At 38.1% G+C, this 57,671-nt stretch carries 57 protein-coding genes (2 of these 57 only partly in view); 33 read left to right on the top strand and 24 right to left on the bottom strand.

Annotation, left to right across the window (positions count from 1 at the left end):
- Positions 1-629, top strand: partial view of a monovalent cation:proton antiporter-2 (CPA2) family protein gene (locus CH364_RS09565; protein ID WP_100743274.1) — the 3' end only. Its footprint begins 1,225 nt before the window's first position; the window shows 629 of its 1,854 coding nt (coding positions 1,226-1,854); its start codon lies off the left edge, out of view; it ends in the stop codon at positions 627-629.
- A gap of 12 nt (positions 630-641) precedes the next feature.
- Here CH364_RS09565 and CH364_RS18695 read toward each other — a convergent pair whose 3' ends face one another.
- Both CH364_RS18695 and CH364_RS09560 read right to left on the bottom strand, forming a co-directional pair.
- Positions 642-806 (bottom strand): hypothetical protein, encoded by a 165-nt coding sequence (locus tag CH364_RS18695; RefSeq protein ID WP_165779493.1) that lies wholly within the window; start codon positions 804-806, stop codon positions 642-644.
- A 39-nt stretch (positions 807-845) separates the two neighbouring features.
- On the bottom strand, positions 846-1,358 hold the full coding sequence (locus CH364_RS09560) for a peptidylprolyl isomerase (protein WP_100743273.1): 513 nt from the start codon (positions 1,356-1,358) through the stop codon (positions 846-848).
- A gap of 110 nt (positions 1,359-1,468) precedes the next feature.
- Between CH364_RS09560 and CH364_RS09555 the strand changes: the two genes are divergently transcribed.
- From CH364_RS09555 to CH364_RS09545, 3 genes are read left to right on the top strand one after another with little or no spacing between them, the layout of a single operon-like run.
- Complete coding sequence (locus tag CH364_RS09555; RefSeq protein WP_100743272.1) at positions 1,469-2,002, top strand: rhodanese-like domain-containing protein; 534 nt, start codon at positions 1,469-1,471, stop codon at positions 2,000-2,002.
- A 49-nt stretch (positions 2,003-2,051) separates the two neighbouring features.
- Positions 2,052-3,320, top strand: a complete 1,269-nt coding sequence (locus tag CH364_RS09550) for a sensor histidine kinase (protein ID WP_100743271.1) — start codon at positions 2,052-2,054, stop codon at positions 3,318-3,320.
- Positions 3,317-3,691 (top strand): response regulator, encoded by a 375-nt coding sequence (locus CH364_RS09545; RefSeq protein WP_100743490.1) that lies wholly within the window; start codon positions 3,317-3,319, stop codon positions 3,689-3,691. Before CH364_RS09550 ends, CH364_RS09545 begins: the two co-directional genes overlap by 4 nt.
- 16 nt (positions 3,692-3,707) lie before the next feature.
- On the opposite strand, the gene CH364_RS09540 is transcribed toward CH364_RS09545, so the two are convergent.
- On the bottom strand, positions 3,708-4,934 hold the full coding sequence (locus CH364_RS09540) for a lipoprotein LipL46 (RefSeq protein ID WP_100743270.1): 1,227 nt from the start codon (positions 4,932-4,934) through the stop codon (positions 3,708-3,710).
- 51 nt (positions 4,935-4,985) lie between these two features.
- Between CH364_RS09540 and CH364_RS09535 the strand changes: the two genes are divergently transcribed.
- From CH364_RS09535 to ychF, 6 genes are read left to right on the top strand one after another with little or no spacing between them, the layout of a single operon-like run.
- On the top strand, positions 4,986-6,230 hold the full coding sequence (locus tag CH364_RS09535; protein ID WP_100743269.1) for an exo-beta-N-acetylmuramidase NamZ family protein: 1,245 nt from the start codon (positions 4,986-4,988) through the stop codon (positions 6,228-6,230).
- 7 nt (positions 6,231-6,237) lie between these two features.
- Positions 6,238-6,831, top strand: coding sequence for an LIC_11883 family protein (locus CH364_RS09530; RefSeq protein ID WP_100743268.1), 594 nt, complete (start codon positions 6,238-6,240; stop codon positions 6,829-6,831).
- A 6-nt stretch (positions 6,832-6,837) separates the two neighbouring features.
- Positions 6,838-7,713 (top strand): DUF2797 domain-containing protein, encoded by an 876-nt coding sequence (locus CH364_RS09525; RefSeq protein WP_100743267.1) that lies wholly within the window; start codon positions 6,838-6,840, stop codon positions 7,711-7,713.
- Complete coding sequence (locus CH364_RS09520; protein ID WP_100743266.1) at positions 7,697-8,386, top strand: RluA family pseudouridine synthase; 690 nt, start codon at positions 7,697-7,699, stop codon at positions 8,384-8,386. Before CH364_RS09525 ends, CH364_RS09520 begins: the two co-directional genes overlap by 17 nt.
- Positions 8,387-8,397: 11 nt before the next feature.
- Entirely contained in the window at positions 8,398-8,889 is a 492-nt protein-coding gene (locus CH364_RS09515; RefSeq protein WP_100743265.1) for a hypothetical protein, read from the top strand.
- Positions 8,890-8,937: 48 nt separating this feature from the next.
- Positions 8,938-10,035, top strand: a complete 1,098-nt coding sequence (gene ychF / locus CH364_RS09510) for a redox-regulated ATPase YchF (RefSeq protein WP_100743264.1) — start codon at positions 8,938-8,940, stop codon at positions 10,033-10,035.
- Positions 10,036-10,170: 135 nt separating this feature from the next.
- Here ychF and CH364_RS09505 read toward each other — a convergent pair whose 3' ends face one another.
- The 6 genes from CH364_RS09505 to CH364_RS09480 are packed head-to-tail and all read right to left on the bottom strand — an operon-like array spanning position 10,171 to position 16,023.
- A complete protein-coding gene (locus tag CH364_RS09505) occupies positions 10,171-10,704 on the bottom strand; it encodes a hypothetical protein (protein WP_100743263.1) in 534 nt (177 codons plus the stop codon).
- Positions 10,705-10,722: 18 nt separating this feature from the next.
- Positions 10,723-11,292, bottom strand: coding sequence for an RNA polymerase sigma factor (locus tag CH364_RS09500; protein ID WP_100743262.1), 570 nt, complete (start codon positions 11,290-11,292; stop codon positions 10,723-10,725).
- Entirely contained in the window at positions 11,289-12,317 is a 1,029-nt protein-coding gene (locus tag CH364_RS09495; RefSeq protein WP_207762224.1) for a hypothetical protein, read from the bottom strand. Before CH364_RS09495 ends, CH364_RS09500 begins: the two co-directional genes overlap by 4 nt.
- The gene (locus tag CH364_RS09490; protein WP_100743261.1) at positions 12,314-13,648 is read right to left on the bottom strand and encodes a CHAT domain-containing protein; all 1,335 of its coding nucleotides are present in this window, start codon (positions 13,646-13,648) and stop codon (positions 12,314-12,316) included. The genes CH364_RS09495 and CH364_RS09490 overlap by 4 nt, the downstream gene beginning before the upstream one ends.
- 4 nt (positions 13,649-13,652) lie before the next feature.
- Complete coding sequence (locus CH364_RS09485; protein ID WP_100743260.1) at positions 13,653-14,789, bottom strand: cysteine desulfurase family protein; 1,137 nt, start codon at positions 14,787-14,789, stop codon at positions 13,653-13,655.
- A complete protein-coding gene (locus CH364_RS09480) occupies positions 14,767-16,023 on the bottom strand; it encodes a hypothetical protein (protein ID WP_100743259.1) in 1,257 nt (418 codons plus the stop codon). Before CH364_RS09480 ends, CH364_RS09485 begins: the two co-directional genes overlap by 23 nt.
- A 38-nt stretch (positions 16,024-16,061) precedes the next feature.
- Between CH364_RS09480 and CH364_RS09475 the strand changes: the two genes are divergently transcribed.
- The 3 genes from CH364_RS09475 to CH364_RS09465 are packed head-to-tail and all read left to right on the top strand — an operon-like array spanning position 16,062 to position 20,017.
- Positions 16,062-18,062 (top strand): tetratricopeptide repeat protein, encoded by a 2,001-nt coding sequence (locus CH364_RS09475; protein WP_100743258.1) that lies wholly within the window; start codon positions 16,062-16,064, stop codon positions 18,060-18,062.
- Entirely contained in the window at positions 18,059-18,847 is a 789-nt protein-coding gene (locus CH364_RS09470) for a hypothetical protein (protein WP_100743257.1), read from the top strand. Before CH364_RS09475 ends, CH364_RS09470 begins: the two co-directional genes overlap by 4 nt.
- Positions 18,848-18,868: 21 nt before the next feature.
- Positions 18,869-20,017, top strand: coding sequence for a CapA family protein (locus tag CH364_RS09465; RefSeq protein WP_100743256.1), 1,149 nt, complete (start codon positions 18,869-18,871; stop codon positions 20,015-20,017).
- On the opposite strand, the gene CH364_RS09460 is transcribed toward CH364_RS09465, so the two are convergent.
- Positions 19,972-20,754: a hypothetical protein gene (locus tag CH364_RS09460; RefSeq protein ID WP_100743255.1), complete on the bottom strand. Its 783-nt coding sequence runs from the start codon at positions 20,752-20,754 to the stop codon at positions 19,972-19,974. The two genes, CH364_RS09465 and CH364_RS09460, sit on opposite strands and share 46 nt — an antisense overlap.
- Positions 20,755-20,846: 92 nt before the next feature.
- On the opposite strand from CH364_RS09460, the gene rpsF reads away from it, so the two are divergent.
- The 14 genes from rpsF (at position 20,847) to CH364_RS09390 (ending at position 34,499) form a co-directional block, all read left to right on the top strand.
- On the top strand, positions 20,847-21,122 hold the full coding sequence (gene rpsF / locus CH364_RS09455) for a 30S ribosomal protein S6 (protein ID WP_100743254.1): 276 nt from the start codon (positions 20,847-20,849) through the stop codon (positions 21,120-21,122).
- On the top strand, positions 21,115-21,555 hold the full coding sequence (locus CH364_RS09450) for a single-stranded DNA-binding protein (protein ID WP_100743253.1): 441 nt from the start codon (positions 21,115-21,117) through the stop codon (positions 21,553-21,555). Before rpsF ends, CH364_RS09450 begins: the two co-directional genes overlap by 8 nt.
- 72 nt (positions 21,556-21,627) lie before the next feature.
- On the top strand, positions 21,628-21,912 hold the full coding sequence (rpsR, locus tag CH364_RS09445) for a 30S ribosomal protein S18 (RefSeq protein WP_012389070.1): 285 nt from the start codon (positions 21,628-21,630) through the stop codon (positions 21,910-21,912).
- 9 nt (positions 21,913-21,921) lie between these two features.
- On the top strand, positions 21,922-22,368 hold the full coding sequence (gene rplI / locus CH364_RS09440; RefSeq protein ID WP_100743251.1) for a 50S ribosomal protein L9: 447 nt from the start codon (positions 21,922-21,924) through the stop codon (positions 22,366-22,368).
- A 21-nt stretch (positions 22,369-22,389) separates the two neighbouring features.
- Positions 22,390-23,733, top strand: coding sequence for a replicative DNA helicase (dnaB, locus tag CH364_RS09435; RefSeq protein ID WP_100743250.1), 1,344 nt, complete (start codon positions 22,390-22,392; stop codon positions 23,731-23,733).
- Positions 23,734-23,745: 12 nt separating this feature from the next.
- A complete protein-coding gene (gene aspS / locus CH364_RS09430) occupies positions 23,746-25,551 on the top strand; it encodes an aspartate--tRNA ligase (protein WP_100743249.1) in 1,806 nt (601 codons plus the stop codon).
- 1 nt (position 25,552) lies between these two features.
- Positions 25,553-26,560 carry a PhoH family protein gene (locus CH364_RS09425; RefSeq protein WP_100743248.1) on the top strand — a complete coding sequence of 336 codons (1,008 nt, stop codon included), beginning with the start codon at positions 25,553-25,555 and terminating at the stop codon, positions 26,558-26,560.
- A complete protein-coding gene (locus CH364_RS09420; protein WP_100743247.1) occupies positions 26,557-28,923 on the top strand; it encodes an HD family phosphohydrolase in 2,367 nt (788 codons plus the stop codon). The genes CH364_RS09425 and CH364_RS09420 overlap by 4 nt, the downstream gene beginning before the upstream one ends.
- Positions 28,920-29,387: an rRNA maturation RNase YbeY gene (ybeY, locus tag CH364_RS09415; RefSeq protein ID WP_100743246.1), complete on the top strand. Its 468-nt coding sequence runs from the start codon at positions 28,920-28,922 to the stop codon at positions 29,385-29,387. Before CH364_RS09420 ends, ybeY begins: the two co-directional genes overlap by 4 nt.
- Positions 29,388-30,137: a DNA repair protein RecO gene (gene recO, locus CH364_RS09410; RefSeq protein WP_100743245.1), complete on the top strand. Its 750-nt coding sequence runs from the start codon at positions 29,388-29,390 to the stop codon at positions 30,135-30,137.
- Positions 30,134-30,388, top strand: coding sequence for a hypothetical protein (locus tag CH364_RS09405; protein WP_207762223.1), 255 nt, complete (start codon positions 30,134-30,136; stop codon positions 30,386-30,388). The genes recO and CH364_RS09405 overlap by 4 nt, the downstream gene beginning before the upstream one ends.
- A 2-nt stretch (positions 30,389-30,390) precedes the next feature.
- Positions 30,391-32,166, top strand: coding sequence for an arginine--tRNA ligase (gene argS, locus CH364_RS09400; protein WP_100743244.1), 1,776 nt, complete (start codon positions 30,391-30,393; stop codon positions 32,164-32,166).
- Positions 32,167-32,173: 7 nt separating this feature from the next.
- Positions 32,174-33,430 carry a nicotinamide-nucleotide amidohydrolase family protein gene (locus CH364_RS09395; RefSeq protein ID WP_100743243.1) on the top strand — a complete coding sequence of 419 codons (1,257 nt, stop codon included), beginning with the start codon at positions 32,174-32,176 and terminating at the stop codon, positions 33,428-33,430.
- Between the two features lies 1 nt (position 33,431).
- On the top strand, positions 33,432-34,499 hold the full coding sequence (locus CH364_RS09390; protein ID WP_100743242.1) for a hypothetical protein: 1,068 nt from the start codon (positions 33,432-33,434) through the stop codon (positions 34,497-34,499).
- Here CH364_RS09390 and CH364_RS09385 read toward each other — a convergent pair.
- The 9 genes from CH364_RS09385 to CH364_RS09345 form a co-directional block, all read right to left on the bottom strand.
- Positions 34,496-35,512: a response regulator transcription factor gene (locus CH364_RS09385; RefSeq protein ID WP_100743241.1), complete on the bottom strand. Its 1,017-nt coding sequence runs from the start codon at positions 35,510-35,512 to the stop codon at positions 34,496-34,498. The genes CH364_RS09390 and CH364_RS09385 overlap by 4 nt on opposite strands.
- Positions 35,509-36,654: an LIC_12097 family sensor histidine kinase gene (locus tag CH364_RS09380; RefSeq protein ID WP_100743240.1), complete on the bottom strand. Its 1,146-nt coding sequence runs from the start codon at positions 36,652-36,654 to the stop codon at positions 35,509-35,511. The genes CH364_RS09385 and CH364_RS09380 overlap by 4 nt, the downstream gene beginning before the upstream one ends.
- 2 nt (positions 36,655-36,656) lie before the next feature.
- Positions 36,657-37,325 carry an LIC_12096 family protein gene (locus tag CH364_RS09375; RefSeq protein WP_100743239.1) on the bottom strand — a complete coding sequence of 223 codons (669 nt, stop codon included), beginning with the start codon at positions 37,323-37,325 and terminating at the stop codon, positions 36,657-36,659.
- A complete protein-coding gene (secG, locus tag CH364_RS09370; protein ID WP_002974121.1) occupies positions 37,285-37,617 on the bottom strand; it encodes a preprotein translocase subunit SecG in 333 nt (110 codons plus the stop codon). The genes CH364_RS09375 and secG overlap by 41 nt, the downstream gene beginning before the upstream one ends.
- 9 nt (positions 37,618-37,626) lie before the next feature.
- Complete coding sequence (gene tpiA / locus CH364_RS09365) at positions 37,627-38,376, bottom strand: triose-phosphate isomerase (RefSeq protein ID WP_100743238.1); 750 nt, start codon at positions 38,374-38,376, stop codon at positions 37,627-37,629.
- Positions 38,377-39,567 carry a phosphoglycerate kinase gene (locus tag CH364_RS09360; protein ID WP_100743237.1) on the bottom strand — a complete coding sequence of 397 codons (1,191 nt, stop codon included), beginning with the start codon at positions 39,565-39,567 and terminating at the stop codon, positions 38,377-38,379.
- Between the two features lies 1 nt (position 39,568).
- The gene (gap, locus tag CH364_RS09355) at positions 39,569-40,576 is read right to left on the bottom strand and encodes a type I glyceraldehyde-3-phosphate dehydrogenase (protein ID WP_100743236.1); all 1,008 of its coding nucleotides are present in this window, start codon (positions 40,574-40,576) and stop codon (positions 39,569-39,571) included.
- Positions 40,577-40,739: 163 nt separating this feature from the next.
- A complete protein-coding gene (gene lepB, locus CH364_RS09350) occupies positions 40,740-41,270 on the bottom strand; it encodes a signal peptidase I (protein WP_100743235.1) in 531 nt (176 codons plus the stop codon).
- A complete protein-coding gene (locus tag CH364_RS09345) occupies positions 41,263-43,767 on the bottom strand; it encodes a methyl-accepting chemotaxis protein (protein WP_100743234.1) in 2,505 nt (834 codons plus the stop codon). The genes lepB and CH364_RS09345 overlap by 8 nt, the downstream gene beginning before the upstream one ends.
- Before the next feature lie 65 nt (positions 43,768-43,832).
- On the opposite strand from CH364_RS09345, the gene uvrC reads away from it, so the two are divergent.
- Genes uvrC through CH364_RS09325 form a run of 4 tightly spaced genes read left to right on the top strand, consistent with a single transcriptional unit; the run spans position 43,833 to position 51,588 of the window.
- Positions 43,833-45,674 (top strand): excinuclease ABC subunit UvrC, encoded by a 1,842-nt coding sequence (gene uvrC, locus CH364_RS09340; RefSeq protein ID WP_100743233.1) that lies wholly within the window; start codon positions 43,833-43,835, stop codon positions 45,672-45,674.
- A 36-nt stretch (positions 45,675-45,710) separates the two neighbouring features.
- Positions 45,711-48,542, top strand: a complete 2,832-nt coding sequence (locus CH364_RS09335; RefSeq protein WP_100743232.1) for an LIC11755 family lipoprotein — start codon at positions 45,711-45,713, stop codon at positions 48,540-48,542.
- Entirely contained in the window at positions 48,539-49,969 is a 1,431-nt protein-coding gene (locus CH364_RS09330) for an LA_2168 family protein (RefSeq protein WP_100743231.1), read from the top strand. The genes CH364_RS09335 and CH364_RS09330 overlap by 4 nt, the downstream gene beginning before the upstream one ends.
- Positions 49,966-51,588, top strand: a complete 1,623-nt coding sequence (locus CH364_RS09325; protein ID WP_100743230.1) for a phospholipase D-like domain-containing protein — start codon at positions 49,966-49,968, stop codon at positions 51,586-51,588. The genes CH364_RS09330 and CH364_RS09325 overlap by 4 nt, the downstream gene beginning before the upstream one ends.
- Here CH364_RS09325 and CH364_RS09320 read toward each other — a convergent pair whose 3' ends face one another.
- From CH364_RS09320 to CH364_RS09300, 5 genes are all read right to left on the bottom strand, one after another.
- Positions 51,589-51,774 carry a hypothetical protein gene (locus CH364_RS09320; protein WP_004783670.1) on the bottom strand — a complete coding sequence of 62 codons (186 nt, stop codon included), beginning with the start codon at positions 51,772-51,774 and terminating at the stop codon, positions 51,589-51,591.
- A 43-nt stretch (positions 51,775-51,817) separates the two neighbouring features.
- Positions 51,818-53,059, bottom strand: coding sequence for an MFS transporter (locus tag CH364_RS09315; RefSeq protein WP_100743229.1), 1,242 nt, complete (start codon positions 53,057-53,059; stop codon positions 51,818-51,820).
- Between the two features lie 67 nt (positions 53,060-53,126).
- Positions 53,127-54,104 carry an LBF_2017 N-terminal domain-containing protein gene (locus CH364_RS09310; protein WP_100743228.1) on the bottom strand — a complete coding sequence of 326 codons (978 nt, stop codon included), beginning with the start codon at positions 54,102-54,104 and terminating at the stop codon, positions 53,127-53,129.
- Between the two features lie 7 nt (positions 54,105-54,111).
- Positions 54,112-54,900 (bottom strand): FecR family protein, encoded by a 789-nt coding sequence (locus CH364_RS09305; protein ID WP_100743227.1) that lies wholly within the window; start codon positions 54,898-54,900, stop codon positions 54,112-54,114.
- A 154-nt stretch (positions 54,901-55,054) separates the two neighbouring features.
- On the bottom strand, positions 55,055-55,600 hold the full coding sequence (locus CH364_RS09300) for an NUDIX hydrolase (protein WP_100743487.1): 546 nt from the start codon (positions 55,598-55,600) through the stop codon (positions 55,055-55,057).
- A gap of 120 nt (positions 55,601-55,720) precedes the next feature.
- Between CH364_RS09300 and CH364_RS09295 the strand changes: the two genes are divergently transcribed.
- Both CH364_RS09295 and CH364_RS09290 read left to right on the top strand, forming a co-directional pair.
- Positions 55,721-56,317, top strand: a complete 597-nt coding sequence (locus CH364_RS09295) for a glutathione S-transferase family protein (RefSeq protein ID WP_100743226.1) — start codon at positions 55,721-55,723, stop codon at positions 56,315-56,317.
- 68 nt (positions 56,318-56,385) lie between these two features.
- Positions 56,386-57,671 carry the 5' portion of an ATP-dependent helicase gene (locus tag CH364_RS09290; RefSeq protein ID WP_207762250.1) on the top strand. 730 nt of this gene lie beyond the right edge of the window, so 1,286 of the gene's 2,016 nt are visible here — the first part of the coding sequence; its start codon is at positions 56,386-56,388; the stop codon falls past the right edge of the window.

Raw genomic sequence — 57,671 nt, 5'->3', positions numbered from 1 at the left:
TTCATAAACAAGAAAACCCTGTCATCATCTGTGGATTTGGTAGGTTTGGAAATATGCTCGGACGATTCTTACGTTCCAATGGGATTGCAATTACCATTTTAGATTTTGACGCTGACAGGGTGGAAATGCTTGGTCGTTTCGGATTTAAAGTTTATTTTGGTGATGCTACGAGATTGGAGTTACTAGAATCTGCGGGTTTAGAACATACTAAGGTTCTTGTCGCAGCTTTAGACAATCCAGAAAAACAAGCGGAACTCATTCGAAATGTAAGCCAACACTATCCCAACATCAAAATAGTAGCTAGAGCAGGGGACCGGGAAGAAGCCTATGACTTAAAGGAATTGGGTGTGTCATACATTTATAGAGAAACAAGAGAAACTGCCGTGCAGATGGGAAAGGATGTTTTGAAGTTACTCGGAACAAGGGCTCATACTGCGGAAAAAGCAAAAAATCTTTTTTTGAAACATGATGATGAAACATTCCATGAGTTATTTGAATTAAGACAGGACAGGGTTCAATATATGAGTCTTGCTAAACAGAGAAACGCAGAGTTAGAAAGGTTGATGCTTGTAGACTTAGGAAAAGAAGATGAATTGGAAAGAGATCCTTGGAGTGAAATGGAAAGGTGAGTTTTTTGAAGATTAAGAAAAAAAAGAAAGTAGAAACTCTATTACCGAATGGTCTTCTTTTTTCTTTCGAGAATAGAGTTTTTTAGATGGTTTTACTTTTGTTGGTTTCATAGAAAAAATCATTCTAGAAGCCGCTTTGATTTGGGAGACTTGTTTTGGTTTTCCTTTTGTCTTCATAAGACTTAGACTCCTGAAGACAAAGGGAAGAATCAATTCTTATTTTTTAGAATCTAGGATTTGGTTCCACTCATCCAAAAAGGGTTTTGCCACCGCTAACACGGATGACGGATCACCTTCGATCGTGACAGATTCCATTACATCGCCTTGGCGAATGGAATTGACCACTTCTTGGTCTTTTTCATCTACAATCGCACCAAATACGGAATGTTTTCCATCAAGCCACGGTGTAGGAACATGAGTGATAAAAAATTGGCTTCCATTGGTTCCTGGTCCTGCATTGGCCATAGAAAGAATTCCTGGTTTGTTGTGTTTTAAACTAGAATCAAATTCATCTCTGAATTTATAACCAGGTCCACCTGTTCCTGTTCCTTGTGGACAACCACCTTGGATCATAAAATCTTCAATCACTCGGTGGAATTTAAGTCCATTGTAAAAATTCCTTTGGGCAAGGTTTACGAAGTTGGCTACAGTATTTGGTGTTTTGTCCGGAAACAAATCGATGCGAATTTCGCCTTTATTTGTTTTGATAATTGCTCTCAGTATGCTCATTCCTGTATCAGAATTCTTGGATTTTCCCTGGCAAGTCGAAAAAAGGTTTTATGTTTCCTGATGAAGTGGTTAGACTATTCCTTTAGTCGATTTTTGAAAGGAGTCAGGTCATGAAACCGGTAATCATAATTTTACTCGTATTAGTAACAATTCCTGTGTTTTCCGTATCTTCGAAAAAGAAAAAAATCAAACAAACTCCCATAGAAAACAAACTTATCGATTATGGAGAGTTCAAACGAATCGTCAACCGGTCTGAAGGAGAACGCGAAAATCATCGCCTAACAGAGGGACAGTTTTTGAAACTGATGTCCGAAGAAGGTGTTGTATTATTAGATGCTCGCAGTGAAAATCGCTTTCATCTTTTGCATATCCAAGGTGCCAAAAATCTTCCTTTCACTGAATTCACAAAAGAGTCTTTAGCGGAAATCATCCCAGAAAAAAAATCCAAAATATTAATTTACTGTAATAATAACTTTGAAGGAAACCAAGAAGCCTTTGCCGCAAAAAGTCCTGCGGCTTCGTTGAATCTTTCCACTTATAACTCACTCAAAGCCTACGGATATGAATCCATTTACGAATTAGGGCCTCTTCTTGATGTGAAAAAAACAGTCCTTCCCTTGGTGAGCGATTCACCGGCACCTTGATTTCGGTTGACCAAGGATTCGTATTTGGATCTTCTAGAAATAAATTTCCATGATCCAAGGTGACTTACTTTCTGATATTATCGAAGCCGTTTCCAACACATACGGAAACGAGTTTCTAAGTAGACTCACACTCAAACTAGCATCCATCATTGGTGCAGATTATACCTTTATTGCCATCTTTGATAAGGAGAAATACGAATCAAAAACCATTGCCCTTGTCGCCAAAGGTGTGATTGCAGAAAATATGGCATATTCCTTAAAAGATACACCTTGTGCGGAAGTATTTGATAATTCTGTATGTTATTATCCTACAGATGTTCAAAAAATATTTCCTGAGGACCAACTTCTCATCGAAATGAAAATTGAAGGATACATCGGTTCTCCTTTACTCAATTCCAAAAAAGAGGTGATGGGGCTCATTGTTGGTTTGTTCGAATCAGAAATCCAAAACAAAGACAAAATTCTAACTTTGTTCCAAATTTTTTCGGGAAGGATTGCCGCTGAGTTAGAAAGATCTGAATATGAAACTCGTTTAGAACAGAGTAATCACGAATTAGAATCTTTGGTTGATAAAAGAACAAGCGAACTAAAACAAACGTTAGATGAGTTAAGAGAAAGACAGAACCAACTCATTGAATCAGAAAAAATGGCAAGTCTTGGGCTTTTGTCAGCTGGGATTGCACATGAAATCAATAACCCTCTCAATTTTATCTTAGGTGGTTATTTTGGTGTTCGAGGCGTTTTGGAAGGTTCAAAATTAGAATCAGAAAAAACAAAATTGTATTTAGAAGCTATCAAAGAAGGGGTCGAACGTACGTCTCGAATTGTCAAAGGCCTAAACCAATTCACTCGTAGTGGGGATTCTTTCGAAGAACGTTTTGATTTAAATGAAATTTTAGACAACTGTCTTGCGATGTTGACTCACTCCCTCCGGGACCGAATTGAAGTTCAAAAGGAGTTATTGTTATCTCCTCTTGTCGTTTTTGGAAATTCGGGAAAAATTCACCAAGTATGTTTAAACATAATGACTAACGGCATCCAAGCCATGGAAGGAAATCCTGGAACCTTGGGAATTCAATCTTACTTGGAAGATCCCTTTGCAGTGATTGTCATTACGGATTCAGGAATGGGAATTCGAGACGAACATTTAAACCTCATTCGAAATCCATTTTTTACGACTAAAGAACCGGGTAAGGGTGTCGGCCTTGGGTTGTCCATTGCATATAAAATCATCAAAGACCATGAAGGTTTGATTGAAATAGAATCCGAGTGGAGGAAGGGTACCAAGTTTTTTATCAAACTTCCTTTACCAAAATGAACGATTCGAATCGAAAACGTAAGCTGCTCTATGTTGATGATGAAATCCTCAATTTGTATTTGTTTCGAGATTATTTTAAAAATGAGTTTGATGTAATCGTTGCTAAGTCGGGTAAAGAAGCAATGGAAGAACTGAATGAAAATTTGGATGTACAGTTTGTGATTAGTGATATGAGGATGCCAGAGATGAGCGGTTTGGAATTTATCACAGAAGCCAAAAACATTCGGCCCAATATCACTTATTGTATTTTAACGGGATATGATCTAACACCGGAAATCCAAACGGCAATATCAGAAAAAAAAGTGGCTCGTTACTTTTCTAAACCATTTGATCCCACAGAGATCATTTCCTTTCTCTCTGCGGGTTCTTGAATTTTGAATTTACTTGTTATTTATTTCTAAACTCAGCTTCCACAACTCCACGTTTGGAACTATTGATGCTTAAAGTTTTGCTACTTAAAAAACGGAAACTCGAATCTTTTTTATACATGAGCTCTTCTGCAAACATAGACTCTTTTCCAGGATAAGTCAGTTCCCATTCTGATCCATTCATTTCTGTTTTACGGTCATTGATTTGTTTGACCGAAGTGTATTCCATCAAATCGTTTTTAAAATTGATGGCATCTTCCAAACCAAGGCCTTTGAACTTTAAGATCACAGTGTTTTGTTCTGTGAGTTTAAACCATTCGTCTTTGATTTGTTTTCCCACTTTGCCTGACACAAGGTTTGCCCAATCTTTGACTGCTTGTTCTCTGGAAACTTCTTGAGTGATATCAGCACCTCGTCCTTCCAAACTTCCTGATCCAAAAATTTTTCCATCTCCCCAAAGTTGGATGATGCGGTAAGGGCCAGTGGCCGCGGAACTTAAAAAATCTGTTTTTTTACCGCCTGGCAAAACCACAGGCTTTTGGTCTGTTGTGGTCACCTTGGCAATGATCAAAACTTCAGCTCCGGAATCTTGTGCGAGTGTGAGTAAAGGACTTCCTTCTTCCACTGATGTAAGATCAAGTTTGGCAAGGCTTGGATTTTTTTTGAGTAGAGCTGTGAGTTGGGAACTATCCACAACTTTGTTTCCTTTGGCTCTGAGTTTTTCTATGAGTTCAGCTTCTGCGATATTGGTTGCCGATCCAATGGGATAGGATTTTCCATTGACTACTGTTTGGACAAGGACTGCAATTCTTGGATTCCCAACATCATCGAGTAAGGCATCCACTGCTGTAGAAAGTTTGGTTGCTTCCACTTCACAGCGAACATTCAAACGGATCATGTCTTGGGTGTCCAATTTCCATTGTTCTTCACTGATGATATCGTATTTTTTTACGAAACTATCTGTTTTCCCATAGAGTTTGGAGCCTAGAGATTGGCCGTCGGAAACTCCTGATTTTTCAGTGATTTGTTCCCCGACGAGTTTGCGAATGGCATTGAGTTTGGCATCTTTCAATGCCTTGTTTCTTGCGAGAGCCAAGTCTCCTTGGTAAATCGGTGCCTCTCCCATCGCTGTTACCACGTTGTCTGGCAGCGTAGGTTGTTTCTGGGCTGAATTGGATCCGGCACATGCCAAAATAGTAAGGATGAGAACTCCGGTTAAGGGAGCCAAACGAAGTCGGTTGAACATGAAGGACATTTCTCCTTGAAGATTTGCTATATTATAGAAACATATACTTACATGACCAATTACTTTTTTAGGTTTTCTCTCTGCTTTCTTGTACTCGCATGCCACGGGAACACAGTTCCCCAATTTCGCGTCCATCCGAATGATTCCAAGTTGCGGATTTCCCAGGATATTTTTTATGAAAAAATCCTTCCGACCATGGCCGGAAAAAAATTGATGCTTGCGACTAACCCTTCGGGAATCGGAACGAACCCTAAAAAAATCATTACTTCTTTAGAAAAACATAAAATCACACTCGAACATTTGATTGGTCTCGAACATGGATTCCTTGGTTTAGAAGAAGAGTTTAGTCAAACGCCTGTTACAATGGATTCTACTTTCAATCGTCCTTTGTATCATATTTATAGAATTAAAGATGCTGAGTTACGTGATCTCGTGAAGGAAGTAGATTACGTTGTTTTTGATGTACAAGACGTAGGGATGCGTTGTTATACATACTTAAGCGTTTTAAAAAGACTCATGGATGCCATGAAGAATACAAAAACAAAACTGATCGTTCTGGATCATATTCATGTTGCCATGCACCTTCCACCTATGGGTGAAAAAATGAATCCTAGAAATTTAAATTTTGCAGGTGAGTTTCCATCACTTCTCATCACAGGAATGACCGTTGGGGAAGCTACAAGGTTTTATAATAAAGAATATTTAAAAGACAGTGTGGAAGTAATGGTGGTTCCCGTAGAAGGGTATCGCCGAGGAATGTATTTTGAAGATACAGGAATTCCTTGGACCACCCCCTCACCAAACTTACCTATGGTGGACTCTGCGAGAAATTATCTCTCATTAGTTCTTTTGGAAGGAGTGAATGTTTCTGTAGGTCGAGGAACTCAAGCTCCCTTTGTTTATTTTGGAGCACCATGGATGACAAATCCTGAAGAACTTGCTTCAAAACTTGAAAAGTTAGGCAACAAATCTTATTATTTTTCTCCTGTATTTTTTAAACCTACCTTTGGACCACATAAAGGAAAAATTTGTTCTGGCCTTAGAATGAATTTAGTTCGCCCCGATTATGATCCCATCCAATTGGCCTATGATTTGATAAGGCTTATGAAAGAAACTTATCCAAATGATTTTAAATGGAGTAAGGGAGCTTCCAATCATTGGGTAGACCAACTTTGGGGCAACGAACATTTCCGAACTTCGATTAATGAAGGAAAATCTTTTGCCGACTTTCATAATACGTATGGTTCAGAGGAAGAATCCGAACGTAAAAAAATTGCTCCTTATTTGTTGTATTGAGGTATAGATGAAACGACTTATCCTTTTATTTTTTAGTTTTCTTTTTGTTTTTGCAGTATATGCTTCTGAAAAAGAATTTGTGGCTGTTCCCAAAAACAAAACTGCCAAAATTTTGAAATCAGTTGCGTATGCGACGATTCGTTCTACACTTCTTGTTTCATATGCAGAAGGTGAGGAAAAAGAATCTGTTTATACTTCTTGTTCAGAAAATTTTCCGAGTATGCCCGGGGACTTCCCTTGTAATTATTTGGATTACGAAGGCACAACCATGGAAGTGGCTCCTATTTCTTCTGTCAATGATGGAGAGGCCACCGAAGGGTCTGATCCTGAAGATGTTTATCCGGGTGGTAAGGTCACAATTAAACTTATCAAACAAAGATCACCTAATTTAAACGGGAAGGTTGTTTTACTTGGGGAAGGAGAGGACCAACTTAAACTTTTTTATGGACCTAAAGGGCAAATTTCTCATTATCTGTTTCGCCAAACTCTTGTTATTTTTAAATGGGATGTTTCTCTATCCGAACCAAGTCTCATTGGTTTACTTTTTGTAAATGTAAACAAAGAGTTTTTTCCAGAAGAAGTTAAGGAATATACTTTTTAAAACTTTATGACAAAGATCCAAGGTTATGTTCGGAAAATGTCACACAAGGGAATTTCCCCTGTTTCTTATTTTTGGGAAACAGCAAACTACCCTGAAGCTGACAAAAAAGATTTGTGTGCAGTAGAATCTACTTCCGAAACACCTGTAGAATCTTGGATTGGAAAAAAAATCACTCTTTCTACGAACGACGAGATTCGTTGTTTGCACTGTGGGAAAAAAACAAAAAAATCATTTAGCCAAGGTTATTGTTTCACCTGTTTTACAAATCTTGCAGAGAACGACCTTTGTATTTTAAGGCCTGAAACTTGTCATTTTCACAAAGGTACATGTCGGGAACCCGAATGGGGAAAAACCAATTGTTTTAAAAAACATACTGTTTACTTTGCAAACTCTAGTGGTTTAAAAGTTGGGATCACAAAAGAAAATCCAGTGTCCAACCGTTGGGTAGACCAAGGAGCAAAGTTTGGAATTCCTATTTTGGAAGTAACATCGAGAAGGGATGCGGGAATTTTAGAACATTATTTGAGTCAGTTTTTACCGGATAAAACCACTTGGCAAAAGATGGTAGCTGGTGAACCACCTGACATGGATTTGGTGCGCGAGGCCAGTAAATTTCTGAACCATTTAGAGAAAAACGATTTTTTTTCACCGCAAGATAGCAAAACTAAACTTGTCTGGAACCGGTTGGACCTTAGCCAAGGTGTTACAAAAATAGAATACCCCATTGAATCATACCCTGATAAAATCAAGTCACTCAAACTTACAAAAGATACTCCTATCTCAGATACACTTGTCGGAATCAAAGGACAATATCTTCTTTTTCGATCGGGAGTGATCAATATTCGTAGTCTCTCTGGTCTTTGGATTGAAGTATCTGACTAAAAAAATCCAACTCAGTGAGAACATCTCGACCACTATTCTTTTTGAATGTGATGAGTTTCTATTAGCTGAAAAACCAGCTGGAATTCCCGTACATGAAACAAAAGACCCAAACAGAATGGATTTCACAAGGTTACTTGCTTCAAAACTTGGTTTGTCAGATCTCCGCACTGCTAATCGTTTGGATTTGGGTACAAGTGGGATTGTTCTCCTAGGAAAAACTCATGGTAACAACAAAGAAATTGATTTGTTACTAAAAGAGGCAGAAAAGGAATACATTTTTTTATGCCAAGGGATTCCTGAATGGAAAGAAAAACGATTTGAATGTTTTATAAAAGATGGGAATAAAGAAGTAAAAATTGTGAGGAGTGGAGGTAAAAAAGCAATTACCGAGTTTCGAATTCTTTCCACTCATTCTAAAGAAAATCTTTCCTTTGGAATGGCAAAAATTTTAACAGGGAGAAGGCACCAAATTCGCGTTATGCTTCGTGAATTAGGATTTTCTGTTTTGGGTGATCCAGTGTATTCTCAATCAAGCGGGGAAAAGAAAGAAATACGAATGTATCTTCATTCCTTTCGATTGTGCTTTACCGACTTCCAAGGAAAAAAACAGTGTGTGGAGACGGAGATTCCAAAGGAATTTGACAATCGAGTTAAGAAGCCACTCTCCATTTAGAGACAACCAGAATGAAACACGAAGTTTTTCACCTTTTTATCCAAGAACAAAAATTATACAAAATTCTTTCTCGTATTGCCAAATATGTTTCAATTGGATTTCTAATTCTTTATTTGTATTTGTTGTTTAGTTCAAGTTATACGGCAAGTCCATTGATAGTTGTGATCAATTACCTAGCTATCCTTACTAGTTTTTCTGGAATCATTACCTTTAAATACTTTGAAATCCCAACTTTACTTTTGGATGTTTTTGCGGAAGGTGCATCTGCTGCCTTTTTCCAACTAGGAAAAGAGGAACGCCAGTTCGTTTGGAGAAAGGCCGGAAGAGAAGATACCCTTCCCACTGATCCTAGTCCGGAACTCATTATCAAGGAACTCTATTTGTTTGATCGGTATCCCTGGAAACGGATTGGTAAAATTTATTCGGTTGTTTACCTTGTTCTCATCCTTAGTTCCATGTTTTATCTTACTTCTGTGTATCTTGAGACAGGATTTCAAAACTAAGAAAGCAATTTTCCTTGTCTTACCGTCTCTCGGTAAAAACCTATCCCTATGGCTTTGAATTGTGGAATTGTAGGTCTCCCGAACGTCGGTAAGTCGACTATTTTTAATGCACTCACGAAGGCAGGAGCTCAGGCTGCCAACTATCCTTTTTGCACGATAGAACCCAATACGGGAGTTGTGGAAGTACCGGACGAAAGACTGAACCGTCTGGCAGAAGTTTACAAACCAAAACGTACGGTCCCCACCATGATTGAATTTGTGGACATTGCCGGTCTTGTGAAAGGGGCAAGCCAAGGGGAAGGACTTGGAAATCAGTTTTTATCTCATATACGTGAAGTGGATGCAATCTGCCATGTGGTTCGTGCATTTCAAGATGAAAACATAACGCATGTTCATGGGAAAGTTGATCCCATCGAAGATATCACTGTAATCAATTATGAATTAATTTTAGCTGATTTGGATAGTTTAGAAAAACAACAACAACGTGTTGCAAAAACTGCTAAAACAGGAAACAAAGAAGCAGCAGAAATTTTATCTGTAATGGATAAAATTTTAGATGCCTTAAAAAAAGGAAATCGTGCCTCCACTGTAGAACTTGGTGATGAAGAAAGTAAAATTGCTAAAAAATTTAACCTCATCACCATCAAGCCGGTGTTATATGTTGCCAATATTTTAGACTCCGATGTCAAAACCAGTGATAACCCTCTTGTCAAAACCATCATCGATTTTGCTTCCAAAGAAAATGCACCTGTTGTTGTATTGTGTGGACGTTTTGAAGAAGAAATTTCGGGTTTAGAAAAAGAAGACCAATTGGCATTTTTAGAAGAGATTGGAGAAAAGGAATCGGGTTTGTCTAGAATGATCCGTGCTTCTTACAAACTCCTTGGTTTACTTACTTTTTTTACAGCAGGAGTGGAAGAGGTCCGTGCTTGGACCACACACCAGGGAAGTACGGGACCTCTGGCGGCGAGTGTCATCCATTCAGATTTTGAAAAGGGATATATCCGTGCTGAGGTCATGCGTTATGAGGACATCGATAGAACAGGGGATGCAGCGAAAGTGAAAGACGAAGGCAAACTCCGGGTGGAAGGAAAAGAATACATTGTCCAAGATGGAGATGTGATTTACTTCCGAGTGAACGCTTAAAAAAAATCCCGACGGAAGTCGGGATTTTGAAGTGAACTAGTTTGGAAAAGAAAGTAGGTTCCTGAAAATTAGGAACATTTCCTTAACCAATCAATGCCTTTGGACTTCCCGTTTATTGCATGTTCACAAAAAAAATTACGATTGTAACATAAAATGATACCGGCCAATTTCCTTACCGGATTCAAAGATAGCAAGTTCAGGGCTTGAATCTAGGGTAATTGGGGAATCAAACATGGACTGAGAACCTAGTTTGGAAAGGGTTTCCACGGGGGCTCCGTCCAGAAACAGCTTAGCAGAAAGACGCTCGCAATTAGAACCCTCTACCGAAAGAAAAACTTGGTTTTTTTCAGGATTGGGTTGGAAAACAAAATCCAAATCTCGCCCTCCCACTTGTCTATGGACTCGGAAGGCTCCACTGGAATTTCCCGTCCCACGGAAGGCTAATTCTGGAGTCACTAGATTTGAATCACTTTGGTCACTGATCAGAAGTTTCAACTGGTCTTTTACGAATTGTAGATAAATTAGTATGATGGAACCCTTATCCGGAAGAACGGTTTCTAAGATCCGATCAATGGTGGATGAGTCCGCATCTTCCCCTTGGGACATGAGGTAAAGGGCTTCTTTTAATTTGAGTCGGTTCATAAATTCTTTCGGATCTTTTGGTTCCATAGTATTTATTACCCCCCGCTACGGCTTTATTTCCTTTGTAAGGATTTTTTTTATTTTTTCTTTGGCTCGATTGGCCCGAGCGAGGACTGTTCCTAGGGGAACATCGAGGATTTCTGCAATTTCTTTAAATTTGTACCCTTTTAACCTCAGGATGAGAATTTCTTTATGTGCATCATCCAAAGCTTCGATGAGATCGTAAAACTCACGTTTTTCTTCCCAAGCAAAATAGACGTCTTCTTGGTTTTGCCTATCGTCTAAAATGTCGATGCTCAAATCCAAAGAAATTCCCTCTCGATATTCATACCGACGAATGGATCTTGTCTGAGACATACTTATATTTTTAGAAATTTCACTTAAATAGATAATAAATGCAGGTAAACTCTCTCCTTTGAACTTTCGAAGGAGATGGTAATCATTTTCTGTAAGTTTGAGATACACTTGTTGGGAAGTATCTGTGACTTCCTCTCTTGGAACGTAATGAGCACAAGTCCCAATGATGAGTCTGTGAAACCTCCGAATCAATTCCTGCCAAGCCGAACTTTTCCCTAGAAGGCAGTTATCGATTAACTTTCGAATCTCATCACTCATATTTCTTTCACTGATTGGACGGAATTTTTGCAAGATGTCAGTACATTTTCTAATCTTTTTTGAAAATGATGGGAACGAAATAAGGTTTGTCGAACGAACCGAACTCGCGTTTGATTCGTTTGTGAAAATGTTAATTGGTGTTTGGAAGTGAACCGACCATAGTCACTAAAAAAACCAAAAAAACCTAAAAGTCTAATTTTCTCATTCAAAATTGGAATTTCATCTAAACAGTTTTGGAATTCCCTTAATGAGGAGAGTTGTTCAGGCTCAAAATCCGGATCTACTTTCCATTCTTCAATGAGGGATAAATAAAATTGTTTTGATTCTGAATTTTCTTCAATTAAGTTAGAGGAAGACCAAGGATTTTGTTTTGAATAGTAAAACAGCTGAAAGGTGTTTTTGTTTTGCTGTTTCATATCTTGCAGAAGTCGCAAAATCAAAGTTTTCCTTCTGGATTCTGGCATTTCGGAATACAAAACACGGTTGATGGCTAAGGTATATTCTCTTTCTTTTCCTAAAAATAATACTTCATGCGATTTGTATAAATTAGAAAATACATAAATTGTTTTTTCCCATTCTTTTTTTAATTCACCTATAAGGGGAATGAGTTCTTCGTTAGTAATTTCTGATTCTAAAATTTCCAATTTAGGCAATACAATCAAATCGAAGATTTTTTTCTTTGTTTGTTTTTCAATTTGAATTTGTTCTTCTTTGTTTGCGGTTACACATTGCCTCAAAGTCAAAATGGCATCATAAAAGGAAATGTAACGCAGAATTTGTGTTAAATCTTTGATTTCCGTTTGATTACAAGATTTCCAGTAAAAGGAAAAATCTTCTTCCTCAGCTTCCGTTTTTGGTCGGATCGTATCCCTAGTTTGGATGCCATAAGCTTGGCTAAATAAATTTTGTTTTGAATGATAGGAAGTCCAAATGTCCTCAAATGGTTTTGATTTGGGAAACCATTGTGCTTGGAGTGAAAAAGATAGAAAAAAAAAGGAAATTAGAATGTTTTTGAATTTTTTCAAAATCCACTCCTGGTTTTAAATTCGTAATACATTTTCTCTTCTGAGATATCTTTTGATAAAATGGACTCAATAAGCTCTCTTTTTTGAGAATCATCTAACAATGCGTGTTTGGTTTTTAAAAACTGAAGGACCATTTTGCGGAATTCTTGATTTTTTAAATGAGAAATTTGAATTAAAACCGGGTCTTGGGGAAGGCTAGTATCATCTTTTTTTTTTACCTTGGGTGGGTTTAGTATTTCAAATTTCTCTGCGTTGATAGGTTCTTTCTTTTCGCCTAAAAAAACAATAGAAAAAAATAAAACTAGTAGAACAAATGTTATGCCAAGGATTTGTCTGAATTTTGGTTTTGGGGTTTGTGTTGAGAAATGAACTAAACTGATCGCCGTGATGATTTCATTGGAAGAACCATTATATAATGTTTTTCTAATTTTAGCTAAGGAGTTATGCGAATTTTTAGATTTTAAATAGGAGTCCCAAAATTTGATTCCAATGGCCTTTGCTAAATTTGATTCCACAGGAAATAGGAATCCTATGACTTCTTTGGCGCCAGCTTTTAAAAAGCTTGTAGTAAGTCCAGAATGTTCGATGGAATCAAAAGAGGAATGGCAACTGTTAAAAAAAACTAAATCTAAATTGGTGAAAGAATGCTCTGATATTTCTTTCGAATATAAAAAGTCATTTGCGCCAAGTGGAATTCCGTTTTTTTCTGTATGACCAGCGTAGTGTAAATATTTAACGGAACCAGCTTCTTCAATGAATCTGACTCTTGTTAAATGATGTTCTTTAAGAATTCGTAAGTTTAATTTTTTTTCCAAAATAGGAAACAAAGCCATACATTCTTCTTTCACTGTGGAAATTAAGTTTGATTTTACTGGATTACAAACAAGCAAAATAGAATTTGTTTTTTGTTTGTATTCTTTTTGAATCGTATCAATTCGAATCCCTCTTCTGTAATCCTTATCTTGGAATAAAAAACCTTTGTGAGTGCGTAAAATTTCCCAAGGGATAGGTGAAAATTCAGGATCGATTAGGAGTTGGATGGAATCGGGAAATCCGGGATGACGCCAAAAGGGAAGAATTTTCCCAAATACAATTTGTTCTAAACTATCTGATTTTTTCCCTAATTTATCTAAGAATTCATCTTTTGTTGGATTTTGAGATAATACTCGTTCAACAAATAATGCCCAATCTTTTAGGAATTCGCTAATGAGTTTTCCGGAAAACTTTGTTGTTCTTTCTACTGTGCCAAACTGGTCTTGTTTTTCTTCCCAAATACATTCTCCATCAGTAAATTCTTCTCTGGAATATTTTGCAATAATTCTAAGTTTCATGAATTTAAATGGATTGGAGCTTTTGGATTAGTTCATTTGCTCTGGATAACAACTGTTCTACTTCTTCTTCCGTTGTAAAGTAACCCGTGGAGATTCGAATGGAGCGAAGTGCTTCTTCCTCTGTGTATCCCATATAGAGTAGGGATTTGGATGCTTCTCTTGCTCGAGATTTGCAAGAACTCCCGGTAGAAACTAAAATTCCATTTTCTTCCATTCCTAATAGAAAGAAGTCAACTGCTTGGATAGGCAATATAAGGAATGTAGTGTTCGGAAGTCGTTTTGAATTTTTTGCAATGATCGTACAACCCATTTCTTCTAATTTAGTTTCAATTAAAGTTTGATAGGATTTGAGTTTTTTGTTTTTATTCTCCAAATTTTCTAGTTGGAGTTTTGTTACTTTGTTTAAACATTCAATGGCAAAAGTATTTTCTGTACCTGCTCTATGATCATTTTCTTGATTCCCTCCACCAAACACACGAAAGTTTGTATTTGCCTTTGGTAAATAGGTTACGGCAGCTCCCATTCCCGCTCCAATTTTATGTCCTGAAAAGGTATACCCATCAAACAAGGAAAATGGGACATTCACTTTGCAAAATCCTTGCATCAAATCACTGTAAAAAAGTTGGGTATAGGTTTTAGTTAGTTTTGAAATTTCTTCCGCAGGTTGGATGACACCCGTTTCGTTTCCTGCATAAAGACAAATCACTGGTCTTGGGTTTTCTTTTAATTTTTGATCCAAATTTTGAATATCGATGATTCCTGATTTGTTGGTTTGGATCAAGTCTGGAAAAAAACCATAGGAATCCAAGGCTGAATACATGCTGGAATGTTCAAAGGGAGAAACTATTACGGAATCTAAGTTTGGATACAAAACACGTAGACTTTGGATGAGTAAGTAGTTTGCTTCCGTTCCCGTTGCAGAAAAAACAAATTGTTTCTCATGACCTTGGGTAAGACCGGCAAAATATTTTCTTGTTTGTTCGATTTTTCCTTGGTTTTTTAGGGAATATCGTGTGATCCCAGAAGGATTGTAAAATTCTCTGAGATACGTCGCCAAACAAGATTCCAAAATTTCTGCAAAAGGTGGGTGCGTGGCATTGTAATCAAAATACTTTATTTCATTCGTTAAAGGGGATTTCATCTGCTTCTTCGTAGCGACCCAGTTTTCGAAGGACGGATCTAGTTAAGTTATGATATGATTTTAAAATATCGTCTTTTTTGCCACCTACGCTTCGTTCGTCGACATTGCGCAGTTTTGGTTTTAAGGCATCCAATATCACTAAACTTTTCGAATTTTCTTTGAGTTTGTGATATGATTCTGCCTCTTTCATTTTTGATTCAAACTCGTGAACGAGAAGAGCAGGTACATTGATGTCTTCGATTTCTGAGGCAAGTTGGATATTGGCTGCTTCTTTAAATTCAATGGCCGCACGTTTGTAATAAATTTCTTCTTCCTGGCCTAGTTGGAAAAATAATTCAGCTCTTCTGAATTTGAATTTTAAATATTCTCTTTCATCGGCACCAACAAAGTAGAGAATCCTTTCATATATATCATCCATTTCTCTAGGAGAAAAATTTTTCATACCTGTGAGTAAAATTTGTCGGAGTAAAGACTCTAAATAATCGTTAGCTGATACTTCTGAAAAATCACTACGTTTGATGGATGAAAGAACTACACTTCGTTTTTGAACGGCACTAAGTCCACTTGGAACTTTTTCTAATTCGGTTAGTTTTTTTAGCACATAAGTTTCTGTTTCCAACATATGTGTTTTGTATCCCAGTAGAATTTCGCTTGGACGGCAACTTGCCCAGGCAACTGATTCTATTTTTTTAGGGGCCAAAAGTTCTGGTCCAGAAAAACGTAACGCGCGTTTGTAGTAGTCAAGTGCAGTTAAAACTGCTTCAATATGGGAGTTCCAGTAATCTTTGGGATTGGGTCCGAGGATGAGTTCTCCTTGCGGTGCCATACGTAGAAAAAGGGGAGATCCCCATTCTTTGGCTTTTTCTCTCCAAGTGAGTTCTAAAAAATGATCTTCCACATGTTCTTTGCTTCGAAAATACAAACATGCTTTTTCCATGAGTGCTAAATCTAAAGGTAAAATATTCCCTTTGGTATTTTCTTCTGCACTAAAGAACTGACTAATGATTTGGAGGAATTCGGTTCCCCCCTCTTTTCTACCTTCGAGGACTGCATCCCCTTTGGCGATGAGTTGGTGCGCAATCCGGGGATTGGGATAACCAAAAAACGAATTGTAGGCGAGGGTGAATTTGGCAAGGATCGTGTCCTTGTTTCTCAGAATCCATGGGAAAGTGATTGCCCACACGATGAGAACGGCCAGGATGTATTTTAAATTTTCTCGGAAGATTTGGTTCAAGGATTGTCCCTGTTCCCGATCTTTGCCGGAATCTACTGATGTTTCAAGCAATTAAAACTTTAAACCGTCCCTTCCTCTTTGTTTTCTTTTGTTTTCTCTCACTTTCTCTGTTTGCCACCGAGTCTGGGACAAGAACCAAAGAATGTTCTACGCTTGCACCTGGTGTACCGGCTGAATTTCTCCTATCTCGGGCCTTGAGAGAACAAGTTGATGGATTTCAGGCTGCCCAAAGAAGGAAATCAGAAGATTCCAAACTTTCCTTTGAACGTTCCGTCTCTTTTTTGGAATCTTACCACAGGTGTTTGTTGGAAGTCGGAAAAGAACCAAGTGCTCTCAGTTCTGAAACACAAGCACAGAATTATTTAGAATTAGGGGCTTTGGAAAAAGCTTGGGAATGGTCGGAAAATGCCATTCGAAAATCAGAAGATGTAACCAAAGACTTAGTTCTTTTGCAAACAAGGATTCGGATCAGGCAAGGCGAGTTGGAAAAAGCTTCCGATGTTTTGGAAAATTCTCTTCACAAGTTTCCAAATGATCCAGATTTTTTATACCTACTAGGCAATTTGAATTTTGAAAGAAAACTTTGGAACCAGTCCGTTTTATACTACACAGCTCTTTCTTTTGTCATTGAAAGACGAGATAACCATTCCAAATACAAATACCTCACAGCAAAAGCACTGGGTGAACTTAATTATAAATTAGATTATCCAAAAATTTCCATCAAACGTTATCGCGAATACACTTCTGCTTATAAAAATGATATGGAAGTTTTGTTTCGTCTAGCTCAAATCTATTTTGTGTTAGGTGATTTTAAGAATTGCCGGATGTATCTAGAACAAATCCGTGAAAAAAATCCTAGAGATATTGATGCCTCTCATATGCTTGCTGAAATTTATTTTATGGATTCTCGTGATTCGGCTGCGATTTTCTTTGCTACATTAAAAAAAGAGAAAAAAATTCCCAAAGAGGGAATTGTCTATATGTTGGATCAACTAGTTTCAGGTTCAAAATATGGATTAGAAACGAAACTAAAGGCATACATCCAAGAGAATCCTGGAAGACTTTCTCCACGAATTGCCCTTTTGGAACTAGCCGAAAAAGAAAATTCTCCTGAATATGAAGTATTGAATGCAGATACAGCCCAATCTGCCTTTGAATACAGGCAATACCTAACTGCTGAAAAGATTTTACGAAAAGGTCTTTCTCGAATTGTATCAAAAGAAAATGCAAACGAAGATCAGTCATTGTACTATGAAAAAATTTCTTCCTGCCAAGAAATGTTGGGATTATGGAATCATGCCACCATGTCCACAAAGGAAGCACTCGAACTCACCAAAGAAACTGATAAAAAATTTCGATTGCGATTTCGTTTGGCATACCTCTACTTACAAGGGAACTTAAAAAAAGAACCTCTTTCTGTTTCTGTTTTATCTGAAACAATCAAAGAAAATCCTTCGCCCACTCATTTTTATTTGAGAGGTCTTGCATACTTTCAATTGGCAAAATACAAAGAAAGTGTTCACGATTTCACAGAAGCAATCCAATTAGATCCCAAAAATTATAATTATTATTTTTATCGTGCCACAGCTTTTGATAAATTAAAACAGTTTGGTGAAGTGGAATCAGATTTAAAAACCACTCTTTCGCTCAATCCAAATGCCTCGAATGCAATGAATTATTTAGGGTATTTATATGCTGAAAAAGATATCAATCCGGAAGAGGCAAGCCAACTACTCAACCAAGCAGTATCTTTAGAACCAGATAACCCGGCCTATCAGGATAGTTTGGGTTGGGTATTGTTTCGGAAAAAAGATTTTAATCGTGCCTTACTGCATTTGAATTTTGCTGCATCTTTGGCACTTGAGAGAGGGTTTGAAGATCCTGTGATCTATGAACATTTGGGTGATGTGTATTTAGCAAAAAAAGATCCAGTCAATGCACTTCAGTTCTTTAAACTTTCCGAATCTAAATTAAAATCGGAGTCAAACAAAGACCTCGTTGCAAAAATAAAAAAAGTACAAAAGGAAATTTCGGAATGAAAGGAAATACCGCCCTAATCAGTGTTTTATTTTTATTGATCTCGTGTCAGTCTGCGGAAGTGGAAGACCCTAATTTTATTGGTAGAAACAAAGAAAAATACATTTCTGCAAAAGAGGGAGAATCTAAAACTCTACTCAAAGAAATTTTAGAGAAACAAACTGAATTCCAAAGTTTTAAGTCTGAGTTTTCTATGCAGATCCAAACATTTGTTCCGAAAAAAGACAATGTTTCCTTGGATGGAAAATTATATTTTTCGAAAGAATCCAAACAAATCAAAATCCAATTAATGGATAGTTTTTTTGGAATGGTTTTTACGGAACTCATTGCAGATCCAAACCAAATCCAAATCAAACCAACCAGTACAAAAGAAATCCAAACTTTGCCGATGGGAGATATCCTCATCCAAGATCCAAATACAAATAAAAAATTTGCGATTCCTTTTCCTGTGATTTATGAATACCTCACTGGTGCTTATTTAACGGAAATTCAAAATCCCAAAGCAAAATTCAATACAACAGATTCTAGGATTGCCCTTACCAAACCAGATGGGGAATATGAGTATTTTTTTAAAGAAGGGAATTTGGACCGATTGGAACTTTCTAGCACCAAACGTGGGTTAAAAGCAATTGCCCTTGTGAAAACAAAACCCGAACAAATCCATCCTCCGAAGGAAATTGTTACCAAAGTGATTAGTTTGGATACCGAAAAGGAAAATGTCCTCATCCAAATTAAGTTAAAAAAATCCCAAATTACGGAACCACCAGCAAATACCTTCCGGTTTTAAATGGTAAAATTTCGTTCTTAAATGAATCGATTTTGTTTTAAACTAACGCTCGTTCTTTTTTTTCCGTTATTTTTGTTTTCTGCGGACATTCCTGAGTCAGAAGAACCCAAACTCGATTTACCCATAAAGGATCTTTACCATTTCCGTACGGAAACGGGCGAAGCCATCCAGTATCCCAAGTCCACTAAACTTTGGTTTGGTGGGGATGTGATGTTCAATTGGGGCGTTCGTGATTCGATGCGTTCGGAAGATCCATATTATCCTTTTCGTAGTTTTTTTAGTTATTTAAGGAACTTTGATTTTCGATTTCTCAATTTAGAAACCCCCATCCTCCACAAAACACCGGCAGCCGACCAAAGGAAGTCCTATGTTTTTTTTGGAGAAAGAAGGGATCTACTTGTACTTCGTATGTTTGGGATCGATGGGGTTTTTCTTGGTAATAATCATACTATGGATTTTGGAGAAAACGGACTTTACGATACCTTGGAGTTATTGGATGAATTTGGGATCCGTCATACTGGAGCTGGTAAAAATACCGAGGATGCTTTGGTTCCCATTACTATTTCCAAACAGAATACTGAGTATCGGATTTTTTCTTTTTCTGATACAGGTGAAACTAGGTTGTTTTCGGGAACCAAAACACCAGGGGCCGCATATTTCCGAGTAGGAACTGCCGAACGTTTGATTAAAAAAACCAAACCAAACCAAGTGAACATTCTTTCTGTTCATTGGGGAGTGGAATATAGTCCCTTACCGATGGATACCGAGAGAAACGCCGCCAAATATTTGGTAGGTGCTGGATACCAGGTGATCCTTGGTCACCACCCTCATGTTCCGCAAGGGATTGAAGTATTTCCAAAAGGAGTTGTGATATATTCCCTTGGGAATTTTTTATTTGGTTCTAAAAACCAATATTTAAAACACAATATCTCTGTGGTCCTACATTTTGATGCCGACAAACTTTTGTTTGTGGAAGTGGTTCCTGTTTTTGGAAAACACCAATCACTTCCAGGAGATCACTATTTTTTTCCTTTGGGTCCAAAAGAGGCAGAAAGTTTTTTAAAAGAATATGCAATTCTCTGCAAACAACTTGGGACCGATCTTGTGATTTCCGGGGGAAGGGGTTATGTTTTTTTTGATAAGGAACTAAAAGCTAAACTAAAACCGTAATGGAACCAACTGCATGTAAGTCCTAGGGCAAAAAAAGGAAAACTTAGTTCGAGTAAATTTGTTTTGTAAATCGAAAACATCTGCAAAAAAAATCCTGTAAAAAAAAGAACCGAGGCCGTTCTTAAAATCCAACTTTTTTCATATAACCAAAAGTAGACGGAAACTATAGCAACATAACCAAACAAACAAAACCACTTGAGTTGGGAGGTGGGTTTTAAGTATTCCAAAGAAGGAGTCATCTCTTCTGCGGTTTTTGCATCCAAAACATTTAGGATTAAAATGTTTTCTATTAAATCGGCAAAACCGGCAATCACTAGAAGCAAAACCATTCCCATAAAGATCTTTAAAAATATGGGTCTTACCTTTCTTCCCGCATAATGCCCGGTATACGTGAGAAATGCCAAATAACAAAAGATAAACCCAAAGTCAAAATAATGAACCTTTCTGTATTCGGCTGATAAGTTAAAAAAATCGATGGTGTCAGGGATTCCGATTAAATCTTGGACTTGTTTGGGAGTTTCTGCCATTTCGAGTCCAAGAAGGGTGGATTCAAATCCGGAGTGGTTGTCGAGGGCTGGTTCTTTCGGGGTGATGTGGTTTAAAAACCCAGCATAAAGTGCTAAAAATAGGCCAAGACCAAGGCCCCAAACCTCTGGAAAATTTGATTTTTCACCCATAAAAATGTTAGAAATTACATGGAAATGGAAGGGTTTGGGAACTCCAAGAAGAAATTCCATTGACCCAAGGCCCCATTGGCAAAACCCTAGTGGAAACTAACAAATTCTTCTACCTACAAGTGTTTCTATGTAGGTATACCCATAGGAGAAATATGAGAAACTACGAAATCACGAATATTCTTCGTGAAGGGAATGTAGAAGAGACGAAGTCTGCAGTAAAAGACTTACTCTCCAAATACAACTTCACGATCCAAGGCGAAGAGGATTGGGGTTCTAAAAGACTCTGGCATCCGGTTGGACAAGACGAACAAGGTCACTTCACACTTATCAAGTGTTCCGGCGCTCCCGCTGAAGTTGCAAAGATAGAACATGAGTTTAAACTCAATGCAAACATCTTAAAAACCCTCGTAATTAGGGCCAATGGCTAACGATCTTAACAAAATACTTATAATCGGTCGAATGACCCGTGATCCTGAATTTAAATCGGTGAACGGAAGTTCTGTTGTCAATTTTTCAATTGCGAATAACAGAGTTTATGTGACTAACGGTGAAAAAAAAGAGGAAACTCATTATTTTGACTGTGTGGCATGGGGCCGACTTGCTGACATTTTAAAACAATATGCTGGCAAAGGAAAACAAGTAGCGATTGAAGGTCGACTGCAACAACAGTCCTGGGAAACTCCTGAAGGCAAAAAAGCCTCTAAAATCCGTGTTTATGTTGAATCCGCACAATTACTGGGCGGCCAAGGACAGGGTGGTGGATCAGGTGGTGACCGTTCTGACAGTTCCAATTCTTATGATTCCGGCGTAAGTAGTGGTTATGATGATTATCCAGCCGGTGATGACGACATTCCTTTTTGATAGGTTATGACAATGAGCGAAACGACAAATATTGATGATACAAGAACAGATTCCCGCGAGAGTATGGACGGGATGGAAGACGACGAAAAAGGCGGTTTCCGTGGTAAAGACGGAGAAGGCAAATTCGGTCGTAAAAACGCAAAATATAAAAAGAAAGTATGTAAGTTCTGTGCTGACAAAGCCTTACTTGCAGGTCTTGATTACAAACGAGTAGACATCTTAGAAAGATTTGTTACCAACCGTGGTAAAATCATTCCAAGAAGAATCACTGGAACTTGTGGCAAACACCAAAGAGCCCTTGCTCGTGAAATCAGAAAATCCAGATCTATCGGTTTACTACCGTTTAAAGTTCTGTAGGAGTAACGGATGAAAGTTGTATTACAAAAAGACGTATTGAATCTTGGTGATGCTGGTGATGTAAAAGAAGTTGCAGATGGTTATGCACGTAATTTCCTCATCCCAAGAAGATTTGCTGTCCGTGCAAATGATGGAAACACTAAAGCTGCGATTCACCAAAAGAGACTTGCTGAACTTAAACGCGACAAACGCGTGAAAGTGATGAAAGAACTTTCTACTTCAATTGATGGTAAAACATACGAAGTAAAAGTGAAAGTGGGTGAAAACGACAAACTTTTTGGTTCTGTTACAGCGAATGACATTGCACTAGCAATTAAAAACACTGGAGTGGAACTCGACAAACGTAAGTTAGATTTAGGCGAGCCAATTAAATCGGTTGGTGAATTTAAAATCAAAGTTCGTTTGGCTGAAGGTGTTGTTCCAGTAATCGTAGTTAAAGTCGTCGGCCAAGCATAGTCTTACACTAAAGCTTTTTCGATGAATTCTAACCCCCTTCAGGAGATAGAGTCTGAGAAGAACTTAATCGGTTACCTACTCATGAGAGGGGTAGCCGGGCAGGAAGACTTAGGTCTAAGCCCGGACGACTTCTATATGGACAGCCACAGGCGAGTCTTTGAAGCCGTCACAGATCTCATCAATGAAGGGATCAATATCGACCTAGTTACGGTCACAAACCAAATGCGGGAAAAACGTCTTTTCAAAGATGAGTCCCGTGACTTGGAATACATCACTTCCCTTTACAAAGATACTGTTCCTTTCCAACCACTAGAATACTATGTTAGGCGTGTGAAACGTGTTTCCGACAGACGTAAGTATGTCGAAGCACTAAACCAAGCCATTGACAAAGTCAAAGTGGAACCTGGAGAAAACGATTCTATATTTAGTCTCGTTGAACAGTCGCTAATGGATATCTCTCGCCAGGAGAGATCCAAAGGTTTACGGAAAGTAAAAGATGATGCCAATGCCCTTATTGATTACATTAAAAATGTAGTCGCAGCCAGCCAAAATGGAACGGGTGGGATCAATGGATTAAAAACCCATTTTACTGGCCTTGATATGGCTACAACTGGACTGAAGTCTCACGAACTTATGATCCTTGCGGCTCGTCCAGGAAACGGAAAAACTACTTTTGCATTGAATATCGCAGCCAATGCTGCATTAAAAGAACGTAAAACCGTTGTTATCTTTTCCCTTGAGATGAGCCGGATCGAATTACTCCTCAAACTCATCAGTGCAGATGCACGGATTGATTCCTATGCCTTAAAAGCAGGAACTCTCACTTCGGCACAGATGACACAACTCAAAGACAGTATAGGAAATATCACATCGGCAAGTCTTTACATTGATGATTCTGGGTATTTGACGATCCAAGAGTTTTCTGCAAGACTCCGCCAACTTCGTACCACAGAAGAAGTAGGACTTGTGATTGTAGATTATTTACAGCTAATGAGTGATCCAAAGGCCGCAATGGGTGGAAGGCAACAAGAGGTTGCTAACATTTCCAGAGGACTCAAACAAATGGCACGGGAAGTAGGTTGTCCCATCATTGCACTATCGCAGATGAACCGTTCCATTGAAAACCGCTCCAAAGACCAAAGGCCACAACTCTCCGACTTACGGGAGTCAGGTGCCATTGAGCAGGATGCGGACATTGTATGTTTTATTTATCGGGAAGAAATGGTGAAACCTCCCGAGGAGCTTGACCCAAATAAAAGGGGAATGGCAGAGATCATTATCGCCAAAAACAGAGCGGGTGCTACGGCCGATTTTCCATTGATGTTCAATCCGAAAATCAGCCGTTTCGACAACGTACCATTATAAAGAGGTTTTCAATTGAATCAGTGGGTAACATCAGAATACAAAAATAGAATTAGCGCAACGAGTGTCACAGATGCATCAGTTGGTAAAACTTTATTCCTTTCCGGTTGGGCCTTTCGTTACCGTGACCAAGGTGGTGTGATTTTTATCGATCTTCGTGATCGTTCGGGAATTTTACAAATCGTTGCGAGAAAAGAAATTTTGGGAGATGACTTCTCCAAAGTAGAAAAAATTCGTTCCGAGTTTGTGATTGCTGTGAAAGGTAAACTTTCTCTTCGGGATGCCGAATCCGTGAATCCAAAGATGGAAACCGGAAAATACGAACTGATCGCCGAATCTGTAGAAATTTTAAATACATCCAAAACTCCTCCTTTTACTTTAGATGAGTTTGATCCATCCGGCGAAGAAATTCGATTGAAGTATCGTTATCTGGATATGCGCCGCGAGGAACTTCGTGACCGTTTGGTGTTACGCCACAAACTAACATTTGCTCTCCGAGAATACTTGGATAGTAAATCCTTTTTAGAAATTGAAACTCCTATTTTAAATAAATCAACACCGGAAGGAGCACGTGATTTTCTTGTTCCTTCTCGTTTGAATGCCGGTGAGTTTTATGCTCTCCCGCAGTCTCCCCAACTTTTTAAACAGATCCTGATGATTGGGGGAATGGAAAGGTATTTCCAAATCGTAAAGTGTTTTCGTGATGAAGACTTACGTGCGGATCGCCAACCTGAATTCACCCAACTCGATATGGAGTTTTCTTTTGTCACAGAAGAAGACATTCGTCGTGAAATTGAAGCTATGTGGGCATTCGCTTTAAAGAAAGTGTTCCAACTAGAAGTGAATGCACCTTTTGCAACCATGCCATATCATGTGGCAATGGAAGAGTATGGTTCTGACAAACCAGACATTCGTTTCGGTATGAAACTGGTAAATGTATCGGAAATTGTAAAAGATGCAGACTTCCAAGTGTTTAGTGCAGCAGTTTCCGGTGGTGGAGTGGTAAAGGCGATTTGTGTTCCGGGTGGATCTGTAATTTCTCGTAAAGAAATTGAAGACTTAACTTCTTGGTTATCCCGCGACTTCCGAGCCAAAGGCCTTGCGTATATGAAACACGGGGCAAATGGCCTCGAGTCCACCATCACCAAACGGTTTACACCGGAAGCACTTGATAAAATCGCAAAAGCAGTTGGGTCCAAAGAAGGGGATATGGTATTTTTTGGAGCCGACTCTTCCAAAATTGTAAACGCCTCTCTCGGTGCCCTTCGTTTGAAATTATCGGAAAAATATGATCCACCTAAGGTTCCTTATAGTTTCCATTGGGTTGTGGACTTTCCTATGTTTGAATTAGATGAAACCGCAAAAACTTGGACTTTCCTCCACCATCCTTTCACTTCCCCAAAAGAGGAAGACTTTGACAAACTGAGAGATTGGAAAGCAGGGAAAGAAGTTGACCTTTCTTCGATTGGTGCTAAAGCTTATGATCTAGTTCTGAATGGCACAGAAATTGGCGGTGGTTCCATCCGGATTCACAACCCAGAAATCCAAAGCCTAGTTTTGGAAGCCATTGGAATTGGAGAAGAAGATGCAAAATCCAAATTTGGATTTTTATTGGACGCACTTTCGTTTGGAGCACCACCTCATGGGGGGATTGCTTTTGGAGTGGATCGGATTATGATGTTACTCACTGGGGGAACTTCCATTCGTGATGTTATTGCTTTTCCAAAAACACAAAAAGGAACCTGTATGATGAGTGAAGCACCAGGTCCTGTTGAGGCAAAACAACTAGAAGAATTAAAACTCAGGGTAGTCACTATCTAATATGGATGAAAGTTTTACATTTCAGGAAGAGTCCCTCTACCAAACGGTATGTGGGATTGGAGACAGCAAACTTCCGTTATGGGAAAGTCGCCTCAATGTAAAACTCATCCCTCGTGGAAAATCTCTCATCATCCAAGGAAGTGATGACCAAGTCCAAGTGGCCTTGGATACTTTTCATAAAGTGGAAGAAAATTTTAAACGTAGGCCAGACAAAGCCGATTATTCTTTTTTTGATATCGATTATTTGGTAAATAAAGTAAAGGATTCCAGTGGTGGTTGGCCGACTCCAGGGTCTTCTGACTTCCAGAAGGAAGGAGAAACTTGGACACCTCGCGATAAAATTTTTGTTACCTTCAAAGGAAAACCCATCTTTCCTCGCACCAAAAATCAGGAAAGTTTTGTGGATAGCCTTCATAAAAACTACATCACCATTGCAATGGGTCCTGCAGGAACCGGTAAAACTTTTTTGTCCATTGCCACTGCTTGTCGTATGATGCAAACGGGAGAAGTGGACAGGCTCATCCTCACAAGGCCTGCCGTCGAAGCTGGCGAAAACTTAGGTTTTTTACCTGGTGACTTAACACAAAAAGTAAACCCATACTTACGTCCCATCTATGATGCGTTACACGAATGTATTGGTTTTGAAAAAACAAGTGAATACTTACAAGTGGGAAAAATTGAAATTGCCCCCATTGCTTTTATGAGGGGAAGGACTCTCTCTCATTCCTTTATTATTTTGGATGAAGCACAGAACTGTACTTTGCCTCAGTTGAAGATGTTTCTCACAAGGTTTGGTAAAAACTCTAAAATGGCAATTTCGGGAGATGCTACTCAGATTGATTTGGCTCATGGTAGGTCAGGTTTAGAAAAAACGGTTTATACTTTGCGCAATCTAAATGGGATTGAGACAATTTTCTTTGGAAGGGAGGATATCACCCGTCACCCTATCGTCGAATCAATTGTCAGAAGATTTGAAGAAAACGAAAGTCTCTTTTCAAAAAAACCATGAAAGCCATATTAGATTCCTCCATGACCCGGCTCACAGATTTTCTTACAAGGGTGAGACCCGTTTCGGTAGTTCGAAACATACAAATTATCTTAGTTTCACTTACTTTGTTATTTGTTACTTATGTACTTTCGATTCCATTTTTCGGACAAACTAGTGTCAACACAGATCCGGACGGATTGTTTTCAGAAGGAAAAATTGCCCCAGAAACCATTCAATCGGTTAAAGAATTCTCCTATGAAGACACAGAAAAAACAAACCAAGAAAAACAAAAAGCAGCAGCTAATATTCCTTATGCGTTTGATAAAGATTTTGGAATTTTAGTCGCCGGGATTGATACCAATCTTTCGGAAGATGTGGAACTACTGCGGACTATTCTTGCCGAAGGAAAGGGAACACCCGCGATTGTGAAAGATCGAATTCCCAGATGGCGAAATAGAACCAATGAAGAAATCCAAGCAATTTTAGATTATCCAAGAAAAGATAAGTTAAAAAACTTTATCCAACAATATACAAATCTGATTTTTTCAAAGTATTGTATTGTTAAAGAAGACCTTCCTTTTGCCAAAGATCTAGATAAATCTGGCGCAAAAATTCGTAACATTGGTACCCAAGACCAAACTTCCATCATTGATGGAAATTTAGTGATTCCTCGGTCACAAATTTATAAAGAAGGGCCAGTTGCCTCCGTATTGTCCAAGTTAGCTTCTGAAAAGTTGCCTAATGTTTCTGATTCTCTTCTCAAAGCAGTCTCTCGGATTGGACTTTATTATGTATATTCCTATCCTGCTTGTAATTACAATCCTGAAGAGACGGAAAATGCCAGGATGCGGGCTACCAATGCGATTCCTATTCAGAAAAGTAGAATCCAAGCCAATGAGGTGATTGTCCGTTCTGGAGACGTGATCACACCTGAAGTAAAAATAAAATTAGATATGATGAATCGTTATGCCACAAGGGCAAACCTTGCATCCATTGTTTCTATATTTTTGACCCAATGTGTTTTAATCGTGATTGTTGGATTTTATCTGATTCGATATCGGCCAAATCGATTAAACGATCTTTCGAGTAATCTCATTATCTTTTTTACACTTTGGATAGTAATTGCATCCATTTATCTACTTTCAAAAGTATTTTATGCAACTGACAGTGATTTGTCGGGTGTATATTATTTTGGGATGTTTGTTCCTGTGGGGATGTTATGTTTACTTCTTGGTTTTGTTTACGATGAACAATTGTCAATAGCCATTGGTTTTTTTCTGGCCTTTGCTGTTTTTTTTGCCTCACGGTACAATCCAACTTCATTTATGTTGGCCTTTACTGTGGCTGTCATGAGTTCCATTTATGGAAGGCGGCTTCTCAAACGAATCGATTTTTTAAAGGCAGGTTTTTTACTAACCTTTGCTCAGGTTCTTATCACAACAGCAGGATATTTGTTTGATGGAAGAGAGTTTTATGTAACTACAGGTGCAGGTTTTTTCCGTGATTTAACTAACTCTAATTTATTCCGCATTACGGTTATGTGTTTTGTGAATGGATTTGCAAGTGCCACGGCAGTACAGTTTTTACTTCCGATGTATGAGTATGTTTTTAATATTCCAACTCGTTTCAAACTGATTGAACTTGCAGACACCGGCCATCCATTGTTACAACAATTATTAACCAAAGCCCCATCTACTTATACCCATACTTTTATGGTGGCTGCTTTGTCAGAACGAGCGGCCCAAAATTTAAATTTGGACAGACTACTTGTTCGAGTGGGTGTTTATTTCCATGATATAGGAAAAATTCCGAATGCTGGATTTTTTGTTGAAAACCAACATTTGATCCCAAAACCAGAACATATTGATAAAAACAATCCCGCACTTGCTGCGAAAACCGTCATTGATCACGTGTTAGATGGCATTGAAATGGCAAAAAAAGCAAGGCTTCCGAGAGAAATCATTAGTTTCATCCCTGAACATCATGGAACATCCACTATGGCATTCTTTTATCACAAAGCTTTGCAGGAAATCTCTCCTTCTGCCAGAAAAAATATCAATAAAAAGGATTTTCAATATCCTGGTCCAAAACCACAAAGCAAAGAAACTGCAATTGTTATGATCGCTGACTCATTGGAAGCCGCCTCTCGTTCATTAGATGAAGTGTCACCAGAAAGTTTAGATGAACTTATTCGTAAAATTGTAAACTCTAAACTTGCTGAGAATCAATTGGATGAAAGTGGACTAACGATAGGTGATTTAGAAATTATTAAATCCAGTTTTAAGGAAGTATTACTTTCTAGTTTACACCAAAGACCAAAATATCCTAAACCGGAAGACACAAAAGCTTTGGAATCTGCAGGTTCCAAAAAAAATAAAAGATGAATCCCTCACTTTCGGTTTCGGTCCATTGGAATGACCAATGTAAGTCGAATTCAGAAATCCAATCGGAATTAGTTTTAGTTAATTGCGAATTGATTTTAAAGCATTTAAGCCCAAGTTTTTTGCAACTTTTAGAGTTAGAGATTTTACTTGTGGATGATTTTGTGATGCAAAAAATCAATTTAGAGAGAAGGGGATTGAATAAACCTACTGACGTTTTGTCATTTCCTCTGTATTCAGAATCACCACCCATACCGTTTCAAATTTTAGGTGAAGTCGTCATATCGATGGAAACTTGTAGCAAACAAGCCATTGAAATTGGTCATTCTATCGTCGATGAATTCTATCGTCTCCTCGTTCATGGTATTTTGCATTTGTATGGTTATGACCATGAAACAAATGAGGAAGATGCAATTCAAATGCGTAAAAAAGAAGATGAATGTTTGGAATTGGTGTTTGAAAGATAAATGGCAATTCTAAAAGAAAGGGGGATTGTCATCCAGAGTAAAGACATAGGTGATAGTGATAGGTTAATTAGTTTGGCTGGAGAGTCGCAAGTTCGAATGAATTTACTTAGTAAAGGAATTCGTAAATCCAAACGACGTGCCATCATCACAACAGAGCTTGGTTCTCTTGTGGAAGTTGATTATTATGACCAAAAAGAAAAAGACTGGAAGTCAATAAAGGAAGTTCATTTAGTAAAACGTTACGATGAATTGAAGTCAGATTACCTTGGCACTTTGTTCGTTTTATACGTTACGGAACTGACTTCACTTCTCTATCCAGAGGGAGAAAGCCATCCTTTTCTTTTTCAACTTCTATCTGGCAGTTTGGAAACTTCGAATGAAAAAGGATTTCAAAAACAAATTTTACCTTTCTTTAAGTTACGTGCACTCGCTCATATGGGGCATTTCCCAACGGAATTTTATTGTCATACTTGTGGGGAGGATGTGCTTTCTAAACCAGCGGCATATTTTTCCGTCGACCAACGTGAATTTTTATGTTCCGAATGTCACCCTATCCCTAAAGATCATTTGCCTGTTTTGAAACTATTTTCTATTATGTTATCAAAGAAATTTTCAAATGTATTAGGAATTTTTCCCAAGGAATCCGAATACCGGGATGGGGATCTAATTCTAAATCAGTTTCTCAGATCTCTTTTTGGGAAAGAATTAAAATCATACTTTGAATTTTACAAGTCAATAGGGTATTTATGAATTCGATTACAAAGACAGTTTTACTTTGTATGACTCTTTCTGTTTTTTTTGCATTGTTCCAGCTCCTTCTAAAAGGTGAGAACTTCCGAAAAGAAAGAAAAAATAATTTAGTAAAAGAAAAATCAGAATCTTTTTTGATCATTCTTAGGGAAGAAAAAGAGAGTATTCCTCATTTTGTTTCCCGATTCAAAGCGAGAAGTTTTGAACTTTGGCAAAACTCAGATAAATTAAAAATGGAAATTAAATTTTAAAGATGAATGTGAATCAATTATTAAAGCAACAGGTTCTTTCTGAATTAGAGAGAGCAGTGAATACCTATTTAGAAAAAAATAACCTTACTTCTTTAAAGGAAAGTTTAAAAATTCGAATCGAATATTCGAGAGATGAAAAGTTTGGAGATTATTCTTCTCCTTTTGCATTAGAAAATAAAAATATACTTAATAAAAATCCTAAGGAAATTGCTGAAGCACTTCTTCTTGAAATTAAAAATGAAAAGTTTTTTGAGTTTGTTAGTTTCTCACCTCCTGGTTTTCTAAATTTTAGGATTCAAACACAGTTTTTAAAAGAGTATGTAAATTCAGTGATTTCGGGAAATGTAGTTTTTGCAGAAACACCCAAAAAAGAAAAGATACTTCTTGAGTTCGTATCCGCAAATCCAACGGGCCCAATGAATATTGTTTCTGCTAGGTCAGCAGCATATGGGGATGCACTCGCAAATTTACTAACAAGTCTTGGACATACTGTAAAACGAGAGTTTTATGTTAATGATTATGGGAACCAAGTGTATTTACTTGGAGTTGCAGTTCTTCTTCGAATTTTTGAATCCAAAGGGGAAACCATTAGTTTTCAAGAAGAAGAGTCCGATGAATCTGTATTTGAATTAATCAAAAAAAGAATTCTTCCAAAAGAAAGTTACCGCGGAGAATACATCAAAGACATTGCGATTCAGTGTTTGGAGGATAATGAAAAAACCAAATATGTGTTCGATTTGGTTCATTCTGAAAAATGGGATGAGGTTATCAATTTTCTTTCACGTTATGCTGTGGAATACAATTTAAGTCGCCAAAAAGAAGATTTAACGCTCTTTGGAGTAAACTTTGATTTGTTTTTTAGTGAACGCAGTCTTCATGAAGCTGGAGATGTGGAAAAGGTTCCTACTATTTTAAAAAAAGAAGATGTAACCACTATTGATGGAAAACTTCATTTTTTATCCACTCTCTATGGTGATGATAAGGACCGAGTGATTCGAAGAGAAGATGGAAGACCTACGTATCTAATGGCTGACATCGCCTACCATTATAATAAATTCGCACGAGGATTTGATACACTCATAGATATATGGGGACCGGATCATTATGGTTATATCGCACGGTTGAAGGGCGCGGTGAAATCCTTTGGAAAAGAGGATGAAAGTTTTCGAGTTCTGATAGCTCAGCAAGTAAATCTAATCGAAAACAAAGAAAAAGTAAAAATGAGCAAACGTTTGGGAATTTTCCAAACGATGCGTGACCTTTTATCTTATTTAGGTAAACAAGGGAAAGATGTGGGACGTTATTTTTTCTTAATGAGAAGTTCGGACGCTCCACTCGATTTTGATTTAGATTTGGCAAAAGATGAGTCAGATAAGAATCCAGTGTTTTACATTCAATATGCTCATGCTAGGATTTGTTCTATTTTTCGCGAATTACAAGTTCCTATGGATCTGAAACTCCTTCAAGCAGGGATATCTGATGATTTTTTGAAACAAGAAGAACGAACACGACTTCTCTTTTGGGTAGCAAGGCTTCAGGAAGAAGTATACGACACAGCAACTAGTTTTGAACCACATCGCCTAACCAACTATCTACAATCTTTGAGTAAGTCTTTTACAAAGTTTTATTCGCAAAAAGACAATCGAATCAAGGATAAAACAGGAAACGAAAGAGATACACTTTTGGCGCTTGTGTTATATACCAAGTATGCATTAGAAAGTGGATTAAAACTTCTTGGAATATCCGCACCAGAGAAGATGTCAAAAGAAGAGAATTAAATTATCAATGGAAGCACCTTACATTGTCATTATTGCAACTGGATCTGAGATTACTGCAGGCCGAAGTTTAGATACAAACTCCGGATGGATGGCTAACCAATTGTTTGAACTCGGCTGGAAGGTAAAAAAGTTCATTGCCTTACCAGATGATCCTGAACTTATTTTGACAGAGCTCCAAACCTTAAAGAGATTTTCGGAAACAAGACCAGTGCTTGTGCTTATGACTGGTGGTCTTGGACCAACAGAAGATGATTATACCTTGGAGACTGTATTAAAACTGAGTGGAAAAAAATCTTATTCAGTAGAAAAGGCAAAGATTCGTTTGCAACGAATTTACGAATCACGTGGAAAACAGTATAGTGACATACTTCCTACAGTAATTCGCCAAACTCATGTTCCCGAAGATTGCAAAACTTTAGACAATAATGTGGGGATTGCTGTTGGATTTGTAGAACCAATCGGCGTCGATTCCTATTTGGTTTGTATGCCAGGCGTACCTTCTGAAATGAAGGAGATGTTTACACGTAGGCTCACTCCGGAATTAAAACGAATTTATCCTCGGGAGAATTTGGTTCAGAAAACTAAATGGTTATGGAATATCGGTGAATCGCTTTACCAAAAAGATTTTGTGGAAGCCAACAGGGAGCGCCTTTTCTCAGAAGTTGATTGGGGTGTGACAGCAAACAGAGGTTATATTAAGTGTATTTTTCAGTCCACAAACGCAGAAAAATTAGAACATATAGTTCGAGAATTGGAAAATCAATATCCAAAGATCATTTCTGATGATGTATTCACCTATGTCCATGAAGAACTGCTAGCTAAAAAACTCACCATTGCTGTTGGTGAAAGTTGCACTGGTGGTTTACTTGGAAAAAAGTTAACGGAGACTCCGGGATCTAGTTCCTATTTTATTGGCGGTTTTTTAACTTATTCCAATGAAATGAAAGAATCTTTACTCGGTGTATCACGAGAAATTTTAAATCAGTACGGTGCTGTAAGTAAAGAAACAGCTGAAGCTATGGTGAAAGGTATATTTGAAAAAACCAATTCTGATTATTGTATTTCGATCACTGGAATCGCAGGACCAGATGGCGGAACAGATACAAAACCTGTGGGAACTGTTTGGATAGGTTTAAAAACTCCAGATGGATCTATTGAAAGTCATTTGTATCTTTTTCCTGGCAACCGGGAAGGGATTCGCGAAAACGCAAGTAATACTGCATTATTTTTATTATACCAATCTCTAAAACAAAGGATCGTATAACATGTGGCAAACGATTATTTATTCAATTGGTTTTTTTCTTTTATTCTTTTTTAGTTGGGATGTTGATTTGAATTTAGTCCCGAGCATAAGAGAAACATGGGTTTGGAATAGTGAAGGTCGATTTGGTACAAGTTCACCTAAAATAGGCGAAGATCCTTTGAAAACTATCAATGGTTATAAAATTGGTGGAAGGTATTATTCTTTTAAAACTGGAAAATTTTTGGAAATGGACCCAAAGTTTTTGGTGGACTTTCCATTACTTTCAAATGGTTATTTGTTGTATGAAAAAATAGGGGATGAGGTAAATTTTTTCTCTGATACAGGGGAACTATTTTGGAAAAAACCAATTAACTCGTATCCACGAAGTGGATATTTTGCTTCACCGGTTCTGTATTTGTCAGGGGATAATAATACGGTTTTTCTTATGGATGAAAGTGGAAACCGTGTTGGTAAATCAGAGTTAAATGGTAGGTTCCTTACTGATTATCAGTTTGATTTAAAAAACAAGGGTGTGATCGTTCTATTTTCAGGTGGGGAAATCTATCGTCTCGATGAAAAAGGCAATCCATTGTTTGAAAGAGAACTTTCTAAAGATAAAAAGGATTCGTTTTTTAAATCAGTGGCTTTATCGCCAAACGGTAAATTTTCTGCAATCCACTATTCTTTGTTAGACAAAGATTTTGTAGAGATTTTGAACGAAGTGGGGGAAACAGTGGAAGAGTTTTCCCTTCCAAAGTTTTATCCGCACAAACTCTATTTTGTTATTGGTAATGATGGTTCACTGGTTTTTAACTTACCAGACAGTTTGTCTTTTTACCAAGATGGGGAATTGGTATGGGAAAAAACTAAATCAAAGATAGGTGGAGTTTACCAATCAATTTTTGTCACAGATTCAGTTTACATAACTTTGTCCGAATCGGAAATTCAGTTTTACAATACCAAAGGGAATTTAATTCGAACTAAAAAAATTCCACCCTCTGAATTACCAATTCGATTTTTCCCAGGGAAATTGAACTCTACTTTTTATATGCAATCAAAATCAGATCTGATGCAATTCCAAATTTTTTAATTTTTTGTTTTGGAGTTTGGATCCACTTCATAGATAGAAAGAGATTTGAAACCGGTTCTTCCTTCTCTATTGATCATTGCAATTGTTTCGGTACAGACACCTGGTTCAATATTAAAGATGAGTTGGTCAGAGATTTCACGACAGATATAAAGTCCACGTCCATGGCTATCCTCCAAACCTTTGGGAAACCCAGTGGAATCATCTAAGCTAATATGACGATCGAGTCTGTGTAAAATTTCTTCTTTCTTTAGTGATCCAAATTGATCTCGAACCACTATGAAGATAGTGCTTTCTGTTGCACCGTAACCAATTAAAAAATAATCATCTGGCATTAGTTGAATATTGTCAAGAGGGACAACCATATCGTGACTGGGGATTTCGAATTGGTATTTGTATTCCCCTTCATGGGTGCGGGGGGCACGGATCATTGCATTGGAAGTTAACTCTTCTAGCACTTGTTGAATGGCCTTGGGAGCTCCCAATTGAATTAAGTTTTTGGAAATTTTACCACAAAGGATGGAACGATCTTGGTCCGATTTGATTTGTTTGTAAATGATCCCATTGTTAGGTGCATCTTCAAATTCACTATTTATGTTTTGGCTATAAACTTTAAAATCGCCAGTAAAATACTTTTCAATTCCAAATATATCATTTGAAAGTAATTTTTCTACCATAACTTCAATGAGGTGGATGTCTAAAAAACTATACTTCGGAATTATATTCCATATATGAAGGTCTTTAGCATATTTAATGTATTCATTGATATTATATGCAGTCATAAGTGCATATAATATATGAGGGAATTCTTTTTGTATCAATTTGACTAAATCAATTCCTGACTTACCTGGAAGGCGAATGTCTGTGATGGTTAAATCAATTTTTTCATTGGTCAAATACCAAACTGCTTCTTCAAAATGTTCAGCGCCAAAAACATTAAACTTGGTGCTGAGTAAATCCATGATGGCTTCGCGAATTGAGTGGATGTCTTCGACAATTAAAATGGATTTTTTCATGGATTTTGCTCCGTGATGTCGTTTGTAAGAGGGAAGGAGATGGTAAACCTTGTTTTTTGTTCGACCGACTTCACAGAAATATTACCGTCATGTTCTTTGACAATGGAGTGGCAGATGGAAAGACCAAGACCAGTTCCTGTTCCCGATTTATTACTAGTAAAAAATGGATCAAATATTTTTTGAATGATGGAATCTGGAATCCCACCTGCGTTATCTTCTACAATGATATGCAACCAGTTTTTCGTTTTTCTGATTTCAATGGAAATCTCACCTGGTCTATAATCAAATGCTTGGAGTGAGTTTCTAAATAAATTCATAAACAATCGTTCCATTTTTCCAGGATGGAAAGGGAACTGGTAGTCGTGGTCACAAGAAATTCGCCAAACAATATTTTTACTTAAATGTGGATAAAGACGTATCACTGTATCTTTTGCACGGTTGATGGTTTCGACGATATCCCCAAGAGTGACTTTTACTTTATCTGTTTTAGCAAAAGAAATAATATCAGAAACAATAATGGCCGCACGTGATACGTCATTTTTAATCATATCTAAACGTTTTTCAATTTGTTCTGGAGGCTGATTTTGCCAATTTGCTTTTAGATTTTGTAATGTTAGGCTAATCCCTGTAAGTGGGTTATTTAACTCATGGGCAATCCCTGAAATTAAAATCCCAAGAGAAGCTAAGTTACGCATCCGAAAAGATTCTTCTTCTTTGTCTCTTTGTTTGGTAACATCTGAAATTTTTTCTACCATCCAAAATAGGTCTTCTTGTTTTGGATAAGGATAAAATTCCAAAAGTAGAGTTTGTTTTTTATCTTCTGAACGAAAAAAAATCTCTCGAGTGATGGGAGTGGAATAGGTTTGATTTTTTTCTTTTGATTTTACGTTGATTTTTGGACAATAGGGACAAATGTCTGTTCTTTGGTATAAAACTTCATAACATTTGCGATCAAGGAGTTCATCGTATTTGTTGTTTTTTGCAAAAAGAATCGTAGCAAGATTTGCTCTCTGGATTTGAAAATCTGAATCGATAAGTACTAGTGGATCTTGGACTACGTCATAAATCGCTTCAAGTTCCCTAGCTTTTTCCGCAACTTTTTCAACTGCAGATGTATCCTTGTTTTGTGAATTCTCAGACAAAACTAATAACCTAAAGACTGATTTAATTGTTTGAACATAGACTTTTGGTTTTTGTTCCCACCTGTTTTTTGTAAGGCGGAAATCGATGCCAATTGGCTATTAAAGTCTAAAAGAAATTTAATATAAAAGTCTTTTTTAAAATCGTTTCTTTCTTGTTTGATTTCGTCATTACGCAGAGAAGAAAGTGGGAAACTGTCATTTCCATCCAAACCAGAAAATCCAATTACCATATCGTTTAGCGATTCATCTAAAGGAGAGGTATCGGATATTTTTGTTTTTGTTTTTTGTTCGATTTCAGTATCTTCGGTGACTACCAAAACTTCAACTTTTGATAAAACTGACCCATTGAATTCTAAAAGAATCGATTTTTCTTCGGAATGTTTGATTCGATTTTTGTTTTGTGGGTCCGGATCTACTTTGTATTTTCGAATGCGTAGCCCAGTTCGATTGGGATAAGTTCCAATAAAACTAATGGTTGTATTGGATGGAAGTGAAGTGAGTTTTTCGTAGGATAAAAGTTCCCTAGCTTTAGCGATTTCTCGGTAAAGGCTAAGGATTTCCTTGTCTAGGCGGTTTTCTTTTTCAGAAATGTCAGACTCTGCAAAAAGGCTGACATTCAGTGAGAAAAAACTAAGGAGTAGTAGGAGCCGGTACTTCGGAAGGTGTTCCATCAGTTTCTACCGGAGCTTCTAAACTTGGTTCTACATCGGGAACCAATACTTCGTCTTTTTTTGCAAATACGAAAGATAGTGCCAAAGAAAGAACGATGAATAGAATGGCTGCCACTCTTGTTGTTTTTGTCATTACGTCAGCTGTGGATGCTCCAAAGACCGATTGACTCGCTGTAGATCCGCCGAGCATTCCAGCACTTCCGCCTTTTCCAGTTTGGATCATGACAAGAAGGATCAGAAAGAGCGAGAGTAGAATAAAAAGTGTGAGGATGGTTCCTGCAAAAAATCCCATAAAGTTTCCTTATTTTAAAAGTCCTAAAAATGAATCTAATTTTTGACTGGCTCCTCCCACGAGGCCACCGTCTATGTTTGGTTTGGCGAGTAATTCTTTGATATTGTCCGGTTTTACCGATCCACCATAAAGAATTTGAATTTTTTCTGCAATTGTACCCGCACCTACAAAGAGATTCGCTATTTCTTTGCGGATAAACGCATGTGCTTCTTCTGCTTCTACGGGTGTTGCCACCTTTCCTGTTCCGATCGCCCAAACAGGTTCATAAGCAATGACAAGTTTAGAGAAGAGGTCACTTGTAATGTCTTTCAGACCTTTTTTGATTTGGTCTTCTAACACAGTAAAGGTGTTTCCTTTTTCTCGTTCTGCCCAGGTCTCACCCACGCAGTACACAACTCTAAGTCCTGCTTTTAAAAAATATAAAATCTTCTGGTTATCAAATTCGGAAGTTTCTCCGAGAAATTGGCGCCTTTCAGAGTGACCCACAAGAACTGTGGTGATCCCAAGTTCCGCTAATTGTACGGGAGATATTTCTCCGGTCATCGCCGTGAGTCCTGATTGGTAAGCATTTTGTGCTCCCACGATGAGTTTTGAACCTTTGGCAAGGGAAGAAACAGATTCCAAATGCAAAGCACTTGGAAAAATCATTACCTCATGAGCAGATGCGTCACTCGCAGAAACTAAACCTTTGGTGATGGTTACGGCTTCTGCCAATGTTAAATTCATTTTCCAGTTTCCGGCAATGATCTTCTTTCTCATTTATTTTTCTTCCTTCGGGAGTAAACATTGCACACCTGGTAGAGTTCGTCCTTCTAAAAATTCTAGAGAGGCTCCACCACCTGTGGAAATATGAGTGATTTTGTCTGCGACCCCTGCTTTGTTTACTGCGGCAATGGAATCGCCACCGCCCACAACGGTTTTGGCCTTGGATTTACTGATAGCCTTGGCGATTTCAATGGTTCCCTTAGAGAATTTGTCCATTTCGAAAACTCCCATTGGTCCATTCCAGAGGATGGTTTTGGCTTCTTTGATGGCTTTTATATAATTGTCGATGGTTTTCGGACCAATGTCCATTCCCATCCATCCATCAAGGATTCCCATTTTATCAACCGACTTGGTTTTGGCATTGGGATCAAAGGCATCCGCAATGATATGATCTACTGGAATTTGAAGGTCGACCCCTTGGATTCCCGCTCGGTCAATGAGTTGGAAGGCTTGGGATTCAAAGTCTGGTTCCACAAGAGATTTCCCCACAGGAACCGCTCTCGATTTGAGGAAGGTATAAGCCATCCCTCCGCCGATGAGTAGATGATCTACTTTTTCCAGTAGGTTCTTTAAAATAGCAAATTTGGAACTTACCTTGGATCCACCCACAATCGCCACAAAAGGGCGTTCTGGTCTTGCAAGGAGTCCACTTAAAACTTCAATTTCTTTACGCATCAGAAGTCCTGCAAAAGCAGGGAGAAGGTGAGCCACACCTTCTGTGGAGGCATGGGCTCTATGGGCAGTTCCGAAAGCATCGTTCACATATACATCAGCCAGTTTTGCCAGTTCCTTACAGAACCCAGGTGCATTTTCCTCTTCTTCCTTGTGGAAACGAAGGTTTTCTAAAAGGAGGATTTCGCCTTCCCCAAGTTCATTTGACATCTTCACTACACCGGCACCAATCACAGAGTCAGAGAAACTAACTTTGGTTTTGACTAGGGTAGTAAGAACATCAAACACAGGTTTCATGGAATATTTTGCCTCAGGGCCGCCTTTGGGGCGACCTAAGTGACTTCCAAGAATGATCTTTGCCCCTTTGGAAATGAGTAATTCCAAAGTAGGGAGGGTTTTTTCAATCCGAGTCCTGTCCGTAGCTTTTCCGTTTTCCACAGGGACATTGAAGTCCACACGAACAAAGACTCGTTTTCCTTTTAGATTTTGTTCTTCTAGAAGAGGTAATTTCATCTTAGCCTTTTTTTGCCATGTAACGTACGAGGTCTAAAACTCGGTTTGAGTATCCCATTTCATTGTCATACCAAGAGACTAGTTTGAAAAAAGTAGGGCTAAGTTCAATACAAGCATCGGCATCAAAAATCGAAGAACGAATGTCTCCAAGGAAGTCGTTAGATACTACCATATCTTCAGTGTAACCAAGAATTCCTTTCATGGAACCTTCACTAGCTTCTTTCATTTTCTTTTTGATTTCGGCAAGACTTGTTGGTTTTTCTGTACGAACTGTTAGGTCCACAACCGAAACATCCGGTGTTGGAACTCGGAAACTCATACCAGTGAGTTTTCCATTGACTTCTGGGATACAAAGTCCAACTGCTTTAGCAGCTCCAGTCGAAGCAGGGATGATGTTTTGAGCAGCACCACGTCCACCACGGAAGTCTTTTTTAGAAGGTCCGTCAACAGTCGGTTGGGTTGCAGTCATCGCATGGATGGTTGTCATAAGGCCTTCTACGATTCCAAAGTTGTCAAGAACCACTTTTGTGATCGGCGCAAGGCAGTTGGTAGTACAAGATGCATTAGAGACAACATTGTCTTTTGCCGAATCGTATTTTTCATGGTTCACACCCATTACAAATGTAGGGATGTCTTTGTCTTTTGCGGGAGCTGAGATCACGACTTTTTTCGCGCCAGCTTTGATGTGTTTTTCAGCACCCACTCGGTCAGTGAAAAGACCAGTAGATTCGATTACAAAGTCCACTCCAAGTTCTTTCCACGGGAGTTTTTCTGGGTCTCTTTCTGAGAAAGTTTTAACTTTTTTGCCGTCGATAATGATTTCGTTGTCAGTGTGAGAAACTTCACCGTCGAATCGACCGTGAGTGGAGTCATATTTGAAAAGATAAGAAAGATTGTCTGGGGTCACGAGGTCGTTGATGGCAACGAATTCTATGTTGGGATCTTTGATTCCGGATCGAAGTACAAGTCGTCCAATGCGACCAAAACCATTGATTGCGATTTTTACCATGAGTTTCTCCTAAAAGGCTCGTATCGAGAGATGAAACGATTTTTTAATTACAGAATTTCGAATTCGGGGTCTCTGTCACTCATTTTAAGGGTTAAGTTTACACAGAACCCTTAAGAAATTCAGAAATTCCTATGTTTTTCGGTTAGAATCGGCTAAAGATTTTTTACCACAAAGTGGCAATGACATGGCTTTCTTGGACCACACCCAAAGTTCTTGAATCCACTCCGAGTTCTCGATTGTCAGCAAGTAAGAAAAAAGATTTTTCGGGAACTGTGAGTTTTGGCATGTCATCCGATTCCGTTTTTCCGGGGGGGATCAAGGGAATTTCGTTAGATGCAGATTCAGGAAAACTGGATGGGTCTAGGAGCGTTCCATTCCGAAAAACCATTCGTTTTTGTACATAGATGGAGTCTCCAGGTTTGCCAACAATCCTTGCTATAAAAACTGAGTTTGGATCCAGAGGAGAACGAACAAGAACCACATCACCAATTCCTAATTGTTTTGAACGAAACCATCTGTTGAAATAAGCAGTAGATCCATTCTTCAGTGTGGGTTCCATAAATTGGTTTGGAATGTGTACTGGGGTAATGACATAGTATTTCACAAGAACTGCAGAGACCAGTCCGACTACTAGAGGAATTGCAAAAGTCAAAAGTCTTGTTTTGAATGGAACTTTGTTTTTGGATTTAGACATGGAAATAGTTGATCTCTCTTCTTAAACTTTCTGAAAGTTGGTTCATGCTTTGTGAACTGGATTTTGTTCCTTCGCTAGACATCGCTGTCGTTTGTGCATGGTTGTTAATCTCGGCCATGGATCTTGAAATTTCGAGCATCGCCATTTTTTGTTCATCAGTGGCTTCTTTGATCATTTCTGAGAGTTCCCGAATTTGTGTTACACCTTCGTTGACTTCTTCATTGGTTTCAATTTGTTTTCTGACAACGGACCGTATTTCTTTTGTCATTTGGTTGATGGAGTTTACCCCAGAAATGGTTTCACTTAAAATTACAATGGATTTGTCGATTTTTTCCTGACCTTGTTTGATCTCACCTTCGTTTTGTTTGATGAGTTCTTCAATGTCGTCAATAGATTTGGCTGTTTTGTCAGCTAATTTTGATATTTCGTCAGCAACGACAGCAAATCCTCTTCCGCTCACTCCAGCCCTTGCAGCTTCGATGGCAGCGTTTAATGCCAGTAAGTTGATTTGTTCAGAAATGTTATGGATGATTTCCACAACATTTGTCATTTCAGAAGAAGATTGAAAAATTTTGTCCATCGAAAGTTTCATCTCCCCTAAAGACTTTTCACCTAACTTTGCGTCGTTTGTAATCTCTTCCACTCTGACGTCTGCCACTTGAAATTTTTTGTCAATGTCCGACACTGCCTGGTTGAGTTCAGTCATCTTTTTCATGAGAGAGACTAAGGTAAAAGATTGTGTTTCGGTTCTTTGTGCTACACTTTCAATCCCTGCTGTAATTTCTTCAACGGAAGCCGAAATTTCTTCGCTACTAGCTGCTTGGTTTTGGGCAGCATCAGACAAAGACAACATGGATTCATAAATATCCGAACTCGTATTTGTGAGTTCGTTTGAAACCGTTTGGGTTTGGTTTACGATTTGGCGTAGTTTGGTTTGAAAGTCAAACATAGCGTTTGCCATACTTCCAATTTCATCGCGACTTGAGTCATAAAAATCTGATTGTAAATTTCCTTTTACCATTTCAGAAATTCGCAGTTTGATTCTTTCTAATGGTTTGAGTTTGGATTCAATGACAAGCACTGTAATGATTCCGATGAGAAGTACGACGATAATGGAAATCCCGAGCGTAGTGAATAAACTGGTAAGTGTTTTTTCATACAATTCAGCATTTTCAAATATGCAAAAAATAATATAATTAAACTCGGGGTTTTTGACGTAAAAAATCCGTTTGAGAGTTCCATCTTCTGTGGAATCAACAAAACCCAGAGCTTCTTCTTTTTGAAACGGTGTATCGAAAACTAACTTTGATTTGGCGTTGTTTCCAATTTCCTTTTTGTTAGTATAATAAACGATGGTTCCATCTCCATCAAAAAATCCAACTTTACCAGAAGTTCCAATTTTAATATTTCCTAAAATGAAACTCGAGAGTTTTCCGATATTTAAAAATCCACCAACATAGCCTAAAAATTGATCATTTTGATATACGGGGAGAGTGTAAGGAGAAACAATATCTCCTGAAATGCGCGAACGAATGCTTGTATGTCTCAGCGGGCCTTGTTTTGCTAAATCAACATCTTCAATAAAAAATATGCTACCTGTTTTGGAACGATCGTATTCATTAGTTGATACAAAAATTCCTTCTTCCGGTTTATAAAAGAAGAGGGCTTCTACAGCATGGTTTGTACTTTTTAATTGGATATCGTTTAAAACGGAACGAATTCCTTGTAAATCTTTCCTTATAATTTGGTCTTTGAGTTTGTTTTCAGCAAATATGGAAAGTGTGAGCCTGTCTCGAAAGTCAACAAGGGTAACACGCATCAGTGTTTCCGAATCCATAACGGCTTGTTCCATGCTGGTATGGACTAAATCCAATTCTTGTTTAAAATTCATTCGGTAATTGATGATAAATAAAACAAGGATGGCTGCAAAAAATGAGAGAACTGTTTGGAAACCCAAATTTCTAGAGAGTTTTCTCGTATTGATACTTTTATGGTGGTCGATGCGGATCGAAAGTAGGATGCCTTTGGTATTAAATCTATTTTCTACATAATCAATAAAAATGGATTGGAAGATGACGGTAAAGGCTAAGGTCAATCCAAGACCAATGGCCATTTCACTCATAAGTACAAAGTTTTTTGAATGTTGGTAAAAGTATAAAGAACCAAGGACAAACAAAAAACCGATCGCATAGCGAATGATGACATCAATCATGGCCACTTGTGCCAAATGATCCAACCAAAAATAGGCCTTAATTTGGTCTCGTTTGGTACATTCCGGTTTTCCAATGCGACTGACAGAGGCAAATCGAATCCAGTAGAAAGTGAAACAAAAAATTAAGATAAAAAAGACCGAAATGGATGTGGAAATTAGAATAATTTGAAATTCTTCTCCCGACCATTCTGTAAAAAAGTAAATATAAGCAAGGAGAGTGGGGAAGCCGATTCCGTAATTAAAACCTTCTAGACCAAAAATTATAAATTTGATCAATTTACGCATATCCATACCCTAGGGATACAAATTGTCTAAGAATTGTAAACGTAAAATTCCCTTATAAAAAGATAATGAAAGACCAACTCATTCTAAAAACCATCCAAGAAAAGATTAAAAATTTAGGAAGCCAACCTGGATGTTACCTCTGGAAAAATGAGGAAGGAATAGTCATTTATGTTGGTAAAGCACTTAAACTTCAATCGAGAGTTCGTTCCTATTTAAATCCAAATCAAAAAGACCGCAAAACAAGGGCTCTTTTTGTGGAGTTGTATGACTTGGATTGGATTGCAACAGACACAGAAAAGGAAGCGTTGCTTCTTGAAGCCACCTTAATCAAAAAATACAATCCGAAGTTCAATGTTAGGTTAAAGGATGATAAAAAATATCCCTTCCTTTGTGTTTCTACAAGTGAAGTTTTTCCCATGGTATTTTTGACAAGAAATGTAAAAGACAATGGGGATCGCTACTTTGGTCCATTTACGGATGTGAAGGCAGCTCGCGATACATTAGAATTAATTCATAGAATCTTTCCAATTCGCAAAACTAAACTAAAACTCCCACTCGCAAAGCCACAAAGGCCTTGTCTGAATTTTCATATGGGTCGATGTCTTGGTCCTTGTCAAGGGAATGTCACAAAGGAAACCTACGGAGAATTAGTGGATGAGATCCTTAGTTTTTTGGAAGGAAAAAAGGAACGATTGGTTGCAGGACTTAAAACTTCGATGGTCCAAGCTTCCGAACGAATGGAGTATGAACGAGCAGGTTACCTAAAAGCAAGGATCGAAAAAATCAACCAAGTCCGTGAAAAACAAACTGTTGTCAGTATGGACGGTGCTGATGAAGATATATTAGGAATCAGCAAACGAGATGATGAAGGTCAAGTTGTCATTTTAGAAGTGAGAGGAGGAAGGTTAGAAGGGAAAAAATCGTTTCCGATCACAGGTTTATCTTTTTCCGATGATGAAGAAGTATTCACATCGTTTCTACGTGATTATTATTTAAATGTTTCAATTCTTCCTAGTGTAATTTTTTTACCTCCTTCTGCAAAAGGAAACTATGATGTTTTTGTAGAGGCTATTACTGAAAAATTTGGAACATCGATCAAACTGAAGTTTCCGGAAATGGGTCCCAAAAAATCTCTTCTTCGTTTGGCGGAAAAAAATGCGGATCTAAGTTTGACCGAACGGATTCTTGCTACAAAACTTCGTGACCAATCAGTAGCGATGAAAGAACTCCAAGAAAAACTAAAACTTCCTGCTTTACCAAGAACCATAGAATGTTATGATATTTCTCACTTCCAAGGATCATCACCAGTTGCGAGTGGTGTGATGTTTGTGGATGGAAAACCTTATAAACCTGGTTACAGACATTATAAAATGCGCGGTTATGATGGAATCAATGATCCTGGTATGATCCATGAAGTAATTGCTAGGCGACTCAGTCATTTAATGAACGAAGAAGAACCTCTTCCTGATTTAATTGTCATCGATGGAGGTCTGACCCAATTATCACGTGCAGCCGAAGCCGCCAATGCATTAGAACTTGGTCATATTCCCATGGTGGGACTTGCCAAAAAGAGAGAAGAGATTTATTTTCCTGGAGAAAAGTATCCTTATAGTTTTGATATGCATTCGCCGATGATGCGCCTACTTAGAAATTTACGTGACGAAGCTCATAGATTTGGCGTTACCTTCCAACGGGTGCAAAGAAAGAAAAAAGCATTAAAAACCATTTTGGATGATATTCAAGACATTGGTGCAAGCAGGCGAAAAAGTATTCTTTCCTATTTTCAATCGAAAAAGAAAGTCACTGATGCCACAAAAGAGGAATTACAAAAGGTTCCGGGCATCGGACCAGTCCTTGCTGAAAAAATTTATGATGGAATCCAAAAACTAAGGAAAATAGAACCATAATTTCTGATTTCCCACCTAAAACCATCGAGGTGGGAGATGCAAAAAAAAATCACATTCGCACTTTTATTTCTCCTCTGTCATTGCCAAAATAAAAATGAGATCCCATTTCTATTGTTTGGTGATCAATTCGGGGATACACCTCGTTTCGAATTTCAATATGGTAGTTTGGAAGAAGAGGGTGAATTCGTTGAAAATAGTAACGAACTTCGTTATGAATCCGGTATACTTTGTATCCATTCTCTTCCTATCTCTTTGTACAATAGGGAGTTAGGTGGAAAATTTCGCATCTGTTGGAAAACCGATGAATCCACTTTCGAAAAATGGAAACTTGGGTTTTCTCTTTTGGAAGAAGAAAAAAATGAATACCCTTCTTGGATGGGAAATGGAAAGGAATGGACCGCAACAGTTAAAGAATATGGGAATTGGAAAAAAGAATCAGATAAGTTAGGAAATATTTTAGATTGGGACAATCAGATTTGGTCAAATGGATTTGTCACCTACCAAACGTTTGCTCTTCCGCATCCGCTTTTTTTGCAACGTTCAGAAAATCGTTGTGAAGTGTTATTTCTTTCAAAGAAAATTTCTGGAACTTTGAACAAACAACTTGTTTTATCTTTGGAACTTCCTTGTCCAGAAATAGCAGCCATCACAGAAAAGATACAAACACAAAATGAATTTTGGTTTTCCGAATGTGAACCTGGAGAGCCAGTCGTATCAGAAGTTTTTAGGCATTCGGATTCCAGTTTCCAAAGATTTATGGAATGGGAAAATCCGAAGGATCGTTTTCTTTGTCCTCAGTCTGAATCCTTGGATTGGGAAAAGGAAGGATCAAAGGTTTCCTTTCAATCCGATGATTTTTCGAAACGAACCAAGTTAATCCTTCCTAAAGGAATTTTACTCTTTTCCGATGAACCAAAATATCACGGAATATCCATTCCCAAAGAATTTGTTTCAAAATTAGGAACCAATGCAGTTATTAGGTGGGGTAAGTCATCTTATCTAGATCCAGAATTTTATTTCCGACAAGGCGAAGAATTTTTTTCCAACGAATTTCATCCCGTTTCTTGTAGAAACCAATTTCAATTTTGGTCGTCCAATGAATCGTTTTGTGGAAATCCGGGGCTTCCTAACCAATTAGAAATCAAACCGAAAGAAGATTCATTTCCAAGTTGTTTGGCTGAACAAATTCAGATTACTGAATTTTATCCAGGCAACCAATATGATTCTCAATATCCTTTTCCAGGTTTTTTTGAATTTCAAAATATAGGAGAAAGTTGTGACGCATCTTCACTCAATTGGATTTACAATGAATCCATATACCCTCTGTCATCAAAGGAATGGATCATCCATTCCAATTCTTATTTTATTATCTCCAAAAAACTTTGGTCAGGTTGGGGTATCAAAGAAAAGGAAAAACCATTTTTAATCCCAAAGGTGATCTACCAAATTCCAAAATTTGTTTGGGAAGAACGAAAAAACAAGACAAAAAAAGAATTCAATCCCAATCCTTCTTTGTTTCATTTGTTACGGTTTCAACAACAAAATCTATATTCAATCGTTGTTGAATCAGGTAAGGAATACCCACACCCGAGACAAGGTTCCTCTTTAGATTTTTTATTATATGGATTTCATTTAAGTCCAGGAAAACCAAACAATTATTTGGTGGAAACGGTTTCGACAGACCTATTGGAGTACAATCCAAACCAATCTCCGTTTTTGGACTTTGGATTTGAAGCGACGGATGTGGGAATCGTTCAATTAGAAAGAGAAAATGGAAATCGATATATTTTTTGGAAACCGGAAGGGAAAACACTCCTTACATTTGCAACGGAACCATCCGTTTGTAATGGAAATCTTTTTTACCAATTACCTGATGATTTTTTTACAAGTAGCTTATCATCTCTTAGTTATTTCGGTAATCAAGAGAGAACACAGATATTCCTTTTTTGGGATCCAAAGTTTGCTAAAGAAAAAACGGGAGGAGGGACTCGATCTCTTCATCCAGAACCATATCCAATTGTTTTTTCTAATTCCTTGGTGCCTTCGTCCCTTTGTTCGGGGGATTGGCGAAGTCCAGGTGGAACAAAGGAACGAAGCTTAGAGATTGAAAGTTTAGATCCACAAGGAACCTATCTCACAAACTTTCTTTTAGGCAACCATGCCAATGTCCAAATTGGAAATGGAAATTCAAAGTATCCCATTCAATTCCAATTTTTGGGAAATTACAAATACCAATTGGATTTCAGCAGTGTATCCTCCTTCTCTCATGGAGAACAAATATATTCGTATTGGTCTGATCCATCCTTACTCAAACCAAAAAGTTTTTTGGAAAAAAAAGGTCCCCTTCAAATAGAGGCCATTTTTCCGAATCCCAAAGATTCCCAAAACGAATGGATTTATCTTTGCAATCGATCAAACGTTTCGGAGGACTTAAGTTTGTATTTGGTTGAGGATGAAGTGAGTTTGGATGAACTTGTCTCATACCAAACGCGTTTTCCAGGCCTTACACCACTAGGTAAAAACGGGCAAAAGTTCCAGTACAATCAGACGGTTCTTGATCCGAATGTCTGCGCATGGATTGTTGACCCCGATGGCAAAGATTGGTTTTTACCTATCTTTCATTCCGAATCAGATTTACTCCTTACCGTTCGAACAACACAAACCATCGGAAATGGAATTTCATCTGGAGAATCTCTCCAGTTAAGGAAAAAACAAGGACAAAATACCCTCCTTATCTCTTCTTTTGGACACAAAGAAAGTCATTCTTATTTTCGCCTTCCTGTAAACACCGGGGAATTTCTTTGGCTCAAATCTGGTGCCAGTGGAATGTCACCATTTGATTATGAAACTTTTCGTGAGGAATTTTGAACTCCTATCAAAAGTTTTTCCTTATAAGCTTTATCTTGTTATTCGGCATTAGTCCCAACCATGCAGTGGGAGTTGAAGTTGGAATTTTAGGATACGAATTGTTTTTAAGGGAAACAAATCAATTGAATCGATTCCAATCCCCCGTTTGGGACTTACAGATCCATCAAATGGGAACTGAATTTCAAAAAAATGCATATTTGAATCGAATTTCCGGTGAATCGATGTTTGTTGGTCTAAAGGATAAAAATAAAAGGGAAAAAATTGTTTGGGATTTAAATATCCAATTAACATCGGGAAAAGAAACAGGACTAAGGCCCTTTTATTTAGGAAAAAATCACTACATAGGTTATGAAAGTTCAAAGTTTCTTATCGGTGTTGGACGTAGGGAACATTTGTTTCGTCCAAAAAGTTTTATATCCAGTTATGATGGAGGAGATGGCGTTTTTTTAGAATTTGTACCCATACAAAATCTCTCCCTTCAGTTTTTTCTTTGGGACCATTATTCTGGGGTCTTATTACTTGAAAAAGACCGGTTCCGATCTCTATTTCAGATTCCTTCAGAGGATTCCAATTCATATGTGGATCTTCGAAACAAAGACGAGCGAACCGATGTGAGTCATCATAGAAGGCATTCCTTTGGACTTGTTTATGGAGAATATTTTTCTCTACGTCTGGGCATTCAATATGTTGAGCTGGGTAGCTGGGGAAAAAATCGTAAGGATCACGCAAAAGAAACAAAGGCATCAGGTGCAGATGGAGATTCACTCCTAAGCGGAAACATTGGATTCAGATTTGATGCAGAAATTTGGGATCTCCAATTTGATTTTTTATGGGCAAAAGGAAATGACAGGACCAATTCAAAATTAGCAGCCCAATCCAGTTCCATTCCAGTATCCGGTGAAGCAATCCAGTTGGGGAGTGAGTTGAGATACGGTGGATTTTTACTCCGCAGTTCTCATTTTCTTTCTGATAGAGAAGAACGAAACCAAAAGAACCAAATCATCCGAGAAGGTTATGTTTCCATGGGCGCCCATCCTTCACAGACACCCTTTCTTTCACAAATCTTTCGAATTTTTCCTTCTGCAGCCCTAACAGATGGAGGTTATGAAAAAAATTATGCTCTTAGAGATGGCAGGTGTTTTGGATATCTTAGCGAACTTGTTCTACAGTTCACCTATCATCAGTTTGCCTTAAAACTGATTGGTTCCTATTTTTTACCTTATCAGGTCACAAGGCCAAGTGATGGTCGAATTAGTTTTCAAAAAAAAGACTTTGAAGTGTTTTATATAGGTGAAGGGTTATTGGAGCTTTCTTTAAAAGAAGATTCTTCCTTTGAGTTGGGAATCGGAGTGTCTCAACTGTTTGTCCCAGAATCCTTTGCTCTCAAATCCAATTTTGGTTATGTTTTTGGGAGGTTAGAAATTTGAAACGGAGACTCACTGTTCTTAAGATCCTGTCATTGGGATTCCTTCTATTCTGCCAGAAGTCGAATTCAAAAAATGATTTCACATCTCTTTTAAATTCTACCTCTCCCGTTACCGAAATATATTTTTCTTATCCAGGACGAGATGTTGCAGATGAAAAAAAAAGAATCGTAAAGGATGTTTTGCTTTCAGAGATCAGAAAGGCAAAAGTTTCTATTCGTGCTTATTTGTATTCAATAGATGACTACGAAATTCTGACGGAACTTTATTTGAAACAAAGGATGGGGGTTCGTATTGAATTGTTTGGTGATAAAAATGAAGATTATTCGGAATTGGAATCCCTTGGGCTAGAAATCCAACGGTGGTCCGGCTCCGGGATCCATCACACGAAGATTTGGATTTTTGATAGAATCCGGTTTTTCACTGGCACTGGTAACTTTACCACACACGGACTTTCCACCGATAATAATGTTTTTTGGGCACAAAACATTTCACCCAAAGAATGGGAAGATGTCATTCTCACTTTGGATGGAAAAAATCAGAAAGGAACCTTTCGAATTGGAAATTTGGTTTATTGGATTTCACCAGAGGCGGGTCTTGAAATCCAGCAGGAGTTACTCGATGCTGTGGATTCAGCAAAACATTCAATTAAATATTTAATTTATTCCCACTATGATCCTTTGTTTAGTTTAAAACTTCTCGAGGCACACAGAAGAGGAGTTCGGATTGAAGGTATATACAATGGCCCTATGTCCACAAATCCTGAAGGAGTTTATTTGAGTCAAAATTTAGAATACCCATCTCAAATTTGGGAGGATGGAAATGTAGATTTTATTTTTAAAGAAGATCGTTACCTTGGTGGATTGTTACACCACAAAACAATGCTGATAGATGACCAAATCGTGTATACTGGATCATATAATTATTCTGTTTCTGCAAGAGACAAAAACAAAGAAATTTTTGTACGATTTGATCATCCTTCCATCGCCAAGGAATTCCTTATGGAATGGAAAAGGATTTTACAAATTGCAAATCCGGTGTCACAGGATTCAAGTGGGGGAGGGGGAGCGAACGCAAATAACAGCGGAGAGGTTCGGATGTTTTTTATCCAACAATTCCAAAACTCCTTGTTTCAAACCAATGTTCTCTTTAATTCCGAGGGAGGGTTTGATTCCAATTCCAACGCCCTTTCTAGTGCGTATAAACAAACACTAGCGTTAACAGGAATTAGTCGTCCAAAAGAAGGAAATCGTTTTCAATTTAGTTCTAAAACCTTTGATCCTATTTGGGAAGAAAGTGAAGGTTCAAATTTACAATTGTTGTTCCAGAATCATTTTTTAGGAACAAAACTAAACCTTTCCAATGGAGAAAGGATACTTTCCCTATCCCTTTGGGATGGAACTCACGCAAAAGAGTTTTATAGTTTGGACTTAAATTCTACAATTTTAGGTCAGACAGATTTTTGGAAGGGAAGGAACTTATGGTTTTGGGTGCAAACTGAAACAAGGACTCTTTCTTTTTGTCATATAAAAGATCAACTAAAACCTCCTGAGTGGATGGTGTTTCTTATCAATCGAATGGAGGTAAAAGGAAGGCGATCACCCGTATGCTCTAATGACTAATCATTCCATTTTGTCTTCGATGACGGGAACTAGAATCTTTGCAATTTCGTCCTGGAGTTTCATGTAATTGTTGATTCCCAAGTGTGTGATTTGTTTGTTCACATCGTTTAACATTGTTTGTATGAGTAAGATGAGAGTGTGTTTTTTATCGGCTGGGATCTTGGAATCATGGATTAAATCTGACATGGCTTGTCCAGTATCCACTGGAAAACAGATTTTCCAAGCACTTTTAGACCCAATTTTTCAGTTCTAACTCTTTCAACTTAGGAGAAAAACGGAATGTAAAAAATACAATCAATATGGTCATTGTGGCACCAAAAACAACAGAACCAACCGGTCCTAAAAACTTTGCGGAAACCCCTGATTCAAAGGCACCAATTTCATTTGAGGAACCAATAAATACTTTGTTGATGGCACTCACTCGTCCTCTCATTTCTTCCGGAGTCATGGTCTGCATAATCGTGGAGCGGACCACAACTGATACACTATCAAATACTCCCGATAAAAATAAGGCAAAAAGCGATAGTAAAAAGGAATGTGAAAGACCAAATACCAACATACAAACACCAAAACCAAACACACAGAAAAGTAAAACTCTCCCTGATTTTTCAAGTGGAGGTTTGTAGGTGAGGTAGTATGCCATAAGGAGGGCTCCAAACGAAGGAGCAGCTCTCAGGTATCCTAGACCTTCGGAACCAACAAATAAAATGTCTTTTGCATATACTGGCAATAGAGCAACGGCTCCACCGAATAGAACAGCAAACATATCCAGCGCCATGGCACCTAACATGATTTCATTTTTTAAAACAAAACGAAGTCCAACAAGTAGGCTATCTTTCAAAGCTTCCTTTTCTTTTCGTTCGGGAAGACTTCTTTTGCCGATCCAAAAGAATAATAAAAAGGGAAGTCCAATACAAATGGAATCCAGGGCATAAGCCGCTTGCATTCCAAAAGTTCCATACACAATCCCACCAAGAGCAGGACCAATGACAGCACCCGCTTGGAAGGATGTACCCATCCATGCAGCCGAATGAGGGTAATGTTCTCTTGGAACAAGTTGGGTCACAAAACTAAAAATCGCTGGGGAAATAAATCCTCTCGCAATGCCAGAAACCAAAATCACTAAAAAAATTGGATAAGCTTTGTATGTTTCGAGTAAAAACTGGAGCGGACCTGTAAAAGCAAATAGGGTTAAAGAACAAACAAGCAAAAAGAACAAACAAACGACAATGATATTATGTCTGTCTCTAAGGTCTGCTAAATGGCCTGCATAAAGAGAAACGATGATGGAAGGAATGGCTTCAAAAAGACCGACGAGGCCTAGGTCAAGGACACTACCGGTCAGTTCGTAAACTTGCCAACCGACAATCGTTGCTTGGATGTTGATCGCAAGAACCATAAAGAATCTTGCGATAATAAAAAACCGAAAGTCACGGTGTTTGAAAATGGCCAAAGAAAGGTTTTTCTTCATCTCTTAAGCCAATGTTTATTTGCTACGAATTTGGGGCAATCGACAATCTAAATTGTTTATTTTCGAATCATTCGCTGCCCAGTTGGAAATTTAAAGTTTTGACTGCTTCTTCGTTTCCAACTTGGTCAACAGAATAGTAAAAAAGTTGAAAGGAACCTTTACAAATCGATTTCAGTTCGTTTATAGAAATTTCCGTCTGATAGGATTTGAACTCCGATTGTGTTCCCGACTGACAAGTGTAAGCCGTGAAAATGTCTTTTGCTCCACTCAATCGATCTTTCGCTATGAGTTTGACCTTGGTTTCAGGTGAAAGATAATTGCGGCCACCTTTTCCATTCGAATGAGGACCAACCCATTCCCATCTTGTCTCAGGTGCTGTTGTGTCTTTTATAAAGTCTAAAACCTGCATTGGTTCTTTATTGCCTGCATGGTCTAAAGAAAAATATAAAAATTTATAACTTCCTTCTTCTTGAATGGGTACAGAAGTCATTGCTTTACTTGAATTCCAATGTCCACCATTCACTCGGTAACGAATTTCCGCAACTCCCGAAGCATCATCTGATGGATTTAAAGTGAGAATATCTTTGGTTAAGTAACGAACAGAATCTTCTTTTTCTTTTACAATGACAAAACTATCAGTGGAAATTACAGAAGTCGCTTTTTTGGGCTCAGCTTTGGGAACAAAAGTCTTTTTGGCTACGAACTCTTTGGGAACAGAAAGGGGAGAACCAGGATCCACATTTGTGGAATACACTTGAGTCCAAAAACCTTTGGCTCCATATTCACCTAACCTACGAACACGAAAGTATTCAAAATCATCTTTCGGTGTGACAGTGATTCGGTTTCCTTTAAACTGGATGGACTCCGGTGGTTTGGGGGCAATGGTATCGCCATTTTCATTTGGTTTATCTTGCCAAAGTTCCAATTCAAAATTAGCATCAGATTCTGCATCGATTGCAATTCGAAGTTCTCTCTTTGGTTTAGAAACGAGAGAACTAAATGTTAGAAAAACAATACTAAGGATCAGTAAAAAATTTCGATTCATATTCCTTCTATTCTTCTTTGAGGCGAGGTGCTTCTGGAATTTTATATGGTTGTACGGGTGACTTACCTTTTTCAACAAAAGTCGCCATCCCTTGTTTCAACTCTACTGTTTTTCCTTGAGCAGCAACATCAACCACTCCTTCAAAACAGGAAATGGTAGAACTCAGTTTGTCATCCAACTCCACTCTAAATTCGGTTCCACGCACACCCGCAGTAGAGGAGGGACTTACAATATTGAACTTGTGTTCGGTGGTTGGAGGATTGGATTTTGTCACTTTTGCATCCAAACTACCTTTGAATAAAGCAACGGTCACTGGACCACCTTTTTTATCTTCACCCTTCACTTCAAAATGGCTGTTCGTCAATATCCGCACCATACCGACGTTATTGATATGAAGATCTGTTTTACCTTTGCCAGTTGTTTTGATTTGGTCATTCGGATGGAGTTCTTGCCCTAGTTTCAAAGGTACCCATGGCCCTTTTCCACCAGTTCCGTTCCATTCTACTTGTCCCAAAACAAATTCAGTGACTCCCACCACAGATTTGCGAAGGAAAACAGGAACCACTAATGACAAACCTGGTTTGATTAAATCGGGATTTGGAATTTTGTTGTGTTTTAAAAGTTCAGGCCAGCGTTTTGGATCAGAAAGGTGCCTTTCTGAAATGAGGGATAGAGTTTCACCCTTTTGGACCGTAATGGTGATTGGTTCTAATGTTTCTCCACCTTCCGCATAAAGCGAAATATGGCTGAATATTATGATAAGTACTAAGATTGATTGTGCGATGGACTTTCTCATAATAGTAGTCTCTCAAACTTATGTTTAAATTTCCAGCGATTTCGAAAATCTTGGGGATTTTTCTAAACATAGTGGATTCTTTATTTTTAGAATTTGCTAAAAATGGAATGTGATTCTACGAGTCCGCCTTAGTAAAAAACTCTACAACGACTATTTATTCTTTAAAATTCAGGAAGTAAAGACCAAGAGCCGCCGCCATATGGGGATGATGGATGGTTCCATCAAGTAACAGCTGTTTTACTTCACCTGGTTTCTTTAAAACAATTTCAATGTCTTCTCCTTCATCGAATTCTACTTCGTGTTTTTGTTCTACATCATAAGCAACATAGGAGTAAGACCAATTGGTAAACATAGCGGGGTTGCCAGAAAACTTAGAGAGTAATTTGTAATTTGAAGTTTCTGTGGAATAACCTGTTTCCTCCCTTAGTTCTCTTTGTGCAGAAATTAGTTCAGAACCCGGTCCATCTTCATCCACAATTCCCCCCGGAATTTCTAAACTGTCCTCCCCAATTCCATGCCTGTATTGTTTGATGAGTAAAATATCTCCTGATTTTGTCACGGGTATCACATTCACCCAGTTTTTGGACTTTAGAACATAATAGGTTTTTTCTTCCACTGAACGGGGAAGTTGGATATCAAAACTAGCAAGAGTGTAGATAGGAGTGGGGTAGAGGTCTTTCCAATTTTTTCGGTCTTTCACTTTGGTTTCCTTCGAACAAGGGAAATCGAATTCCAAAGATTGTATAGAGAATTTCTATCTTTTTTGTCGTGATCAAAATCTTACTCTTGCGGTTTCTGGGATAAGGAAAACTATCTCCATATGAAATTATACGGCAGCATCACATCACCATTTGTTCGAAGGATCCGTTTCCTTTGTTTGGAATTAGGCCTTCCTTTTTCCCTAACCGATACCATGACAGAAGCCGGCCAAAAAGAGTTACGTGAAAAAACTCCCCTCTGGAAAATCCCTTACGCCGAGATAGATGATTTGAAAATTTGGGATAGCCATACCATCACAGATTATCTTTTTGAAACCAAAGGAAGTGGAAACTTTCGTCCTAAAAATGGACCACACCATTACCGAGAGGCCAATTTACTTACTGCCATTGACCAAGCTCTCGACAATGGAATTTTATTATTTTATCTGAATAAAGAAGGGATCAAACCAGATGCAGCTCCTTATCTTACGAAAAATGCACTCCGCATCAGTTCGATTTTAGATTATATCAAACGAGAGTTAAATGGTCATTTTTTCTTTACAGATGGAAAAATTGGTCTTTCCGAAATTGCCCTCTATACTGCCCTCGATTGGATTCGATTTCGGTCCGTTTTGCCTGTGGAAGAAGATCCTGTATTCTCCAGTTTTTTAAACTTTCATGGCCAAAACAAATCTTGGAAGGAAACCGCTCCCAAGTAATAAAGAACAGCTGTTTTTCACTCGACCGGATCGGATTTAACAAGATTATGTCCCTTACCGGTCCCACTATGAAATTAAATGCGGCACAAATGGAAGCTGTCTCTACCATCCAAGGTCCCCTTCTGGTCTTTGCAGGAGCTGGATCTGGAAAAACCAGGGTCATCACTAACCGCATTGCCCATATGGTCGAAGGGGTAAAAATCCCTGCTGGTAAAATTGTTGCCCTTTCCTTTACCAATAAAAGTGCCAAAGAGATGGCAGAACGGCTTCGTAAAATGGTCCCGAGAGAAAAACTAAAAGGGATCACACTTTCCACCTTTCATTCGTTAGGTTTGAAGATTTTAAAGGAACATATTACCAAACTAGGTTATAACGAAACTTTTCTATTGTTCAATGGAACCGACCAGGAAGCCTTTGTTTCTGACCTTTTAAAGTCCAAACGTTTGGATCCCAAAAAAGTACCTCCAAAAGAAATCTTACGCCGTATCTCTTATGCTAAAAATACCCAAGTCCATCCGAAAGACAATGGTCTTACGGGAGAATTGGATCTTGTGGCGGCCGAAGTTTTTTCTATGTATGAAGAGGGATTAAAAGAAAAAAATGCCATCGACTTTGATGATTTGATTCTGCTTCCCAAACGTCTGTTAGCTGAATTTCCGGAAATCGCAGCATATTATCAAAGAAAACACGAGTATTATCTTGTGGATGAATTCCAAGATACCAACCAACTCCAATATGAGTTTTTATCTTTATTTCGTGGCAAAAGTGATAATCTTTGTGTGGTAGGGGACGACGACCAAAGTATCTATGCTTTTCGTGGATCCAATGTCCAACTCATCCTTAATTTTGAGAGAGAATTCCCACATGCCAAAGTAGTGAGGCTTCTCGAAAATTATCGTTCGACATCACTTATCATACAAGCGGCCAACTCGCTGATTCAAAATAATAAAGGTCGTAAGGAAAAAACTTTATACAGTCGGATTCCATCTGCAGAACGGGTGGAATACTACGAAACTGCCGATGAAAGAGAAGAAGCCATTTTTGTCGCTGGAAGGATTCAAACCTTACTCATCAAAAATGAATTTAAAGGAAAAGAAATTGCCATCCTATTTCGTACCAACTTCCAATCTCGTCCTTTTGAAGAGGAACTGAGAAACAGAAGTATCCCGTACAAAGTAGTGGGTGGTTATAATTTCTTTGATCGGAAAGAAATTAGAGATTGTATTTCTTACTTACGTTATGTGGCAAATCCAAAGGATGATTATTCGTTATTACGTATCATCAATTACCCAAAACGGGGGATTGGTCCCGGTACCATGCAAAAACTCCAAGAAGAAGCCTTCACACACAAACT

This window comes from Leptospira harrisiae, from assembly GCF_002811945.1.
Lineage (GTDB): Bacteria > Spirochaetota > Leptospiria > Leptospirales > Leptospiraceae > Leptospira_A > Leptospira_A harrisiae.
The sequence above is the reverse complement of the archived record's forward strand: the minus strand, read 5'-3'. Positions and strand labels throughout refer to the sequence as shown.

What these genes read in the sequence shown, in the direction of transcription:
- CH364_RS09485 (WP_100743260.1), bottom strand. Translation starts at nt 14,789, where the DNA reads ATGAAATCCCCTTTAACGAATGAAATAAAGTATTTTGATTACAATGCC.
- CH364_RS09450 (WP_100743253.1), top strand. Translation starts at nt 21,115, where the DNA reads ATGGCTAACGATCTTAACAAAATACTTATAATCGGTCGAATGACCCGT.
- lepB (WP_100743235.1), bottom strand. Translation starts at nt 41,270, where the DNA reads ATGTCTAAATCCAAAAACAAAGTTCCATTCAAAACAAGACTTTTGACT.
- recO (WP_100743245.1), top strand. Translation starts at nt 29,388, where the DNA reads ATGGCAATTCTAAAAGAAAGGGGGATTGTCATCCAGAGTAAAGACATA.
- uvrC (WP_100743233.1), top strand. Translation starts at nt 43,833, where the DNA reads ATGAAAGACCAACTCATTCTAAAAACCATCCAAGAAAAGATTAAAAAT.
- CH364_RS09525 (WP_100743267.1), top strand. Translation starts at nt 6,838, where the DNA reads ATGACAAAGATCCAAGGTTATGTTCGGAAAATGTCACACAAGGGAATT.
- CH364_RS09295 (WP_100743226.1), top strand. Translation starts at nt 55,721, where the DNA reads ATGAAATTATACGGCAGCATCACATCACCATTTGTTCGAAGGATCCGT.
- CH364_RS09315 (WP_100743229.1), bottom strand. Translation starts at nt 53,059, where the DNA reads ATGAAGAAAAACCTTTCTTTGGCCATTTTCAAACACCGTGACTTTCGG.
- CH364_RS09405 (WP_207762223.1), top strand. Translation starts at nt 30,134, where the DNA reads ATGAATTCGATTACAAAGACAGTTTTACTTTGTATGACTCTTTCTGTT.
- ychF (WP_100743264.1), top strand. Translation starts at nt 8,938, where the DNA reads ATGGCTTTGAATTGTGGAATTGTAGGTCTCCCGAACGTCGGTAAGTCG.
- CH364_RS09420 (WP_100743247.1), top strand. Translation starts at nt 26,557, where the DNA reads ATGAAAGCCATATTAGATTCCTCCATGACCCGGCTCACAGATTTTCTT.
- CH364_RS09395 (WP_100743243.1), top strand. Translation starts at nt 32,174, where the DNA reads ATGGAAGCACCTTACATTGTCATTATTGCAACTGGATCTGAGATTACT.
- secG (WP_002974121.1), bottom strand. Translation starts at nt 37,617, where the DNA reads ATGGGATTTTTTGCAGGAACCATCCTCACACTTTTTATTCTACTCTCG.
- CH364_RS09465 (WP_100743256.1), top strand. Translation starts at nt 18,869, where the DNA reads ATGAATCGATTTTGTTTTAAACTAACGCTCGTTCTTTTTTTTCCGTTA.
- CH364_RS09460 (WP_100743255.1), bottom strand. Translation starts at nt 20,754, where the DNA reads ATGGAATTTCTTCTTGGAGTTCCCAAACCCTTCCATTTCCATGTAATT.
- CH364_RS09360 (WP_100743237.1), bottom strand. Translation starts at nt 39,567, where the DNA reads ATGAAATTACCTCTTCTAGAAGAACAAAATCTAAAAGGAAAACGAGTC.
- rplI (WP_100743251.1), top strand. Translation starts at nt 21,922, where the DNA reads ATGAAAGTTGTATTACAAAAAGACGTATTGAATCTTGGTGATGCTGGT.
- CH364_RS09320 (WP_004783670.1), bottom strand. Translation starts at nt 51,774, where the DNA reads ATGTCAGATTTAATCCATGATTCCAAGATCCCAGCCGATAAAAAACAC.
- CH364_RS09505 (WP_100743263.1), bottom strand. Translation starts at nt 10,704, where the DNA reads ATGGAACCAAAAGATCCGAAAGAATTTATGAACCGACTCAAATTAAAA.
- CH364_RS09515 (WP_100743265.1), top strand. Translation starts at nt 8,398, where the DNA reads ATGAAACACGAAGTTTTTCACCTTTTTATCCAAGAACAAAAATTATAC.
- CH364_RS09425 (WP_100743248.1), top strand. Translation starts at nt 25,553, where the DNA reads ATGGATGAAAGTTTTACATTTCAGGAAGAGTCCCTCTACCAAACGGTA.
- CH364_RS09500 (WP_100743262.1), bottom strand. Translation starts at nt 11,292, where the DNA reads ATGAGTGATGAGATTCGAAAGTTAATCGATAACTGCCTTCTAGGGAAA.
- CH364_RS09550 (WP_100743271.1), top strand. Translation starts at nt 2,052, where the DNA reads ATGATCCAAGGTGACTTACTTTCTGATATTATCGAAGCCGTTTCCAAC.
- CH364_RS09335 (WP_100743232.1), top strand. Translation starts at nt 45,711, where the DNA reads ATGCAAAAAAAAATCACATTCGCACTTTTATTTCTCCTCTGTCATTGC.
- CH364_RS09555 (WP_100743272.1), top strand. Translation starts at nt 1,469, where the DNA reads ATGAAACCGGTAATCATAATTTTACTCGTATTAGTAACAATTCCTGTG.
- CH364_RS09305 (WP_100743227.1), bottom strand. Translation starts at nt 54,900, where the DNA reads ATGAGAAAGTCCATCGCACAATCAATCTTAGTACTTATCATAATATTC.
- CH364_RS09310 (WP_100743228.1), bottom strand. Translation starts at nt 54,104, where the DNA reads ATGAATCGAAATTTTTTACTGATCCTTAGTATTGTTTTTCTAACATTT.
- CH364_RS09530 (WP_100743268.1), top strand. Translation starts at nt 6,238, where the DNA reads ATGAAACGACTTATCCTTTTATTTTTTAGTTTTCTTTTTGTTTTTGCA.
- tpiA (WP_100743238.1), bottom strand. Translation starts at nt 38,376, where the DNA reads ATGAGAAAGAAGATCATTGCCGGAAACTGGAAAATGAATTTAACATTG.
- CH364_RS09490 (WP_100743261.1), bottom strand. Translation starts at nt 13,648, where the DNA reads ATGAAACTTAGAATTATTGCAAAATATTCCAGAGAAGAATTTACTGAT.
- CH364_RS09345 (WP_100743234.1), bottom strand. Translation starts at nt 43,767, where the DNA reads ATGCGTAAATTGATCAAATTTATAATTTTTGGTCTAGAAGGTTTTAAT.
- rpsR (WP_012389070.1), top strand. Translation starts at nt 21,628, where the DNA reads ATGGAAGACGACGAAAAAGGCGGTTTCCGTGGTAAAGACGGAGAAGGC.
- CH364_RS09390 (WP_100743242.1), top strand. Translation starts at nt 33,432, where the DNA reads ATGTGGCAAACGATTATTTATTCAATTGGTTTTTTTCTTTTATTCTTT.
- gap (WP_100743236.1), bottom strand. Translation starts at nt 40,576, where the DNA reads ATGGTAAAAATCGCAATCAATGGTTTTGGTCGCATTGGACGACTTGTA.
- rpsF (WP_100743254.1), top strand. Translation starts at nt 20,847, where the DNA reads ATGAGAAACTACGAAATCACGAATATTCTTCGTGAAGGGAATGTAGAA.
- CH364_RS09475 (WP_100743258.1), top strand. Translation starts at nt 16,062, where the DNA reads ATGTTTCAAGCAATTAAAACTTTAAACCGTCCCTTCCTCTTTGTTTTC.
- CH364_RS18695 (WP_165779493.1), bottom strand. Translation starts at nt 806, where the DNA reads ATGAAGACAAAAGGAAAACCAAAACAAGTCTCCCAAATCAAAGCGGCT.
- CH364_RS09470 (WP_100743257.1), top strand. Translation starts at nt 18,059, where the DNA reads ATGAAAGGAAATACCGCCCTAATCAGTGTTTTATTTTTATTGATCTCG.
- CH364_RS09535 (WP_100743269.1), top strand. Translation starts at nt 4,986, where the DNA reads ATGACCAATTACTTTTTTAGGTTTTCTCTCTGCTTTCTTGTACTCGCA.
- CH364_RS09540 (WP_100743270.1), bottom strand. Translation starts at nt 4,934, where the DNA reads ATGTTCAACCGACTTCGTTTGGCTCCCTTAACCGGAGTTCTCATCCTT.
- CH364_RS09545 (WP_100743490.1), top strand. Translation starts at nt 3,317, where the DNA reads ATGAACGATTCGAATCGAAAACGTAAGCTGCTCTATGTTGATGATGAA.
- CH364_RS09375 (WP_100743239.1), bottom strand. Translation starts at nt 37,325, where the DNA reads ATGGAACACCTTCCGAAGTACCGGCTCCTACTACTCCTTAGTTTTTTC.
- argS (WP_100743244.1), top strand. Translation starts at nt 30,391, where the DNA reads ATGAATGTGAATCAATTATTAAAGCAACAGGTTCTTTCTGAATTAGAG.
- ybeY (WP_100743246.1), top strand. Translation starts at nt 28,920, where the DNA reads ATGAATCCCTCACTTTCGGTTTCGGTCCATTGGAATGACCAATGTAAG.
- CH364_RS09385 (WP_100743241.1), bottom strand. Translation starts at nt 35,512, where the DNA reads ATGAAAAAATCCATTTTAATTGTCGAAGACATCCACTCAATTCGCGAA.
- dnaB (WP_100743250.1), top strand. Translation starts at nt 22,390, where the DNA reads ATGAATTCTAACCCCCTTCAGGAGATAGAGTCTGAGAAGAACTTAATC.
- CH364_RS09560 (WP_100743273.1), bottom strand. Translation starts at nt 1,358, where the DNA reads ATGAGCATACTGAGAGCAATTATCAAAACAAATAAAGGCGAAATTCGC.